The organism is Polyangiaceae bacterium (assembly GCA_016715885.1).
GTDB lineage: Bacteria > Myxococcota_A > Polyangia > Polyangiales > Polyangiaceae > Polyangium.
Genome location: JADJXL010000023.1, coordinates 1 through 57671, shown reverse-complemented (window position 1 = coordinate 57671; position 57671 = coordinate 1). Strand labels below are relative to the sequence as shown.

Annotated in this window: 51 protein-coding genes and 1 pseudogene (1 of these 52 running past the window's edge); 28 read left to right on the top strand and 24 right to left on the bottom strand. The window is 60.7% G+C overall.

Annotation, left to right across the window (positions count from 1 at the left end; translation table 11 throughout):
* A protein-coding gene (locus IPM54_33695; protein MBK9264725.1) for a tryptophan 7-halogenase crosses the window boundary here: on the bottom strand, positions 1–285 show its start. It extends 960 nt beyond the left edge of the window; the window shows 285 of its 1245 coding nt (coding positions 1–285); its start codon is at positions 283–285; its stop codon lies off the left edge, out of view.
* A 74-nt stretch (positions 286–359) separates the two neighbouring features.
* Here IPM54_33695 and IPM54_33690 point away from each other — a divergent pair, with 74 nt between their 5' ends.
* Positions 360–671, top strand: a complete 312-nt coding sequence (locus IPM54_33690; GenBank protein ID MBK9264724.1) for a (2Fe-2S)-binding protein — start codon at positions 360–362, stop codon at positions 669–671.
* Here the strand turns inward: IPM54_33690 and IPM54_33685 are convergent.
* Positions 668–805 (bottom strand): hypothetical protein, encoded by a 138-nt coding sequence (locus IPM54_33685; protein ID MBK9264723.1) that lies wholly within the window; start codon positions 803–805, stop codon positions 668–670. The genes IPM54_33690 and IPM54_33685 overlap by 4 nt on opposite strands.
* A 152-nt stretch (positions 806–957) precedes the next feature.
* On the opposite strand from IPM54_33685, the gene IPM54_33680 reads away from it, so the two are divergent.
* A complete protein-coding gene (locus IPM54_33680; GenBank protein MBK9264722.1) occupies positions 958–1347 on the top strand; it encodes a PDZ domain-containing protein in 390 nt (129 codons plus the stop codon).
* A 21-nt stretch (positions 1348–1368) separates the two neighbouring features.
* On the opposite strand, the gene IPM54_33675 is transcribed toward IPM54_33680, so the two are convergent.
* A complete protein-coding gene (locus IPM54_33675) occupies positions 1369–1764 on the bottom strand; it encodes a YbjN domain-containing protein (GenBank protein ID MBK9264721.1) in 396 nt (131 codons plus the stop codon).
* A 365-nt stretch (positions 1765–2129) separates the two neighbouring features.
* Here IPM54_33675 and dctP point away from each other — a divergent pair, with 365 nt between their 5' ends.
* The 4 genes from dctP to IPM54_33655 all read left to right on the top strand — a co-directional run bounded on the left by dctP (position 2130) and on the right by IPM54_33655 (position 7593).
* Positions 2130–3134, top strand: a complete 1005-nt coding sequence (gene dctP, locus IPM54_33670) for a TRAP transporter substrate-binding protein DctP (protein ID MBK9264720.1) — start codon at positions 2130–2132, stop codon at positions 3132–3134.
* A gap of 162 nt (positions 3135–3296) precedes the next feature.
* Positions 3297–4553, top strand: a complete 1257-nt coding sequence (locus tag IPM54_33665; protein ID MBK9264719.1) for a methionine adenosyltransferase — start codon at positions 3297–3299, stop codon at positions 4551–4553.
* A 266-nt stretch (positions 4554–4819) separates the two neighbouring features.
* Complete coding sequence (locus IPM54_33660) at positions 4820–6139, top strand: choice-of-anchor L domain-containing protein (GenBank protein MBK9264718.1); 1320 nt, start codon at positions 4820–4822, stop codon at positions 6137–6139.
* 167 nt (positions 6140–6306) lie between these two features.
* Entirely contained in the window at positions 6307–7593 is a 1287-nt protein-coding gene (locus IPM54_33655) for a choice-of-anchor L domain-containing protein (protein ID MBK9264717.1), read from the top strand.
* Between the two features lie 59 nt (positions 7594–7652).
* Here IPM54_33655 and IPM54_33650 read toward each other — a convergent pair whose 3' ends face one another.
* Positions 7653–8588 (bottom strand): hypothetical protein, encoded by a 936-nt coding sequence (locus IPM54_33650; protein MBK9264716.1) that lies wholly within the window; start codon positions 8586–8588, stop codon positions 7653–7655.
* 179 nt (positions 8589–8767) lie between these two features.
* Between IPM54_33650 and IPM54_33645 the strand changes: the two genes are divergently transcribed.
* The 7 genes from IPM54_33645 to IPM54_33615 are packed head-to-tail and all read left to right on the top strand — an operon-like array spanning position 8768 to position 14412.
* Positions 8768–9412 (top strand): MerR family transcriptional regulator, encoded by a 645-nt coding sequence (locus IPM54_33645; protein ID MBK9264715.1) that lies wholly within the window; start codon positions 8768–8770, stop codon positions 9410–9412.
* A gap of 29 nt (positions 9413–9441) precedes the next feature.
* A complete protein-coding gene (locus IPM54_33640) occupies positions 9442–10659 on the top strand; it encodes an IscS subfamily cysteine desulfurase (GenBank protein MBK9264714.1) in 1218 nt (405 codons plus the stop codon).
* Between the two features lie 40 nt (positions 10660–10699).
* Entirely contained in the window at positions 10700–11125 is a 426-nt protein-coding gene (gene iscU / locus IPM54_33635; GenBank protein MBK9264713.1) for a Fe-S cluster assembly scaffold IscU, read from the top strand.
* Complete coding sequence (locus tag IPM54_33630) at positions 11122–11535, top strand: iron-sulfur cluster assembly accessory protein (GenBank protein MBK9264712.1); 414 nt, start codon at positions 11122–11124, stop codon at positions 11533–11535. Before iscU ends, IPM54_33630 begins: the two co-directional genes overlap by 4 nt.
* Positions 11536–11564: 29 nt before the next feature.
* On the top strand, positions 11565–12086 hold the full coding sequence (gene hscB / locus IPM54_33625; GenBank protein MBK9264711.1) for a Fe-S protein assembly co-chaperone HscB: 522 nt from the start codon (positions 11565–11567) through the stop codon (positions 12084–12086).
* 9 nt (positions 12087–12095) lie between these two features.
* Positions 12096–14042, top strand: coding sequence for a Fe-S protein assembly chaperone HscA (gene hscA, locus IPM54_33620; GenBank protein ID MBK9264710.1), 1947 nt, complete (start codon positions 12096–12098; stop codon positions 14040–14042).
* 4 nt (positions 14043–14046) lie between these two features.
* Complete coding sequence (locus IPM54_33615; protein ID MBK9264709.1) at positions 14047–14412, top strand: 2Fe-2S iron-sulfur cluster binding domain-containing protein; 366 nt, start codon at positions 14047–14049, stop codon at positions 14410–14412.
* On the opposite strand, the gene IPM54_33610 is transcribed toward IPM54_33615, so the two are convergent.
* On the bottom strand, positions 14409–14690 hold the full coding sequence (locus tag IPM54_33610; protein MBK9264708.1) for a hypothetical protein: 282 nt from the start codon (positions 14688–14690) through the stop codon (positions 14409–14411). The two genes, IPM54_33615 and IPM54_33610, sit on opposite strands and share 4 nt — an antisense overlap.
* A gap of 235 nt (positions 14691–14925) precedes the next feature.
* On the opposite strand from IPM54_33610, the gene IPM54_33605 reads away from it, so the two are divergent.
* Positions 14926–17181, top strand: coding sequence for a polysaccharide biosynthesis tyrosine autokinase (locus tag IPM54_33605; GenBank protein ID MBK9264707.1), 2256 nt, complete (start codon positions 14926–14928; stop codon positions 17179–17181).
* A gap of 357 nt (positions 17182–17538) precedes the next feature.
* On the opposite strand, the gene IPM54_33600 is transcribed toward IPM54_33605, so the two are convergent.
* Positions 17539–19059, bottom strand: a complete 1521-nt coding sequence (locus IPM54_33600) for an undecaprenyl/decaprenyl-phosphate alpha-N-acetylglucosaminyl 1-phosphate transferase (protein ID MBK9264706.1) — start codon at positions 19057–19059, stop codon at positions 17539–17541.
* 363 nt (positions 19060–19422) lie between these two features.
* Between IPM54_33600 and IPM54_33595 the strand changes: the two genes are divergently transcribed.
* Genes IPM54_33595 through IPM54_33585 form a run of 3 tightly spaced genes read left to right on the top strand, consistent with a single transcriptional unit; the run spans position 19423 to position 22965 of the window.
* Complete coding sequence (locus IPM54_33595; GenBank protein ID MBK9264705.1) at positions 19423–21186, top strand: carbamoyltransferase; 1764 nt, start codon at positions 19423–19425, stop codon at positions 21184–21186.
* A gap of 3 nt (positions 21187–21189) precedes the next feature.
* Entirely contained in the window at positions 21190–21780 is a 591-nt protein-coding gene (locus IPM54_33590; protein ID MBK9264704.1) for a hypothetical protein, read from the top strand.
* A gap of 33 nt (positions 21781–21813) precedes the next feature.
* Positions 21814–22965: a glycosyltransferase gene (locus IPM54_33585; GenBank protein ID MBK9264703.1), complete on the top strand. Its 1152-nt coding sequence runs from the start codon at positions 21814–21816 to the stop codon at positions 22963–22965.
* 12 nt (positions 22966–22977) lie between these two features.
* Here IPM54_33585 and IPM54_33580 read toward each other — a convergent pair whose 3' ends face one another.
* Positions 22978–23919, bottom strand: coding sequence for a LysR family transcriptional regulator (locus tag IPM54_33580; protein ID MBK9264702.1), 942 nt, complete (start codon positions 23917–23919; stop codon positions 22978–22980).
* A gap of 237 nt (positions 23920–24156) precedes the next feature.
* On the opposite strand from IPM54_33580, the gene IPM54_33575 reads away from it, so the two are divergent.
* On the top strand, positions 24157–24768 hold the full coding sequence (locus IPM54_33575; GenBank protein ID MBK9264701.1) for a hypothetical protein: 612 nt from the start codon (positions 24157–24159) through the stop codon (positions 24766–24768).
* A 49-nt stretch (positions 24769–24817) separates the two neighbouring features.
* Here the strand turns inward: IPM54_33575 and IPM54_33570 are convergent, their stop codons facing one another.
* Positions 24818–25222 carry a group II truncated hemoglobin gene (locus IPM54_33570; GenBank protein ID MBK9264700.1) on the bottom strand — a complete coding sequence of 135 codons (405 nt, stop codon included), beginning with the start codon at positions 25220–25222 and terminating at the stop codon, positions 24818–24820.
* A gap of 93 nt (positions 25223–25315) precedes the next feature.
* Here IPM54_33570 and IPM54_33565 point away from each other — a divergent pair, with 93 nt between their 5' ends.
* Entirely contained in the window at positions 25316–25723 is a 408-nt protein-coding gene (locus tag IPM54_33565; GenBank protein MBK9264699.1) for a cupin domain-containing protein, read from the top strand.
* A 203-nt stretch (positions 25724–25926) separates the two neighbouring features.
* Here the strand turns inward: IPM54_33565 and murJ are convergent, their stop codons facing one another.
* Entirely contained in the window at positions 25927–27588 is a 1662-nt protein-coding gene (gene murJ, locus IPM54_33560; GenBank protein ID MBK9264698.1) for a murein biosynthesis integral membrane protein MurJ, read from the bottom strand.
* 867 nt (positions 27589–28455) lie between these two features.
* On the opposite strand from murJ, the gene IPM54_33555 reads away from it, so the two are divergent.
* Both IPM54_33555 and IPM54_33550 read left to right on the top strand, forming a co-directional pair.
* A complete protein-coding gene (locus IPM54_33555) occupies positions 28456–30189 on the top strand; it encodes a nucleotide-binding protein (protein ID MBK9264697.1) in 1734 nt (577 codons plus the stop codon).
* A 143-nt stretch (positions 30190–30332) separates the two neighbouring features.
* Entirely contained in the window at positions 30333–33086 is a 2754-nt protein-coding gene (locus tag IPM54_33550; GenBank protein ID MBK9264696.1) for a pentapeptide repeat-containing protein, read from the top strand.
* Positions 33087–33140: 54 nt separating this feature from the next.
* Here the strand turns inward: IPM54_33550 and IPM54_33545 are convergent, their stop codons facing one another.
* From IPM54_33545 to IPM54_33525, 5 genes are all read right to left on the bottom strand, one after another.
* Positions 33141–34028: a hypothetical protein gene (locus tag IPM54_33545; protein MBK9264695.1), complete on the bottom strand. Its 888-nt coding sequence runs from the start codon at positions 34026–34028 to the stop codon at positions 33141–33143.
* 25 nt (positions 34029–34053) lie between these two features.
* Entirely contained in the window at positions 34054–35625 is a 1572-nt protein-coding gene (locus IPM54_33540) for a hypothetical protein (protein MBK9264694.1), read from the bottom strand.
* Between the two features lie 522 nt (positions 35626–36147).
* Positions 36148–36525 (bottom strand): hypothetical protein, encoded by a 378-nt coding sequence (locus tag IPM54_33535; protein ID MBK9264693.1) that lies wholly within the window; start codon positions 36523–36525, stop codon positions 36148–36150.
* Between the two features lie 396 nt (positions 36526–36921).
* Positions 36922–37692, bottom strand: coding sequence for a hypothetical protein (locus tag IPM54_33530; protein MBK9264692.1), 771 nt, complete (start codon positions 37690–37692; stop codon positions 36922–36924).
* On the bottom strand, positions 37661–39034 hold the full coding sequence (locus IPM54_33525; GenBank protein ID MBK9264691.1) for an AAA family ATPase: 1374 nt from the start codon (positions 39032–39034) through the stop codon (positions 37661–37663). Before IPM54_33525 ends, IPM54_33530 begins: the two co-directional genes overlap by 32 nt.
* Between IPM54_33525 and IPM54_33520 the strand changes: the two genes are divergently transcribed.
* On the top strand, positions 39033–39353 hold the full coding sequence (locus IPM54_33520) for a hypothetical protein (GenBank protein MBK9264690.1): 321 nt from the start codon (positions 39033–39035) through the stop codon (positions 39351–39353). The two genes, IPM54_33525 and IPM54_33520, sit on opposite strands and share 2 nt — an antisense overlap.
* Here the strand turns inward: IPM54_33520 and IPM54_33515 are convergent.
* Both IPM54_33515 and IPM54_33510 read right to left on the bottom strand, forming a co-directional pair.
* Positions 39350–40126 carry a hypothetical protein gene (locus IPM54_33515; GenBank protein ID MBK9264689.1) on the bottom strand — a complete coding sequence of 259 codons (777 nt, stop codon included), beginning with the start codon at positions 40124–40126 and terminating at the stop codon, positions 39350–39352. The genes IPM54_33520 and IPM54_33515 overlap by 4 nt on opposite strands.
* A gap of 632 nt (positions 40127–40758) precedes the next feature.
* A complete protein-coding gene (locus IPM54_33510) occupies positions 40759–42396 on the bottom strand; it encodes a hypothetical protein (GenBank protein ID MBK9264688.1) in 1638 nt (545 codons plus the stop codon).
* Between the two features lie 298 nt (positions 42397–42694).
* On the opposite strand from IPM54_33510, the gene IPM54_33505 reads away from it, so the two are divergent.
* The 4 genes from IPM54_33505 (at position 42695) to IPM54_33490 (ending at position 44858) form a co-directional block, all read left to right on the top strand.
* The gene (locus IPM54_33505; protein MBK9264687.1) at positions 42695–43414 is read left to right on the top strand and encodes a hypothetical protein; all 720 of its coding nucleotides are present in this window, start codon (positions 42695–42697) and stop codon (positions 43412–43414) included.
* A gap of 23 nt (positions 43415–43437) precedes the next feature.
* The gene (locus IPM54_33500; GenBank protein MBK9264686.1) at positions 43438–43941 is read left to right on the top strand and encodes a J domain-containing protein; all 504 of its coding nucleotides are present in this window, start codon (positions 43438–43440) and stop codon (positions 43939–43941) included.
* 128 nt (positions 43942–44069) lie between these two features.
* Positions 44070–44483 (top strand): GFA family protein, encoded by a 414-nt coding sequence (locus tag IPM54_33495; protein ID MBK9264685.1) that lies wholly within the window; start codon positions 44070–44072, stop codon positions 44481–44483.
* Positions 44484–44492: 9 nt separating this feature from the next.
* Complete coding sequence (locus IPM54_33490; protein ID MBK9264684.1) at positions 44493–44858, top strand: hypothetical protein; 366 nt, start codon at positions 44493–44495, stop codon at positions 44856–44858.
* On the opposite strand, the gene IPM54_33485 is transcribed toward IPM54_33490, so the two are convergent.
* The 4 genes from IPM54_33485 to IPM54_33470 form a co-directional block, all read right to left on the bottom strand.
* Positions 44850–45164 carry a hypothetical protein gene (locus IPM54_33485; GenBank protein ID MBK9264683.1) on the bottom strand — a complete coding sequence of 105 codons (315 nt, stop codon included), beginning with the start codon at positions 45162–45164 and terminating at the stop codon, positions 44850–44852. The genes IPM54_33490 and IPM54_33485 overlap by 9 nt on opposite strands.
* Complete coding sequence (locus tag IPM54_33480) at positions 45161–46120, bottom strand: hypothetical protein (GenBank protein MBK9264682.1); 960 nt, start codon at positions 46118–46120, stop codon at positions 45161–45163. The genes IPM54_33485 and IPM54_33480 overlap by 4 nt, the downstream gene beginning before the upstream one ends.
* 1687 nt (positions 46121–47807) lie before the next feature.
* The gene (locus tag IPM54_33475) at positions 47808–48236 is read right to left on the bottom strand and encodes a hypothetical protein (GenBank protein MBK9264681.1); all 429 of its coding nucleotides are present in this window, start codon (positions 48234–48236) and stop codon (positions 47808–47810) included.
* Positions 48237–48722: 486 nt separating this feature from the next.
* A complete protein-coding gene (locus IPM54_33470) occupies positions 48723–49490 on the bottom strand; it encodes a hypothetical protein (protein ID MBK9264680.1) in 768 nt (255 codons plus the stop codon).
* 342 nt (positions 49491–49832) lie between these two features.
* Between IPM54_33470 and IPM54_33465 the strand changes: the two genes are divergently transcribed.
* Positions 49833–50333, top strand: coding sequence for a hypothetical protein (locus IPM54_33465; GenBank protein ID MBK9264679.1), 501 nt, complete (start codon positions 49833–49835; stop codon positions 50331–50333).
* 178 nt (positions 50334–50511) lie between these two features.
* On the opposite strand, the gene IPM54_33460 is transcribed toward IPM54_33465, so the two are convergent.
* Both IPM54_33460 and IPM54_33455 read right to left on the bottom strand, forming a co-directional pair.
* Positions 50512–54879: a hypothetical protein gene (locus tag IPM54_33460; GenBank protein ID MBK9264678.1), complete on the bottom strand. Its 4368-nt coding sequence runs from the start codon at positions 54877–54879 to the stop codon at positions 50512–50514.
* A 507-nt stretch (positions 54880–55386) separates the two neighbouring features.
* A complete protein-coding gene (locus IPM54_33455) occupies positions 55387–55572 on the bottom strand; it encodes a hypothetical protein (GenBank protein MBK9264677.1) in 186 nt (61 codons plus the stop codon).
* 86 nt (positions 55573–55658) lie between these two features.
* Between IPM54_33455 and IPM54_33450 the strand changes: the two genes are divergently transcribed.
* Positions 55659–56234 (top strand): hypothetical protein, encoded by a 576-nt coding sequence (locus IPM54_33450; protein ID MBK9264676.1) that lies wholly within the window; start codon positions 55659–55661, stop codon positions 56232–56234.
* Positions 56235–56647: 413 nt separating this feature from the next.
* Here the strand turns inward: IPM54_33450 and nusB are convergent.
* Together nusB and IPM54_33440 are read right to left on the bottom strand one after the other, a co-directional pair.
* A pseudogene (nusB, locus tag IPM54_33445) lies at positions 56648–57132 on the bottom strand (transcription antitermination factor NusB).
* Between the two features lie 14 nt (positions 57133–57146).
* Positions 57147–57605, bottom strand: a complete 459-nt coding sequence (locus tag IPM54_33440; protein ID MBK9264675.1) for a 6,7-dimethyl-8-ribityllumazine synthase — start codon at positions 57603–57605, stop codon at positions 57147–57149.
* Positions 57606–57671 lie beyond the last annotated feature (66 nt).

Below are 57671 nucleotides of genomic sequence, written 5' to 3'. Positions count from 1 at the left end.
CGCGTCGAACGCGTCGGCGAAGTGGTACGTGTTCACGCGTCGCGTCGTCGAACAGAGAAAGCGTGCACCGTATTTCCGGATGAACCTACGATCGAGCTCTTCATCGATGCCGAGCTCCGTGAAGACCGCGCGCGAGCACGGCAGGAGCGATTCGCCGATGTGGAAACGCGGAAATTTCTCGCGTTCGAGAACGAGCGCCCGACGTCCGCGCTTGGCAAGGCTCGAAGCAAGCGTCGACCCGCCCGGGCCACCACCTAGAATGATCACGTCCCAACCATGCTGCATGCGAGTGAAATACTCCTCGTGGCGCAAGCAAGCCAAGGGCGTCGAAAGAACGCCGAGCGAAGCGAGAAAAAGTGATTCGCGTCGACTTCGAATCAAGTAACGCGCGGACCGATGTAACGGGCAAAGCCGCGCCTTTCGATCGACTCATCGACGTATGCGACGCATGCCGTGCACCCGTCGAATTTTCATGTCGTTCCGGAACGTGCGGTACGTGCCGCGTCGAAGTCATCGAAGGCGAGTCACATTTGCAGCCACCCACGCCCGACGAGCTCGAAACGCTTGCAGCATTCGACGCTCCGCCTTCTCACAGGCTCGCGTGCCGTTCACGCCTCAACGCGACGAGCGACGGCCGTCTGCGCCTCAGATGGGCCGGCGACGATCCTTAGATCGCATCATCCAGCGTCGTCTTCGGTGAAGGCTGCATCGACATCGCCGATGATGCGAAAGCACGCGCCTTCTCGACAGATGCGCTCTCCGCCGCACTCGGCATCGGTTTGGCAACCTGGTTCTTCGCTTTCACCGGATGCACACGAAGCTACCGCTGTCGCAACGACCATCGCGATGAAAAGCCCGAGCAAGACGCTGCGCCGGCGACGCATGCTCGAAGCTGAACAGCGAGCGGTAGGTGCTGCAAGGACATCTCGCGCGGGACTGCTTGCTATCGTGGCGGCGATGCGTTCGTCCGTTGGTCGCTCGACGTGGTTTTTGCTCGTCGTGCTTGCACTCGTTGCATGCGCGAACCAGCGCCCGGGATCGATCGGCGTGCTGCTCACGCGTGACAACGAGACCGGTGCGCTTTACGTGCGCGACTTGTCTCCAGGTCTCGCCGGTGAACGCGCGGGCCTCTTGCCGGGCGACGAAATCATCATGATCGATGGGCGTTACGTGCGGGAGCTCGATGCCCTGCGCATCCGCACGATGTTACGAGGCGACGTGGGAACTGCGGTGCGATTGACCGTGGTGCGAGGCGACCTGGTGCTGCGCATGCGCGTCGCTCGTACGGAGCTGCGCGAGCCCAAAGAGGATCAGCCGAAGCCCCGGATGGAAACGGTGGCCGAGTGATCGTTGGAGCTGAAACGATTTTCACGTACCTGCGAGCGCATGCACGTCGGCGTGATGTTTGTCCGCGTAGAACGAGAGCACGTCGACGGCGTCGCGGATCTCGCTCGGATCCAGGTGCTCGATGCGGTACTCGGCGCTCAAGATGACGTCGCCGTCGTCGTCGACGGAATACTTGGCGAGGTTGATGTCGCGGTTGAGGTGCAGGAGTCGACTCATCAGTTCGTCGGCCGTGTCGGGATCTTCGGGTAGTCGCGCGTAAGGGATCACGGCGAAGGTGACGAACAGCGGTTCGACGTGGATGAACAGGGGAAAAATGCGGTCTCGACTGCGGAACCGACTGCGCAGCGTGGACTCGGAGAGCGTTTCAACGGGCCAGCCTTGCGCTTGGAGGACGCTGCGTATGTCTTCCAGAATCATCGGGTCGTAATCATCAGAGTTTTTCGCGATGCGGCAACGTGAATAACGCGTTTCAAGGATCGTCAACCGTCCTCGTGGCGCTTTTGCCCTCACGCCCCGTCACATTTGTTGCCGACTCACGTGCCGACCACTCGACGTCGGACCAGCGATCCTCTTGTCCGCGGACGACAGGAGCGCTGGTCCGGCATCGTGCTGCCGCTGTCCGGTTCCGGTTCGACGCACTTTGCTGCGTTGCATCGTGGACCGATCCGGTCAGGCGAGACTGTTCTGGAGGTCGAACCTCCTTTATACGATCGCGGCAATAAGGAAGACTCTCGGGAGCGACGAGAGCGAGGGTGCCCGAACCGAGCGATGGAGGTTTTCAGATGATGCGGCGAAAAGCGGTGATTCAGCTTCTCAGTGCCCTGACGATCCTTGCGGGCGTTGGACTTTCTCAACAAGCCAACGCGGCCGAGCATACGGTCAAGCTTGGGACGTTGGCGCCGAAGTCGAGCCCCTGGGGGAAGGTGTTTTCGACGTGGGTGAAGGCGGTCGAGGAGAAGAGCGGCGGGCGGCTCGAAGTGCAGATTTTCTACAACGGCGCGCAGGGCGACGAGAAAGCCATGGTTGGCAAGTGCAAGGCCGGCCAGCTCGATGGCGCCGCAATCACTGCCGTCGGTCTCAGCGCCATCTACAAACCCATCCTCGCGCTGCAAATGCCCGGTCTGTTCAGCTCGTGGGCCAAGCTCGACGCAGCGCGTGACTCGATGCGTGGCGACTTCGAGCGCGGCGCGCGTGACGCGGGCTTCGTCATCCTCGGCAACGGCGACGTAGGCCGTACGCATGTCATGTCGAAGGGTTTCGCCATCCGAACCCCCGACGACCTCAAGGGCAAGAAGCCGTATGTGTGGCGTGATGACTCGATCTTGGGGGTCGTCTACCAAGTCATCGGCGGCATCACTGCCGTCCCCCTCAGCGTTCCCGAAGTTCTCCCGCAGCTCAACACGGGCGCCATCAACATCGTCATCGCGCCGGCGCTCGCCGCCGAACAGCTTCAGTGGTCGTCCAAAGTGGACCACATCGTCAGTGATTCCTCTGGATTCGCCATCGGCTCACTCGTCATGTCCTCCAAGAAGCTCGACTCCTTGCCGGCCGACTTGAAAGCCATCCTCACGGACACCGGCAAGGTTGCTGCGGCAGCCCTCACCAAGCGTATTCGTGACGAAGACGCAGCGGCCTTCGGGCGCATGAAGGGCAAGATGACGGTCATCGACCTGACGGGCGACGAGAAGGGCAAGTGGCAGAACGTTTTCAAGCAGGTGCGCGCTCGCTTGGGTCAAGGCACTTTCCCGAGCAGCGTCGTCTCCAAGCTCGAAGGCATGAGCGGCTGATGACCGCTCGTGCCTAGGTAGCTCGGCGCTTTGCCGTGCCTGTCGTGAAATGCCGGATCGCCCCAGAGCAATCCGGCGTTTCGCTTTTTGTGCCGCTACCCGCGTTGACGGTCCAGCGTCCGCGGCGTATGCGTACGCTCCGCCTCTCCCCAAGGAGCATTCATGCGCCGGTATCAGTTCACTTCAGAGTCCGTCACGGAAGGCCATCCCGACAAGATCTGCGACCAAATTTCCGACGCCGTTCTCGACGGCATCCTTGCCCAAGATCCGGCAGCTCGCGTCGCGTGCGAGACGATGGTCAAGACCGGCATGGCAATCGTCGCTGGCGAGATCACCACGACCGCGTGGGTCGACATGCCCGTGCTCGTTCGAAGCACCATCAAAGACATCGGATACACCGACGCAGCGATGGGTTTTGACTACGAAACCTGCGCCGTGCTCACGGCGATCGAGAAGCAGAGCCCGGACATTTCACGCGGCGTGACCGAGGGCGAGGGGCTCCACAAGGAACAAGGTGCCGGTGATCAAGGCATGATGTTCGGCTACGCGTCCGACGAAACCTCGGAGCTCATGCCCGCACCCATTTCTTACGCGCACCGCATGGCTCGGAAGCTTGCCGAGGTTCGCAAGGCGAACAAGGTGGACTGGCTGCGCCCCGACGGGAAAACCCAGGTCACGTTCGAGTACGAAAACGACGTACCCGTACGCGTTGCGGCCATCGTGCTCTCCACGCAGCACGGACCCGACGTCAAGCACAAGACCATCGTCGATGCGATGCATTCGCTCGTCATCGAAAAGGTCATCCCCGAGAAGTTCATCGACAAGCACACGAAGATTTTCATCAACCCCACGGGACGTTTCGTCATTGGTGGGCCGTTTGGCGATGCGGGTCTCACGGGCCGCAAGATCATCGTCGACACCTATGGCGGCATGGGTCGTCACGGCGGCGGTGCTTTCAGCGGCAAGGATCCCACCAAGGTCGACCGATCGGCTTGTTATTACGCGCGGTACGTCGCGAAAAACGTCGTCGCCGCGAAGCTTGCGTCCCGGTGCGAAGTGCAGATTGCTTATGCGATCGGCGTGGCTCAGCCCGTCGGCGTCTTCGTCAACACGTTCGGTACTGGAAGGATCGCGGACGAAGTGCTCGAGAAGTACATCCTCGACCAGTTCGACATGCGTCCCAAGGCCATCATCGATCAGCTCGACCTGTTGAAGCCGATCTACAGGCGCACCGCCGCGTACGGGCATTTCGGCCGCGACGAGTTCACGTGGGAACGTACCGATCGTGCCGAGAAGATGCGCGACGACCTTCTGCACCCGACGGCATCGGCAGCTTCGGCGACGCCGACCAATGGCGACAGCGGCAAGGGCAAGAAGAAGGGCAAGAAGTCCGCTTCCAGCGCAGGCGACCACGCCTGACGATCATCCGCTCGCCCCCACACTGAGCCCTTCACTCCACTGCGTGACAGCTTCGTCACGATTCAGCTACGCTAGGCATTCTTGCATTCGGTCCATCGACTGCGTTGCGGAGCCACTTTCCGTGGCCTTCCACGACGTGGCCGTTGGCCGAGCATTCCTTTACATGAACGATTTGGTGACTCGAGTCATCGAACGCTCGCGGGTTTGTCGCCACCGAGGTTCACTTCGAACCCCAACCGTTCCTTTTGCCACCGAGAGGTCTTTGCATGAAGCAGTTGAATTCATCCACATGGGTTTTGCTCGTCGGTTTTGCCGCCATCCTCGCTGCTTGCTCCGCAAAGCCCACGCAACCGTCTGGCACGGGTGGCACGGGGAACACCACCAGCAACGGGGGCAGCGGCGGCGAGAGCAGCAGCTCGTCGTCCTCCAGCGGCATGGGCGGCGCGGGCGGTGAAGGCGGCAGCTTCATCCCGCCAACGGGTAGCGGCGGCGGTGGCGGCGGCACCTGCGATGAAGGCCTGCCCGACAAAGACAACGATGGCGACGGCTACACCGAGATGGAGGGCGACTGCTACGACTGTGACAAGAACGTCAACCCGGGCGCAGTGGATGTCGTCGCCGAGCCCGATGCGATGGGCAACGTCCCGGATCCCGTCGATGAAAACTGCAACGGTGAGAAGGACGAGCCGCCGCCCACCTGCGACTCGGGCCTCGCACTAGCCAGCGAAGACCCCATGGATGCGGCCAAAGCCATTGGGCTTTGCAACTTCGTCAAGAGCGCCAAGTGGGTGCTCGCCGATGGAAGCCCCATTCCGTCGGATCCCACGAAGCTTGCGAACTTCCACAAGGGCCACGGCATCCTGCCCAAGTTTGGCACGAACAACACCCCCCAAGAGGGCGTCAACATGCTGATGCTCTCATCGGGCACCGCACGCGACAAAGGCCACGGCGAGTCCGTCTATCGCACGTTCGACAAGAACTACACGAGCAACGCGCCGTTCGGCTTCCCGAAGGCGAGCCCTGCGTGCCCCGGCGTCACGACAGGATTGCCCCACGACGCAACCGGCGTGCAACTCGAAATCAACGTCCCGACGAACGCTCTCAGCGCATCGTTCGACTTCCAGTTCTTCACCTACGAGTGGCACGACTTCATCTGCCAGCAGTTCAACGACTTCTTCGTCGCTCACGTCGAGCCCTTCCCGATGGGGCAGATGGACGGCAACGTCGCCTTCGACAAGAACGGCAACCCGATCAGCGTCAACAACGCCTTCATCGATTCGTGCGGTTGTCCGGGCAATCCTCCAGGCACCTGCACCGCGGGTGGCGTTCCCTTCGTCTGCAGCCTCGGGAAAAACGCCCTCGCCGGCACGCCCTTCGAGTCGGACCTCGCCAACCCCGGTTGGTCTCATGGATCGACCGGATGGCTACGCACCACGATGCCCGTTACTCCGGGAGCCACGTTCCGCATTCGCCTCGTGACGTACGATTCCAGCGATGGAAACCTCGATTCGAGCACGCTGATCGACAACTGGCAGTGGTACGGAAAGCCGGGCGAAGTCGGCACCATCCAGCCACCTCCGAAGTGATCCCCGTCTCACGCGCGTGACCACGCGTATCGCACCGCCATCGTCGCCCTTTAGCCCCCACACATTCCTGTTACACTTACTCGCAGTCTGCTCACGAAGCGCTTGCTTCGTGAGCGTGGGTCGCGCTTGGCTTGTCCCTCTGCACCGGCCGAGGATGGAGTACGATCATGAAGCGTAGTAACCTGATTGCTTTTGGTTTCGCTGGTCTCGTCGCCGCCGTGGCCGCTCAAATGGCGTGTAGCCCCATCGGTCGGCGCGGCACGGATCAATGCGATGGCGTCTTCGAAAACGGCGAGTGTCTCGATGACAGCACCACCGGAAACGGCGGCAGTGGTGGGTCCGGACAAACCAGCAGCAATGGATCGGGCGGCGATGGTGGTGACATCTTCATCCCGCCCACCGGTAGCGGCGGTGGCGGCGTCGGAGGAGGCGCTTCGTGTGCGACCGATCCCAACGTCGATGACGACGGCGACGGCGCCACTGAAAATCAGGGCGACTGCAACGACTGCGATGCGAACGTCGGCCCGGGTGCCATCGAAGTGGCCACGGATCCGAACGATCCAATGGCGCAGCAGTCCGACGAGGATTGTGACGGCACGGTCGATAACGTGGCGTCCACGTGCGACGACAACCTCGCCTTCGACAACCTCGAGGCAGCAAACGGCGTGCGTGCCGTGGACATCTGCAATTTCGTCAACCCGGGCGAATTGAAGTGGGGCGTGCTCAGCACGATGTACGTCCGCTCGAACGGCGCACCCGCCAGCCCCGGCACCCAAGCTGGCCTGCTCAGCGACTTCGGCCCCAACGTCAAGCCGCAAGGCGGCACCCGCATGCTCGCCCTCGCCTCGGGCACGGCCCGTCTGCCCAACCAACCCGACGCCTGCGGCGCGTCGAGCTGTCCGGGCATCGGTTCAGGCACGCCGCCTCCCGGCTTCCCGCAAGACCCCCCGAGTTGCCCCGTCTCCACCTCGATCTACGACGACGTCGGCCTCGAAGTCAGGATGCGCGCCCCGACGAACGCAACGGGCTACAAGTTCAGCTTCAAGTTCTACTCGTTCGAGTACCCCGAGTGGGTCTGCCAAACCTACAACGACCAGTTCATCTCGCTCGTCAACCCAGCCCCGCTCGGCTCGATCAACGGCAACATCTCGTTCGACAGCCAGACCAACCCCGTCAGCGTCAACGTCGCCTTCTTCGACGTATGCCAGGGCTGCCCGCTCGGCACGGGCGAATTGCAGGGCACCGGCTTCGACACCTGGAACGATGCCGGCGCAACCGGATGGCTCCAGTCGCAAGCTCCCGTCAAAGGCGGCCAGGAGTTCATCATCCGCTGGGCCATCTGGGACACCGGCGATTCCGCCTACGACTCCACGGCGCTCGTCGACAACTTCGAATGGATCGCCAGCGGCGGCACCGTCGTCGTCGGCACCACGCCCATTCCCGACCCGAAGTGAGCCCCTCGATCACCCGTTCGACATGACAAACGCCCCGCACCCCGCGGGGCGTTTTGCCGTCAAGCCATCGCCCGAACCAAGTCTTCCACTTTCGCACCATCGATGGGCACGGATCCAAGCGATGCAACATCGATGCGCTGCGTAGCGGCTTCGTAGAGCCATCGCGGCGCGAGCACGTCGCCTCCAAGCCATGCACGCGTTTGCGGTTCGTCCTGCAAAACTGCAACGTCGAGGTACCCAATCGGCACGCGTTCGAGCGACTTCGGGACCATGCCGTTCGGCAATGGATCTCGAGCATCCGTGACGGCTCTTGGCAACGACGACGCGATCGAGTCCACCGTCGCAACGGGTTTGCCCATGTGCTCGACGAGTCCTTCGATCACGCGTGCTCCAAACGATTCGAGGCGTGCGTCGGGAAGAACCTCCTTCAAACTCGCAGGATTTTTTCCAGAACAGCGATCGATGGCTCGCTCGTGGATCGTCGTCAGCTCTGCCGGCAGCGCGATCGACTGATCGAAGCCCGTGATCACCTCGATGAGCACCCCACCTGTTCGCGTCACGTCGTAGCCCAAGAGGGCCCCTGGTCGTTGTTTCAGCGAAATCCATTCGCGCCCGAAGTAATGCGCCATCGCTCCCGCCCGCGAAAACGCCCGCAGAAATGGCCGAACATTCCGATTGAGCAGCGTCCGAGCCGTCGCATCCGCTTCGATCCACGCAACGTGCGGCAGCGCGAGCGACAGCACGAGCCCCGCACCACCCATCCACGCTGCGGTTCCCGTCGTCATGCGCCTGTAAACGGGCACATGAGCTGCCTCGCATGCACGAAGCTCGACCACCCGCCCCGCGTGCTGCATCGCGCCCAGGATCAGCGCTGGCCCACGCACCACGCTTGCCGTGAGCACGGCTGTTTGCTGCTGCCCTGCAACGCTCAGCGCGGCCCCGCTCTGCGCCAACGCTTCGGGTACCGATCGCTCCTCGAGGTGAACGACCTGCATTCGATCAGCGTTGCACACGGACGGCTCGAGAGGTGCCAACCCCCATCGATGTCGCCCCCATCAAAATTTTTCTCCTTCGGCTCGGCCTTAGCCCGTCTCTCGGGTTGACAGACCCAACCTGGGCGCCTAAACCTCCCGTTAGGTAACCCTCACGCATACGTAAGGGTTGGAGTTCGGGCATGGCACCTGTTCGGCATTTACCCCTTGCGACCCATTCCGAAAGGAGAGCGACAGCTACTTCTTCCGGAGTTTCTCGTTTGGGTCCCGAGCGGTGGCCAAGCGTGCACGTAGCGCCGGACGCGGATCATGACGGACAGGGTTCGTCCGAGCACCTGCTCCAAGTCGGAGATCTTGCACGCGCGAGCGGCAAGACGGTCCGCGCCATTCATCACTACGAGGAAGTGGGCCTCTTGCGTCCGCATGCGCGGTCGAAGGGGCGCTATCGCCTCTATGACCAAGCGGCCGTGACGCGCGTGCGCTGGATCGGCAAGTTGCACGATTTGGGTTTGTCTCTGTCCCAGATCCAAGAAGTGGTCGCGGCTTGGGAAAGCGCTCCGTCCGCTCCCGAAGCCATGGCCCGTATTCGCTCGATGTATCTGCAAAAGCTGCAAGAAACGCGAGCTCAAATCTCCAACCTGATGTCGCTCGAGCGCGAGCTTCTCGCGAGCATCGACTACCTCGACACCTGCGACACGTGTGACCCTGACGAACTCGTGGCGGCGTGCACGAGTTGTCATGTTCGCGAGCGGACGCGTGAAGAACCCGAGCTCGTTGCGGGCATTTATGGCGGCGGCACCACGACGCGTGGAGAGGTCGCTCGTTGATACGCGCTGAACAAGGATTTCCGATGACTGTGCAGATCCCGATTTACATGGACTATCACGCAACGACGCCCGTCGATCCGCGGGTCATCGAAGCGATGTTGCCGTATTTCAACGTGAAGTTCGGTAACGCCGCGAGCCGCAGTCACATCTTTGGTTGGACGGCGGAAGAGGCCGTTACGCGATCGCGCGAGCTCGTGGCGAAGCTGATTGGCGCGACGAACCCGAAGGAGATCGTCTTCACGTCGGGCGCGACCGAGAGCAACAACCTGGCGATCAAGGGTGTCGCAGACTTTTACAAGGAAAAGGGCAACCACATCATCACGACGGTGATCGAGCACAAAGCGGTGCTCGACACCTGCAAACGCCTGGAAAAGCAGGGGTTTGAAGTGACGTACTTGCCCGTTGGCAAGAGCGGCATCGTCGATCCGGACGACGTCGCGAAGGCCATCAAGGACAAGACGATCCTCGTGTCCGTGATGCTCGCGAACAACGAAGTCGGCACGGTGCAGCCCATCAAGGAGATCGGCGCGATCACGCGTAAGCGTGGCGTCTTGCTGCATTCGGATGCCGTGCAAGGCGTGGGCAAGGTTCCGTTCGACGTCGAAGCGATGAACGTGGATCTCGCGTCGATCACCGCGCACAAGATGTATGGGCCCAAAGGAGTTGGAGCGCTGTACGTGCGTCGCTCCAAACCTCGCGTGCGTGTGGCGGCTCAAATGGACGGCGGTGGACACGAATTCGGCATGCGTTCGGGCACGCTCAACGTTCCTGGCATCGTGGGATTCGGCAAGGCCGCGGCCCTGATGCTCGACGAAGGCAAAGCGGAATCCGAGCGGCTTTTCGGTCTTCGTGAGCGATTGCGGACGAAGCTCGGGACCGCGCTCGACGAGATCTTCGTCAACGGATCGCTCGAACATCGTTTGCCCGGGAACCTGAACATCTCGTTCGCGTTCGTCGAAGGCGAAGCGCTCATCATGGCGATCAAGGACGTCGCGGTTTCCAGCGGTTCGGCGTGCACCAGCGCGAGCCTCGAGCCTTCGTACGTGCTGCATGCGATGGGCGTCGGCGATGACCTCGCGCACTCATCCATTCGTTTTGGCCTCGGCCGTTTCACGACGGAAGAGGAAGTCGACTACGTGGCGGACCTCGTGACGAGCAAAGTGAGAAAGCTTCGCGACATGTCGCCGCTGTACGAGATGCACAAGGAAGGCATCGACCTCACGACCGTGCAATGGGCGGCGCACTGAGGGGTTTGTCCCAGGATTTTGTAAGGAGAGATTTCGAGCCATGGCATACAGCGACAAGGTCATCGAGCATTACGAGAACCCGCGAAACGTCGGCACGCTCGACAAGAACGACGACCACGTCGGTACCGGACTCGTCGGCGCGCCTGCATGCGGTGACGTGATGCGTCTTCAGATCAAGGTGAACGACGGCGGCGTCATCGAAGACGCCAAGTTCAAGACGTTTGGCTGCGGATCGGCCATCGCTTCGTCGTCTCTCGCGACCGAATGGTTGAAGGGTAAAACCGTCGACGAGGCCGAGACGATCAAGAACAGCATGATCGCCGAGGAGCTGCATTTGCCCCCGGTCAAGATTCACTGCTCGGTGCTCGCCGAAGACGCGATCAAGAGCGCGATCGCGGATTTCCGGGCCAAACAAGCCGCCAAGAAGGCTCTGTCCGGACAAACAGAGCCGGGAGGTTCGTCATGAATGCAGCCACTGAATCCGTACCAACTGGGAAACCGGTGGATCGACCCGTGAGCGATGCGAACCGCAAGACGATTGGCGTCAGCACCCAAGCCGTCGATGCGATACGAATGAACCTCGCCAAACGCGGCACACCCAACGCCGCAATTCGCGTAGGCATTCGTGGCGGCGGTTGCTCGGGTTTTTCCTACGTCATCGAGTTCGACGACGACGAACCGCGCAAGGGCGATTTGGTGCTCGAATTCGAGGAAGAAGGCAAAGCGCGCGTCCGCGTGTTCTGCGACAAGAAGAGCATCCTGTACCTCGGTGGATCGGTGCTCGATTGGGAAAAGACGCTGATGTTTCAGGGGTTCAAGTTCAAGAACCCGCAAGAGGCAAGCCGCTGCGGCTGCGGTCATTCGTTCACCGTCTGATGATCGCACGAGCGCGTTGAGCACCACCCATGAGTGATCCCTTCGAAACCATGGGGGTCGAGCCCCGATTCGACATCGACCCGGACAAACTAGCCGAGCGACACCGCGATCTTTCGCGGGCGCTGCATCCGGATCGTTACGCCGGCGCGCCGGCGGCCGAACGGCGTTTGGCGCTGGGCCGCGCGATCGAAGTGAACGACGCGTATCGAGTGCTCAAGGATCCCGTGCGGCGGGCGGAGGCGCTGCTGCGGCGAGCGGGAGTTCCGGTCGGTGAAACGGCTGAGCCGAAGCCGTCGCAAGCGCTGCTGATGGAGATGATGGAGCAGCGTGAAGAGCTTGCGGATGCGCGGCGAAGCAAGGATCTCGGGGCCGTGCACAAGCTGGCGTTGGCCGTGCGTGAGCGCGAACGGGACGTGCTCGCAAAGCTTGGTCGAGCGCTCGCGGCGGATGGGAGCGAAGTTTCCGCGGCGCTACCGCATTTGGGGGAGCTCAGGTATTTGCGGCGTTTCCTCGAGGAAGTGAGCGCCATCGAAGAGGACCTCGCGCCCTGAAAGATCACGATGCAACTGCTGGAAATATTCGACCCCAAAGCAGCGCCCAAGCCCATCGGCATCGATCTGGGCACGACGAACTCGCTCGTCGCGCGGGTTCGTGATGGCAAACCGTTCGTCATTGCGGACTGTAACCAAGACAAACTCGTCCCGTCCGTCGTGCATTACGACGCGCGGGGTCGCGTCATGGTGGGGCGCGATGCAGCGCGCCTTGCTGCGGAATTCCCACGCGAAACGATCGTCAGTGTGAAACGGTTCATGGGCCGAGGTGCCGATGATCCGGAGACGCGAAGGCTCGGGCCGTACGAGTTTGCCCCGGCAAACACGCCCGAAGAAGCCAAGACCGTGCGGTTTCTCGTGCGCGGCAAGGCCGTCACGCCGGTCGAGGTTTCAGCCGAGATCCTGAAGGTGTTGCGGCAGCTTGCCGAAGACGAGCTGCGATCCGTGGGCGGCGCGGTGATCACGGTGCCGGCGTATTTCGACGATGCGCAACGGCAAGCCACGAAGGACGCGGGAAAGCTCGCGGGGATCGACGTGCTGCGGCTGCTCAACGAGCCCACGGCCGCGGCGCTCGCGTATGGCCTGGAGAGCCGCAAGAACGGGCTTTTTGCGGTGTACGACCTGGGAGGCGGCACGTTCGACGTCACGATTTTGCTGCTCGACAACGGCGTGTTTCAGGTGCGTTCGACGGGTGGAGACAGCGCGCTCGGGGGCGACGACATGGACCGCGCGCTCGCGACGAAGATCCTGGCGGACCTTGGGGCAAAGGCGAATCCGCCGCGAGAGCTCGTGCGATTGGCGCTCGATACGGCTCGGCGCATCAAGCACGGGCTGACCGATGCAGCGCAGGTCGAAGCCGAGATCGAGGTCGAAGGCGGCACGCGCACGATCACAGTTACGCGTGACGAATTCGAGGCGCTCGCGATGCCGATCGTGGAACGCACAGGCGTTGCATGTCGAAGGGCGATGCGTGATGCGGGCGTAACGCCTGCCGAGATCGATGGCGTGATCCTCGTGGGAGGCGCGACGCGCGTGCCGCTCGTGCGGCGTTACGTGGAGAAGTTGTTTGGCAAGCCGCCGCTTTCGGACATCGATCCGGACGAAGTGGTTGCGCTTGGAGCTGCGATCCAGGCGGACATTCTGGCGGGCACGAAGGAACGCGCGGACGAGGTGCTGCTGCTCGACGTGCTTCCGCTGTCGCTCGGGCTCGAAACGATGGGCGGCGTCGCGGAGAAGATTTTGCCGCGAAACACGACGATTCCGGCCGGTGCGCGACAAACTTTCACGACGTATGCGGACAATCAAACGGGCTTCGACTTGCACATCGTGCAGGGCGAACGCGAGCTCGCTGCGGATTGTCGGTCACTCGCTCGGTTCGTGCTCAAAGGAATTCCCCCGATGCCTGCGGGCATGGCGCGTCTCGAGGTGACGTTTCGCGTGGATGCGGACGGCATTCTTGGCGTGACCGCGACGGAGATGACGACGGGCATCGAGCAGCGTGTTGAGGTGACGCCGAGTTACGGGCTCACCGACGAAGAGGTCGAAGCGATGCTCATGGCGGCGCTCGATCACGGCGAGGAAGACTTGGAGCGCCGACAGCTCGTGGAAGCGCGTGTGGAAGCGGAACGAGTGCTGCATGCAACACGTAAAGCGCTCGAAGCGGACGCGGACTTGATCGAGGCTGCGGATGAACGGAAGCGGATCGACGAGGCGATCGCGGCGCTGGAGCGAGCGGTTCGTGGCGACAAACCGGCGCTGATTCGTTTGAGCACGGATGATTTGGACAACGCCACGCACGAATGGGCCGGGCGCCGTATGGATCGCGCGATCGCGCGGGCTATCGCGGGCAAGGATGTCGAACAGATCGAACGCTCGGTGGCGCATGCGAAGGGCGTGGATGCGCACGTTGCCGAACATGGACATGCAGACGCGGAACCCTCCGCGCCGGAGAGCTGAGCGAATGGCGAAGGTACGTTTTTCAGGGCACGGCAACTCTTGGGAGGTCGAGGTGCCGGTGGGTACTTCGCTGCTCGAAGCCGCGCGCAAGGTCGATGCGCCCGAGGGCTCCGCGTGCGGCGGCGTCTGTGCGTGTTCGACGTGTCACGTGTACGTCGCGAAGGGCAAGGACCTGCTCAGCGCGGCCGAGGAAGAGGAAGAGGACATTTTGGACAAGGCGTTCGATGTCCGGATGAATTCTCGCCTTGGTTGTCAGGCGAAGATCGAACGCGACGGGGACATCGAGGCGGAGATCTCGGGCGAGAGTCTCGACGCGTTTTACAACGAGCATCCGCAGTTCACGGATCCACGCAAAACGAAGCGCAATTAGCGCGGTTGACCGGCGGGTTCTCGTGGCGGCGCGGGCTTGAGCTTCATGTCCGCGGGCGGGTTTTTCCGGGCACGTTCGACTTCGGCCATCACTTGTTCGGAGAGCTGCTTGCCAGCACGCGCGAACGCGACGGCGGCTTCTTTGGCTGGGCGTGTGGAGAAGATCGCGACCAGATGCTGAGCGGGTGTTTTGTTGCCCACGGGCACCAGGAAAAACGCGAGGCTGCCGAGCAGCAGCACGACACCGTTCACGAGGCGTTTGACGAGATCACCCAGCACTGCGCTCAGCGTAGGCTGCCTTGGCGGATGCCCCTAATTTTCGGCCACGAATGCAAAGCCGAAGTAGATTGACGAAGCGATCGCGACCCAAGTCGGATCTTTCGCGCGCGACTCCTTGAACTTTCGTTGCCCCAGGCGCACCCTAAGTGCGCCCAGGCCCTTGCCCTAGCCCAAAGCTCCCGTGCCGCCGGACCTCTCTCATAAGCCCACGTTGGCGCCGCCCAAAGCGGACCCGATGCACCTGCAACCTGCGCAGGAGGAGGGCATCAATCCGACCATCGTCTGGCAGATGGTGCGCAAGTACTGGTCGACGGCACTTGCGGCCGCGGTCGTCGTGTCGCTCCTGACCACGTTCAACACCTTGGGGCAGGTGAAGATTTACGAATCGCACGCGACGATCCTGTTCGATCCCAATCCCCCCAGGCCCCTCGGGCAGAAGGTCGAAAGCATCGTCGACCTTGGGACGGGCAATTTTTGGGACAATCGCGAATATTACGAAACGCAATACAAGATCATCCAATCGATGAAGGTTGCGTTGGCGGTGGTGGGTGATTTGGGATTGAACCACGACGGGGCATTTTTGAACAATGCGCCGCCGGGCACGCCGTCGCCGCAGATAACCGTATCGGAAGAGATTGCGGCGGAGGCATTGCGAGGGCGGCTCAAAGTGGAGCCGGTGAAGGAGAGTCGGCTGGCGACGGTGAAGTTCGAGGATGCCGACCCTCAGCGAGCGCAGCGCATTTTGACGGCGGTGGTCGATATGTACGTCCAGCAAAACCTGGACGATGCCGTCAGCTCGACGGCGGTGGCGGCGGATTGGCTTCGCAGCCAACTCGACAAATTGAAGGTGGATCTCGAGTCGAGCGAGATGGCGCTGCACAAGTACAAAGAAGAGCAACACATTTTGTCGGTCGCATTGGATGATCAATCCAACATGCTCAGCGACGAAATGAAGCAGCTCAATGCGGCCATTACGATTGTTCGTACGCGCAAGGAAGAAGTCGCGGCGCGGCGGGACGAGCTGGCGAAGATCAAGCAGGAGAGCCCGACGGATTTGCCGGCCACGGAATTGCTACAAAGCAGCGTGCTGACGAATTTGCGAACGACGTACGAAGAAGCGGTGCGTGCTCGCGATGGATTGAAGGGCGAGGGGAAAGGCAACAATCATCCGGACGTGAAAGAGGCGGATGCGAGGGCCGAAGCGACGAGAAAAGCGCTTTTGGTCGAGGTTCGCAACATTCAGCGGGCGCTCAACAAAGATTTTGCGGTGCTTCAGCGTCAAGAAACGGGCCTCGTGGCGCTGTTCGAGAAAGCGCAAAAACAAGCGCTCGATTTGAATTTGCTCGAAATCGAATACAATCGACTTCGCCGTTCACGCGACAACAACGACAAACTTTATTCGCTGGTGCTCGAACGGACGAAAGAGAGCGATCTGGCGCGCGTTTTGCGCGTGAACAACATCCGCGTTCTCGATAGGCCTCGCGTGCCGCGTGGTCACATTCGCCCAAACATTCCGAAAAATATTGCATTAGGGGTTTTCATCGGCATCGTCATTGGTGTGGGCATGGCGCTCGCTCGAGGGTTGCTCGACCGGACGATACGAACGCCCGACGATATCGAAAAAGGTTTGGGCCTGCCGTTCCTCGGATCGCTGCCGCAAATCGACCACATGCTTCGCGCGGCGCCTTATGGTCGCAAGCGGCGTGGCGAGCACATGAAGGTATCGAAGCCGGAGCTTGCGGTGCACGAGCAGCCGATGAGCGGTGTGGCCGAGGCGGCGCGTGTCATTCGTACGAGCCTGCTGTTCATGGACCCGGACAAACCTTACCGCACGATGTTGGTCACGAGCGCCGGGCCGTCGGAGGGAAAGACGACGGTGGCGACGTGCATTGCGATTACGCTGGCGCAAACGGGCCAACGCGTGGCGCTCATCGATTGCGATTTGCGGCGGCCGCGCGTGCATCGCGTGTTTCATACGGGTTCCGAAGTCGGCGTGACGACGTGCCTCATCGATGGCTCGATTGATGACGCGGTTTTCGATTCCGGCGTGCCCAATCTATCGATCATCCCGGCAGGCCCCATTCCGCCAAATCCGGCCGAAATTTTGCACAGTGACAAATTCCGGCAATTTTTGAAGCAGGTCAGTGACCGCTTCGATCGCGTCATCATCGACAGTCCGCCAATCGTACCGGTCACCGATGCGGCGATTCTTTCGACGCTGGTCGATGGCACGGTGCTCGTGGTGCGTGCATTGAAGACGACGAAGGACTTGGCGAAGGTTGCGGTGCGAGCGCTGCAGGATATCGGGGTGCCGAAAGCGGGTGCGGTGCTCAATGGCGTTACGTTCACCGGCGACGAATATCGCTATCGATATCAGTATTACCGCCGTGACGATGAAGAGGTCGAGCCTGCCGGACAAGCGCCGAAGGTTCGCATGAAAGAGCGCGTGAGCCAGGTCGACGAGCCGCAGGAATCGGCGCCGCCGCATTGAGAGGCCGTCTCAAAACTCGGAACCCGCATCCTCGCCCCAGCCCCGCGCGGGGTTAAAACCCCGCGCTACACGATAAAAAGTCCCTCACTTCCGTTCGGGACTAGCGTTGTACGGTTTTGGATCATCATCGAGAATCCTCGACGATTTCGCAGCAGACACCAAATCTCACGATGCGGCATGACGCGAGTCCGAGCGCGGTAGCGCGAGGCCTTTTCAATGTGTAGCCCCAGGTTTTAACCTGGGGCGGGCGTGCGGTGATGCATTACGCCTCGAGTTTTGAGACAGCCTCTGAAGCCGGGCGCTTGATTTACGTTGGGGGGGCGAGCCTGGACCTATATCGACAGACCAATGATTCTATCAAACTTGCGCCGTCGCGGGCCGCGTTTCGGCGGCTTCGTTCTCGTGCACTTGCTGAGCAGCCGGAGCAAGGCGGCTCCTCACGCGAACAAGGTTTGCTTCGAGGATATCGGTGACCACCTGCAAAAGCACTTCCGTTTGAGGGCAAACGTCGCCGAAATCGCTGCGGAAGCCGAATTTGATGTCGGCTCGGGCCAAGTCGTCACGCCCAATGGGATACCGAGCGCTCAGGACGTCAGGTCCGAACGTCGTCGATTCCTGAGGGTTTGTCCAGTGGAACACCGGCGAAGCGTCGTCTTCTTGCGATAGGATATCGATGTAACACAGGCCCGCTTCGATGCCGCATTCGGTGAGCGTCGCCATCACATCGGCTTGCGTGCGGGCTTTTTCGAATCGAGCGGGCAGCGTGGGGACGATGCGTCGCAAAAGCTCGCTATCGCGCGGGCGGAGTCGTTCTCGTTGACGACGACGTCGGTGGACGTATCCAAAATATCCCACGGCACGCACGAGACCAATGAACACCGCACTCGTCGCCACGAGCGCCACGCCCACCTGCCAAGATCGCCCGAGCGAAATGGCAATGGCCGTCAGCATGAGAATCACGTTGATGGCGTAAATGGCGAGCACTGCGCGACGATGGGTGAGGCCCATGTCGAGCAATCGATGATGGATGTGGCCTCGGTCAGGCGAGAAAATCGGCCGGCGTTCGAGCCAACGCCGAACCATGGCGAAGAGCGTATCGAAAATGGGCACGCCGAGCGCAACGACGGGAACCAACAAGGATACGGTCGTGGACGCTTTGACCGCAGCGCCGGCGAGCGACGTCGTTGCAATCACGTAACCCAGGAAATAACTTCCCGAGTCCCCCATGAAAATGCGCGCAGGATTGAAGTTGTAAAAGAGGAAACCGAGAATCGCGCCCATCGTCGTCGCCATGAAAAGAGCAGGCAACGACCCTTCGGAAAGCCATGCGACGACGAAATTCGTCATGCTCGCAAAAAACACGACACCTGCAGCGAGACCATCGAGCCCGTCGATCAAATTGACCGCATTGACGATTCCGACGATCCAAAAGACCGTCACGGGAAGCGCAAATGCCCCCATCGATAAATCGCCGATGAACGGCAGCGCAATCACGTCGATGCGGAAACCGCACGCGAACGCGAACATGGCAACGGCAATTTGAGCGTAGAGCTTGTAGAGGGCGCGGATTCCTCGCGTATCGTCGACGGCGCCCACGATACACATGAACGCTCCGCCCACGAACAATCCGACGACTTTGCTGATGTCTTTCGTGAAATCGTTGGCAACGGCCGACTGAACGAAGAACAGCCCCACGAGCGGAGCAAAAAAACCGAGGCAAATTGCAAGCCCCCCAAGCCTCGGCGTTTCATGACGATGTACGTGTCGCCCGCCAGGACGGCTGACGGCACCCAAGCGAAACGCGAGCAATCGTACCAGTGGAGTCAACGTTCCGCTGACGAAGGCGGCGAGCGTGAAAGCTGCGAGATAGGTCCGCATGCGTTCAATTCCCTCGTGAAGTCGTGTGCTCTCTGTTGTAAGAACCTGCCTTCGCGTTCAGATCGTTTTGATCGTTCCTCGCGCGCTTCACGGTAGGCTCCGCCACGGACCTCTCAAGCGATCCACCTAACCCAAAAACCGTTTCGTCCACGTGCAGTCGTCAAGGATTTGGCATGCGCCCGGAATTTTCTCATGGTTCGATGAAAAGAGTCGAATTTGTAGCACGATACAGCATCTATGGAGCGCTGGAAAGACATGACCTCGTGTCACGCCGTTTCTCGAACACTTTCAACGTTGCTTGACGCTGCCCGCAGCGTATCGGTATATTCCTGCTCTCGCGCCGCTAGCGCAATGGAGAAATGAATGTCGCGTTTGGTTCTGGGCATCAATTCGGCTCATGGTGATGCGTCTGCCGCACTCGTAGGCGAGAACGGGATTTTAGCTGCCATCGCAGAGGAACGGATCAATCGACAGAAGCACTGCGCGGGCTTTCCGCGCCTCGCCGTGGCCGAAGTGTTGCGTTTGGCCGGTGCGAGCCCGAGCGACATCACCGACATCGCCGTGGCGCGTGACCCTCGCGCAAATCTTGCGGCGAAACTACGTTACGTTGCGGCCAGGCCCATCACGGGCGTCCCCAATGCCATCGAACGCCTGATGATTCATCGCAAAGTCGGCTCGAGCTCGAACCTCGTGGCCGAAGCGCTGGGCGTTGCCGAAGACCAAATCAAAGCTCAATTTCATCGCGTCGAACATCACCTGGCCCACGTTGCCAGTTCGTTTTACTGGTCCCCTTTCGATCGAGCGACGGGCATCACGTGCGACGGTGCCGGGGATTTCGCGACGAACCTCGTCGGCCTCTGCGAAGGCAATCGCATTCAAGTTTTGCGCAAAACGCTCTGGCCGCACTCGCTGGGAGTATTTTACACGGCCGTTTGCCAGTTCCTCGGTTTCGACAGATTCGGCGAGGAATACAAGGTCATGGGGCTTTCTGCTTACGGCGTGAATCGGTTCGCGCGTGAAATGCGCAAAATCGTTCGCTTCGACGCCGAGCATGGAATCCAGCTCGATTTGACGTGGTTTCGGCATCACAAAACGACGGAGGGCATGGAAACGACAAGTGGGGTGGAAGTGACGATTCCACGTCTTTGGTCGGACGCGATGGTGTCGCTCTTCGGGCCGCCGCGTAATCGGTCCGAGCCCATCACGGATCGCGATCGTGATCTTGCAGCATCGCTTCAATCGCGTTTCGAGGACATTTATTTGGCGCTCGTAGGAGACGCCGTCGAACGCACGGGCATTCGCAACGTCGTCATGGCTGGCGGTTCGGTGCTCAATTCCGTGGGCAATGGCCGGATGATCACCGAAGGCGTCGTCGATCGCGCGTATTTCCATCCGGCCGCATCGGATGACGGCACCGCCGCAGGAGCAGCGCTTTGGGTGATGCATGGCGTGCACGGGCATCCGCGAACGGCGGAAGTGCGGCACGCGTATTGGGGTACGAATTGGAACGACGACGAAATCGAAGCGGCATTGCGCAAATCGGAGCTCCCCTATAAGCGCCTCGATCGAGAACAATTGCTCGAAACGGCGGCGGGCGCATTGTCCCAAGGCAAAATCATGGGTTGGTTTCAGGGGCGCGAAGAATGGGGCCCGCGAGCGCTCGGGAATCGAAGCATTCTTTGTCATCCCGGCTGGCCGGGGATGAAAGCGACGCTCAATGCACGCATCAAGAATCGCGAACCGTTCCGCCCGTTCGCGCCGGTCATTCGCATCGAAAAGCTGAATACGTGTTTTCACGGCAGCCACGAAGTGCCCTTCATGATCATCGTCTACAAGGTGCGCCCCGAATGGAAGGAAAAACTCTCCGCCATTACGCACGAAGATGGTACGGGGCGCGTGCAAACGGTTCGCCGCGACGAAAATGCCTTGTATTACGACCTCATCAAGGTCTTCGAAGAAAAGACCGGCGTCCCGGTCCTACTGAATACGTCGTTCAACGAAAACGAGCCCATCGTGCACACGCCCGAGCAGGCGATCGATTGTTATCGCAGGACGCGCATGGATTGCCTCGGGATTGGATCGTTCTGGCTGGAAAAACCCATGAACCCCGACGACGCGAGTAGCTAAAAGATGGCCAAGCTTTTCCCTTCGCTTACTCTTGCCGCTGCGCTTTCGACGATTTCCTTTGCCGCGAGCGCCGACCCCACCAAAAACCTTTTATCGGCCCCAGGCCCGCATATGTGCGTTCCGGGCACGCAATTTTCGTGCTCGTGCGGCGACGGTTCCACCGGAATTGCGACATGCAATCCCAATGGATTGGGCCTTTCGGTATGTGCGTGCGCCAAAGTAAGAGTATCGGTCCCCATGCCCGTCATCATGGTCCCCGATATACGCGTGCGGCGCGTTCCCATGCGCAAGCGGAAAAGCGCACCTCTCCCGGGATTGGCGTTGCTTCTCGGGGGCGCGTGTACGCTAGGCACGGGAGCATTCAATGTGGGGTTCGGGGTCGAGCGCATTCGTGACAAGGGAAAAGATCCATTCGGTATCGTATCGGTCGCACTGGGAGGCACGGCGATGCTCATTGGATTGCCGTTGACGATCGTGGGGATCGTCCGATACGCGAACGAGCCCAAGGAAGTCGATAAAGACAAAGATGCCAAAAAGTCCGATACGGGCATTCGGTTTGCCCCCACGGCAGACGGATTCGCTCTGCACTTTTGATTGATTGCACGCGCTGCTCGGTTGTGCGTCCGTATGAATATCCTGCACGTCGTTCCTTCGTTTTACCCAGCAACTTCGTTTGGCGGACCCATTTGGTCGACGTACGGGCTATGCAATGCACTCGCCCGCAAGCGCGACATTTCGCTGAAAGTGCTCACGTCGGACACCGCTGGTCCAACAAGGCACGAACGCCTGCGGTCGGAATCCATTCGCGCCGAGCTGTTCCCTGGATACACGGTTGATTTCCAGCGCAAATGGGCCAGCACCGCGGTGGCTCCAGGGTTCGTCTCGGAACTGCCTCGTCTCATGCAATGGGCCGATGTCGTGCACGTGACGGCGGTGTATTCGTTTTCGACGATTCCAGCGCTCGCTGCGTGCCGCGCGTGGAAAAAACCCGTCGTATGGTCGTGTCGAGGTGCATTGCAGCGGTGGGAGCACACGCGCAAGCGGCCCTTGAAGATGGCCTGGGAACGCACGTGTGCGACCATTTTGGCAGGTCATCCGCACGCGATTCACGTCACGTCGCCCGAAGAAGGTCAAGCCGCTCGGACGCAAATGCCGAATTCGCCCATCGTCGAAATTCCGAACGGCGTCGACATTCCGGAATCTCTCGCGCCGCGCCCATGGCAACCGGAAGGCAAAACGCGCGTGCTTTTTTTGGGGCGATTCGATCCCATCAAAGGCATCGAAAACCTCGTCGACGCCGTTGCATTGTCCAAAGTGCCGGCACTCGAGCTTTCTCTGTGCGGATCGGGGGACGCAACCTACACGGCTTCGCTCGCCAAGCGCATCGAAGAAAAAGGGCTATCGTCAAGTGTAAAACTCGCGGGGTTCGTCGAAGGAGCGGCCAAGGCGCGAGCATTTGCCAACGCCGATATTTGCGTATTGCCATCGTTTTCCGAAAATTTTGGCATGGTCGTGGTCGAAGCTTTGTCACATGGCGTGCCGGTGATTGCGTCTCGAGGTACGCCTTGGAAGGATCTGCAATCGCGCGAATGCGGATTGTGGGTCCAAAACGATCCGGCGTCGCTTGCTCGAGCGATGGACGACCTGGCCCAGAAAAACCTCGAAGCCATGGGGCAACGAGGGCGCGCCTGGATGTGCGAGAGTTTCGATTGGAATGCGGTTGCGGGGCGAATGGCCGAGGTTTATCATAATTTGCGGGAGGATAGCCGATTCCGGTAAGCTGAGAAAGCGTCACGAAGAACTGGAGGCAGCCTGTTCGCTCGCGTTGATTTCGTCCGCGATTCGCGCAAGCAGATCGCGAATCCATTGTTGTTTGGGATCACGATGGCTCCGTTCGTGCCACACCATGGGTACTCGAACGATTGGCAGCGAAAATGGTGGGGGCCGAATGACAAGACCAACGTGACGACCGAGTTTGCGTGCAAGCCATGACGTCGTCGTGAGTACGAGGTCCGTTTCGGCAACGAGCAACGGAGATAGGGCAGGATACGGCAATCGTAATGCAATACGGCGCGTAATGCCGAGTTTGGTCATGGCCATGTCCACCGGTCCCACGTTCGCATTGCCCAGCGTAATGACGAGGTGGTCGAGCGCCGCGAAGTGCTCGATGTCCCAGGGAGTTCGAAGGGCAGGATGACCTTCACGAAGCACGCATGCCCAGCGATTGTCGATGAGCGGACGAGCATAGATGTTCGGCTCATCCCCTGTGGGCATACCAATGGTCAAGTCGACGGTGCCGCTTTCGAGGTGTTCGCGCCATTGCGCTTCCCATCGGACAATTTCGAGATCGAGGCCCGGTGATTCGACGGCGAGGCGACGAATGAGCGGCGGTACGACCATGTAACTTACGATATCCGGAGCAGCGATTCGAATGGTTCCGACGGCGGTTTTTGGATCAAAACCAGTTGGCCGCACGAGCCCTTGAATTTCAGCGAGCAATTCATCGACTTTTGCCGCAATGGCTCGCGCCCGCGCGGTCGGCTCCATTTTGCCCTTCACTCGTACGAAGAGAGCGTCATCGAAGACTTCGCGAAGGCGCGCAAGCGCGCGACTCATCGCTGGTTGGCTCATTCCAAGCCTCTTGGCCGCCAGACTCACGTGTCGGTCGTGGAGCAGAGCGTGAAGCGCCACGAGGAGGTTCAGGTCGAGGTCAGCCACTTCTTTCGAAGACATGGCGGCATCGTAGCGCAAAGCAGAAAACGATGCAGCGGCCAATAGGAACGTTCACGCCGCAAGCTTGATCACCGAGACGTCGAATCATTCGCGCCGCGAATACGGACTATTCGCATTGCGCATTGGATTGTCGGAGCGCAGTCCATTATACCCGTTCGCAATCGAGCCGTGATGGTTCGAGACGACGACTCGCTCCTCTCCATGCATGCCGAATCGATCGGCGAAGGGAAAACACCCATGAAGTCCAACAACGTCGTATCGTTCTCAGAACGTGGTTTCAGCGCTGCGTCCATTGCATCATTCGCGCTGCTGGCTGCCTTGGGCATTGGAATGTCAGGTTGCAATGAAGCCGTGGCGGCCGAAACCGATTCGATCGAAATGGAGCAGCGAATCGAGGCGCTCGAGACGAAAGAAGCCATTCGAGAAAGCATACTCGAGTTTGCGCGCATCGTGGACAAGGCCGACATCACGGCGCTCCCGAGCTTGAAGTCCAAGCTCCATGCGGATTTCCAGCTCGATGTGGTCGATTTCGAGGGCCACGAGCTCCACTTCGTCGGATTCGATGGGCTCACGAAGGAGTACGGACCCATCATGTTGGCGGCGCAAGCGAATCTTGCGGTGAGTGAAATTGGTGTGAAGCTCGAAGGTGATACCGCGACAGCGTCCTTCAAGTTCATCAATTCCGTCAAACCTCCGCCGGAACTTGGCGTCCCTGTGAACGAAAAACTCCTGCTTTTGGCCGATAATACCGCGGTATTCGTACGCACGGCAGGCGTGTGGCAGCTTCGTTCGATGGAACTGGTGCACTCGCTCGCTTATCCTGGAGAGCTTCCCGCGCCTCCTCCGTGATGGCCAATCGCGCATGCACTTGCATCGAAGTGCATTTGATGAAAAGGGATCAACCCGGGCGATTTCGCATAAAATCCGCAACTTCGGCGAGTCGCCTTTCCAAAAAACCACGCAGCTCGGCCGGCGTATTCGTTTCGTCCATGGCCGTGCGCATGGCGCGCATCCAAGCGTCTCGCATGGCGATATCGACGGGAACGCGCGCGTGACGCATGCGCAAACGCGGATGACCGTGCTGCGCGATGTAATCCTGGGGCCCGCCCAGCCATCCAATCAGGAAAAGCGCAAATCGATCGCGGCTCTCGCGCGCGACTTTGCCTTCGTCATCGAGCGGGTGCAATCGAGCGAGCTCCGGTTCGTCTCGGTCCATCGCATCGTAAAAATGTTCGCACAACTTGCGTACGGCGGCTTCGCCACCTAGCAGCTCGAAGGGCGTTTTCTCGAGCGTTTCGGACATGAGACGTTCTCCAAAGCGCGCTTGGTTTCAGGCGCTTGCCCTGCTCTACCATCCGGTGTATGGCGTGCAAGGGCACGAGCGAAAGAAGTCATCATGGACAAGACAGGAAAATTCGACCTCGAAAAGTATCCCATCCATCTTGGATTGAACGCGAAAGCCACGGTACAGGACGAGTTCACGGGGGCCGTGGACTGGTACGAGCGTTATGGTGCACAGAATGCTGCCGACGGGGCCGAAGGACGCCTGGTGAGCCTGCACAGTTTCTCGTCACCGTGGGGAACGTGGGAGATGCATCCTGAAGGGGAGGAGCTGGTGGTTTGCATCAGCGGAAAAATGACGTTGATCCAAGAGATCGACGGCAAGCATCAACGGGTGGAGCTTTTGCCGGGCGAAGCGATCGTCAATCCTCGAGGCGTTTGGCACACGGCGGATGTCCATGAAAAAGCGTGTGCGCTTTTCATTACCGCTGGTATGGGCACGCAAGTTCGGCCGCGCAATTGAATTCCTGGGCTACTCCCAAAAGCTCAGCGTCTGATCGATCGTTTCTCGTTTTTTGAATACCACGAAATGCTTCCCGTCGTCGATGTATCCAATGACTTTTGGAACTTGGCGGCTATTGTAACGCGACCACATGCTTTACGTGTATTTCGCGGTTCAGCGTATCGACAGCCATTTATTGCTGTCGTCCCAACACTCTTCTTGCGTCAATGTCGACGACGGACGCGACGTGTGACTCGATTCATGGCACTCGTTGCTTCAGGGATACGCAGAAGTACGGCCGCGCCTAGATAGGTGGTGCCAAAGCATCCGAAAATAGGGACGACGGCCAGAAATGGTGGAAACCAGGGCATCCACAAATCAAGGAGGATCCTAACGCCAACAGCAATCGCTGATGCGACGAGCGCTGCAAGGCTGATTCTCCACAGAAATGACCAGGGGATCCAAGAGCGGCCGATGCGATCGTTCATCCTATTACGGAGCATCAAGAGCTCGATCCATCCAGCAACGCTGGACGTGACAGTGATGCAGGCGATGCTCCACGACATATCGAATCCGAGATAGCGTGGTAGCCGCACGCCCGCGACGTAACCGAGCGCGGTTGTCAGCGCCACTCGGATGATTGCAAAGCGAAGCGGCGAGCGTGTATCTTCAACGGCGTAGAACGTCGAGGAATACAAGCGCCCAAGTGTAGACGGCAGCAGCCCCAAGGCACTTCCTGCCAATGCGGCCCATACGTAATGGATGTCGTTTTGCGAAAATTTTCCGGTTTTGTATAGCGCTGCGATGACGACGTCCCCAACCGCCATGTAAGCTGTCATCGACGGAACGATAAAAAAAGCTATTTGACGCAAACCGCGCTCCAATTGCGTGCGCAAGGCTTCGTTGGATTCGGCCGTCGAGGTTTGTGCGCCCTCTCCGCGCGAACGTGCCATCTCAGCGAGGCTCACAGCGGACACCGACATGCCAAAAAGGCTTATGGGCAGAAGAGACAGTGTTTGCGCATAGCCCAGCACCGACACCGCGCCTGCATGCGAAAGACTGGCGAGCATGTTGTCGACATAGGCGCTGATCTGCACGACACCCCGTGCGACGACCACGGAGCCAAAGCTGCCGAGAACGTTCTGCACGTGCTTGGACCGGATATCGACCGAGGGTCGAAACTTGGTAAGGAGCTTGAAGACGGTCGGCAATTGAACGGCGAGCTGCAAGAAGCAGCCTAGGACCAACCCCCACGCAGCCGTGACGGCGAGATCGAGTTGAGCTTGCCGACCTCCGAAAAGGAGCAGTGTGCCGATGATGGCGAGATTCCAAACGACGGGCGCTGCATAAGAGAGAAAGAACCGGCGGTGGCTGTTGAGGATCCCCAGGCACCAAGCGGACATGACGAGAAGAGCGATTCCCGGAAAAAGAATCCTCACGAGCCGAATCGTCAAAAGCCGCTTTTCGCCTTCAAAACCGGGCGCAATCAAGCTGATCATGAAAGGCGTAATCAGAACGCCGATCAATGCCAGAATCGAGACGACGATTGCCAAAAGAGTCGCGACGACGCCCGCGACGCGGTCGGCTTCGACCTGGTTCTTTTCGCCCAAAAGGCGTGCGTAGACCGGAATGAAAGAGCCGGATAGTACGCCATCGCCGAAAAGATTCTGCAGGAAATTGGGGATCCTCAGCGCGGACCTGAATGCATCGGCGGCCTCGGAAGTGCCGAAGTAGTGCGCCAAGACGCGTTCCCGGATGAAGCCTACGATTCGGCTCGCAAAGATTCCGGCTGCTACCTCGGCTGCCCCATGTCGTGGACCATCGTGCACTGGCCGAAGCTTCGAAGCCACTTCCTCGCTTCCGCCTCGGCTCACATTGGTGGTCATATCGTCGCGCCGCCTGACATCCTATTCTCGAGCGCGGTCAACGGGTGCGCTACTTTACCGGGCATTTGACGTCTGGGTGGCCCTGATGGACGCATACGGTGAGGCAATGCTCCAAGAGGTCATGACACGTGGACATGCATGGGATGTTCCACCAAGCACATCCCGCTTGGCATTTGCGAAACTTCTTCTCGCAGCAGTGGTGACAGGGAATAGGCTTTTCCTCGTCAGCATGGCTACTACTTGGCACGGAAACCAGGTACCATCCAGTAACGAAGGTTATGATCAACAACACCCCGAACGCTGGTCTCCTCACCTTTTTATTCGAAATATAAAACAGAGCCACTTTTTCCGTCATTCGTATGAAAGCAAATGGGCTCCCGCTTGTCAAGGGCCGCTGTGGTCATAAGCGTATGATTTGACGAACGCCCGTGCCGTTGCGTTTGCCTTGTCTGCCGAGGGAGAAGAGCTCGACGTTGCCGCGCATCTTGGCGCGCTGACCGAGATGCACGAGCCGCACTGCGCATCCCATGCTTTATCCACGGCTGCCTTTGGACTGGATCGGTCCGGACGAGCCTCGTACCATTCCAGGCCGCTGATGACAACCTGCTCGAAGCCCTCTCCGAATTCAGGTCCCAATTCGCATCAGATTGCATACGTTGCACGAGACGCACGACGTCAGTGCTCCCGCAGTAGCCGGAGTACTTCGTTTTGTGGAGCGGCCTCTTCAACCCACCGCGGGAGTCCCACGCGATGTCCCATAGTAGCATTAGGCACAAAACCATACCTGAGCCAAGAAATACATTCTCCAATGTGCCCGAGTCGGATATCCTCGAGCTGCACCTTGGAGGTCTGATGCGCTCTTTTTCCATGCTTCGTTCCCTCGCGTTTGCCCCCGCTCTTGCCCTTGGATTCCATGCAGCAGGATGCAGTGACGACACCTCATCCACTTCGAGCTCCGCGAGCTCGACCTCTTCCAGCAGCGGTGATGCATCCAGCAGCAGCAGTGGTGGTGGCTCGTCGAGCTCCACGGGCGGCGCTGGTGGAATGGGCGGTATGGCCGGCACCGGCGGCACCGGTGGAATGGGTGGAATGGCCGGCGGAGGAGGCTCCGGGGGTAGCTCGCTCATTTGCGAGCCGAACACCACATCGGCCTGCTACACGGGACCTGCTGGGACGCAAGGGGTGGGCCTTTGCGTAGAGGGCACGTGGACATGCAATGCACAAGGAACCGGATATGGTCCCTGCACGGGCGAGGTCGTCCCGGTCGCCGAGAATTGCGCCACGCCGACGGACGAAAATTGCAATGGCTCGGGTCCTGATTGCGGCGCTGCGGTTTGGAGCAAGCGTTTTGGTGATCTCGACGGTCAATACGGCAAATCCGTCGCCGCCGACGCCATGGGCAACGTGTACGTCTCCGGCCACTTCTACGGCGTCCTCGACCTTGGCGCCGGTCCCATGACCGCGACGTCGCTCGACGGGTTCCTCGCGAAATTCGATCCCGCGGGCAATTTGCTCTGGAGCAAGCACTTCAGTGGCACCAGTAGCCAGAAAGCGCTCGCAGTTGCCGTCGACGGGATGGGAAATGTGGTTGTCGCGGGCAATTTCCTGGGCTCGGTCGATTTCGGCGGCGGCCCGCTCACCGCCATGGATGCAGACGCATTCGTCGCCAAATACGATGCCTCCGGGAATCACGTGTGGAGCAAACAATTCGGCGGTGCCGATGTTCAGAGCATCAATACGGTTGCCATCGATTCAATGAACGATATCTTGGTCGGCGGTTCATTTGCGGGCACCGTCGACTTCGGCGGAGGCACCATGACGTCGACGAACGTCGATCTCTTCGGCATGAAGCTCGACGACAATGGCAATCATGTCTGGAGCAAGCACTTCGACCAGCAGATTGGGAGTCAACCGGCGCTGACGAACGTAGCCGTCGATAGCGCGGGAAATGTCGCATTCACGGGATATTTCTTCAACACCGTGGACTTCGGTGGGGGACCGCTCACGAGCGCCGGCTCGTATGATGTTTTCGTCGGCAAGTTCGGACCGAACGGCCAGCATCTCTGGAGCAAGCGTTTCGGCGACACGTCTGATGAAAGCCCGACCGGCTTCGGTTTCGATGGCACGGGCAATCTCTTCATTGCTGGCGGATTCAAGGGTCCGTTGAATCTCGGCGGATCGACCCTCATGAGCGCCGGCGACAATGATTGCTGGATCGCGAAGCTCGACTCCGCGGGCAACCATCAATGGAGCAAGCGTTTCGGCGACGCGCAGAAGCAGTACATCACTGGCATAGCCGTCACCAGCACGGGGGATTTGGCGCTTACCGTAACGTTTGGCGGCTCGATCGACTTCGGTGGCGGTCCGCTCACGAGCGCGGGCAATCTCGACATTGCCATCGCGCGCATGGACGGCGCTGGCAATCACGTGTGGAGCCTTCGAGCGGGCGACGGCGTCTCCCAATCGTCAGAGGCCATTGCTTTCGATCCTGCGGGTCACGTCCTTCTCACGGGTGAGCTCGTGGGCAGCGTCGACTTCGGCACCGGAGTGCTCACCAGCGCAGGATCGGCAGATCTTATCGTAGCAAAACTTGCTCCGTGACATGTGCTGACACGGCCAATTCCGGGATTGGGGGCTGGATCGATTGGGATGATTCCCACGGGGCGACCCCAATCCTGGGATGGTTGATAAAAGCACCAGCCTCTTGCACCTTGAATCCTCTTTCATGTACCATCCCGCACGCCATGTCCGATTCGACCCTCCTCGGCCCGCCCGAGTCCTTTTTCGAGCAGCCCATTCATGTCACCGCCAATTGGAAAGCCCTTCTTTATTCGCTCGGTAAGTCTTTCAGCAAAGCGCTTTACGGCAAGTACGTCTCGGGGGACTCCGCCAAGGTCGACGCCGCGGTCGCCGATGCATTGGGCGCCTTCGGGTTGCAATTCAAATCGACGCCCGCCGAGATTGCGTGGAACCTTTGCCGCCGAGCGCTCGGGGCCGCCATCGTCGAGCTGCTTCGCACGATGAGCATTCCCGTGCAACCCGAGGACGCGCCGGACACGCAATTCACGGATGCCTTCGTCCAGCAAATCGATTGGACCATGATTCGGCTCGACGCGACGTTCTTCGAGCATCCCGAGCAGGTTCCCTTCTTGCGTCCCGTGCAGGTAATTCTCGAAGAATGGCTCGCCCATCGCGGCATGAGCCGCCCTGAAGCACGCAATGTGGCGCATCGTCTGCGGAGCCATTTCGCATCTGCCTTGCATGACGAATGGCGCAGTCGCCTTGCCGAATACAAGCCGCTCGAGCAACACATTCAGGGCAGCCCCTTCATGAAGGCCTCCGAGCGCGAGCGAGCGTGGCTACGTCACGCGGCCGCGCTGAAAAAAGCCTGCGAAGCATCGATGTTCGGCGAGTCGTTTGGCCTCGCGCAGGTATTCGTCCCATTGCGAGCGTATCATGAAGAGCGCCTCGACGAAGAGCGTGATCGACGTGCGCCCGGGCATGGGCAACGCATTCGGCGCACCGTGGTGCAGGTCGACGAAAAGCTCGATGCGTGGGTGCATGCGGCCGACAAAAACGATGCATTGCGAGTGCTTTCGGGGGGGCCCGGATCGGGCAAGTCATCTTGCGCGAAAATGTTCGCCGCGCGTATGGCCGAACAGGGCCATCACGTGCTGCTGATTCCGCTGCATTTGGTGAATCCCGATGATGGCATTCCGATCATGGTGCGCCGATTCGTCGACGATGGGGATCATCTCCCCTTCGACCCGCTCGAAACGCAGGGCGAAAGCGATAGGTTGCTGGTCATTTTCGATGGGCTGGATGAATTGTCGATGCAGGGCAAGAGCGGTTCGGACGGCGCGAAAGCGTTTTTGGAGGAAGTTCGGCGCTTTTTGGATAGGCACAACCATGCGCGGCTGCGCGTGCAGGTGCTCGTGGGCGGGCGGGAAATCGTCGTGCAGCAAGCTCGGCATGTCCTCCGTGAGGCGAAACAAATTCTGATCTTGATGCCGTATTTGTCATTGCCCCACATGCGCGAACAGGAAAAGAACCAAGGCATCGAATACGAAGCATCGTCAGCGGACCTCGACGAAGACCAGCGCGTCGATTGGTGGAATCGATACACGACGGTAAAAGGGCAGAGCCCGCCGGGCATGCCGGAGGAATTGCAGCGCCCCGAGCTCGCGGAAATCACGGCGCAGCCGCTCCTGAATTATTTGGTCGCGTTGAGCCGCCAGCGAAAGACGATTGATTTTACGCAGAAGGGCCTGCGCAATCGCATTTATGCGGATTTGCTCGATGGGGTGTACAAGCGCGCGCATCGGGAGCGAAAGCCGCACGCATCGGACCTGGAATACGAAGACTTCGTCGAGCTACTGGAAGAAATTGGTTTGGCGGTATGGCACGGCAATGGGCGCACGGCGACGGTAAAGGAGATTCGTGGCGTTTGTGGGGAGCGCATCGACAAGCTTTTGCGGCGGTACGAGGATGGCGAAGCGCGCGTGATGGGGCTACTCACGGCGTTTTATTTTCGCAAACACCATGACCGGCGTGACGACGAGGCGACGTTCGAATTCACGCACAAGAGTTTTGGCGAATATCTGACGGCGCGGCGTATCGTGCGGGAGCTTCGGGACATGCACGACGACCGTCAGCGCGCGACGAAACGCCGTCCCTGGGACATCAAGGATGCGCTGCGCGATTGGGCGAACGTGTGCGGTCCGACGGCGATGGACGGGCACTTGCTGCCGTTCGTGATTGACGAAGTGGCGCTCGAGGACGCGGAATTGGTGGGGCAATGGCAGAAGTTGTTGCAGGAGCTCATCGGGCACGTGTTGCGATATGGAATGCCGATGGAGCGGCTGGTTCCGCGGCCTGATTATTTGGAGGAGATGCACCAGGCGCGAAATGCGGAGGAGGCGCTGCTGGCGTGCCTGTATGCGTGCGCGGAGCGAACAGAGATTGTCAGCCACATCGAATGGCTTGACCAGAACAGCGCGGGGTCCTGGTTGCACCGATTGCGCGGACAAGTAAGCGGCAAGGGGCGCATCATTGCAATGCAATGCTTGGGGCGGCTGGATTTGTCAGAGTGTTGGTTGAGTCGACTGGACTTGTGGGGGGCGAGCCTGTGCGGCGCGAACTTACAACATGCGATCCTGTGGGGCACGAGCCTGTCTCGCGCGGACCTTCGAGGAGCGAATTTAAAGGGCGCGCTCCTGAAAGGCGTGATCCTGCAAGGCGCGAACCTGCAGGGCGCGGACCTGAAAGGCGCGAACCTGCAAGGCGCGAACCTGCAAGGCGCGGACCTGCAAGGCGCGAACTTAGAAGGTGCGAACCTGTTTCGCGCAGACCTGCGAGGCGCGGACCTGCAAGGCGCGAAGCTGCAAGGCGCGAACCTGCAAGGCGCGAACGTGCAAGGCGCGAACCTGCTAGAGGCGAACCTGCGTGGTGCGAACCTAGATGGTGCAAACCTGACCGATGCCCTGATGGATCCTTGAACGTTCGATGGTCCACGAGCGCTCCAAGACGTCGGCGCGCCTACTGCAAGCCTGTCATTCCTCGATGAACACCGGCGTCCAGTCGAACGTTTTCACGCCTGCCTCGCGGAAGATGTTCATCACTTTGGGCGTGACGAGGACGCCGGGACTCGGACGCTTGGCGTGCCGTTTTTTCTCTTTGGGCTTGGGCCAAAACTCGCCAAACCATTCCCACGTCACGTTGAAGTCCTGCATCCCTTCGAGATCCTCGACGCGGTAGGGCTTGTCGGGCAAATACATGCGCCCCCCGCGCTGACAAACCTTGCACAAATACTTGGGATCCTCATTGGCGAGGTCGGAACGCATGGGGGGCATCGTGTGCGATATCAAAATCTGCTCCCGCGCGACCATGCTCCATTTTTTGTTTTTCAGGCGCGCCCGAACTTCGCCGAACGAGATGCCCGTCACGTTGGCATCCTTCAGCTTTTTGGCCATTCCGCCGTCAACGAGGACATCGCCATCCCACGTACCGATCGCCCGATGTTTTCGAAGTCTGCTCCTATGCTCACTGTCGATATAGAGTGCGGAGGTTTGTCGCGCGCCCGTGCCGCAATTCGGGCACGCAGCTTCCATGTCGTATTTCGTGCCTTCCATGAGACCCGCGGAGACGTACTCACGGATATCGCGGTGCATCCACAACAACCGTGATTTTTGGAGATCGTCGTCGGAGTACTCGATGTAATCGAACTCTTTGGGCTTGATGCCATACCGATTCAAGAGTTCGTGCAACTTCGCGATGCGCGGATCGCCGTCGTCGAGTTCGACCTTAACGTAGATTTCTTTGAGGACCGATACTTCCAAGACGTACGCAACGTCCGATCCGCACCCAGCGGGCTCTAGAATCGTCGATGCTCCGCCGGGAACATCATACGCGTCGAAGCTTATGTGCCACTTGGTTTTCATCTTTGCTCCACCGCGCCGCCGTAGATTACTCGAAAAAGTGCTTGATTGCCCTGAGCCATTCTGGATTTTTCCGATAGACATCTTGGTAGATATCCCATAACGCCTCCTTCGTTATATTCTTTGGCAACGGCTTCTTCAATCTTACCTGTTCGCGTATCCAAGCATCCTGTGCATCCTTCAGCGTCTTTGTAATCTTCTGATGCTCTTTCTTCTTGAGGATGATGGCTGGTAGGTTCTCGAAGTCCGTCCTGCCGAAAACATCCTTCCACATGTCCCTTTCCAAGATCTTGTGCGCCTCGAACACCTGGCGCCAGTTCGCGGTGAACATCTGCATCCGCGAATACGGCAGAATCGTCTGCAACTGATGCAGCGACGGCGCCATGTCGTCGCCATACTTCGCCACCAATTGCTCCGCCAGCTTTTTCGGCATCAGGGCCGGATTCGTGACGATCAGGATCCCCTTTCGCTTCGCCGCGCTGGCGATTTTCCGGGCGAACGCGCCCGTCGAGCGCAGCGGATTCGTCAGCAGCATGAACGTGCCCGCCGTGAGCTGCAACATCAGCGAATCGGGCCCGCCGACGTTTTTCCCGCTTGGAATGCCATGACGAGAACCGTTCGGATCCTTCAGATTGCCGCTCGTGTCGCTGTCTTGAAAGGCGCCCGCAATGACCATTTGCCGGACGACCTCTTCGAAAAACGTCAGCCCCGATCCATTTCCATCGGGAGACGATGTCCACGTGCGTTTGTCCGAGCCTCCAGTCCCCCCAAATACGGACACCGATGCCTTGGCGGTGATGGCTCGAACCTTCGCGTCGACGGCGGCTTTGTATTGCGGATCCGCACCGGGCGGCGGCTTTTCTCCAGGCAATGGTTTGCCGGAACAACGCAATTGATCATAAGGCTTCGGGAACCTGAAGACGGATTCCGGAGGAGCCGTGGGGTCATAGACATACACGCGCACGGCCGTCGTCCGCAAACGACCATAAAGATCCGAATCCCGCGTGTAACTCGCACCGGCTTTCTCCGACGTGAAGAGCCATTCCGCCGCATCGGGACGTACGTCCGGTGGGTGCGTACATACCCGAATGATTTCCGGTCCACTTCGTTTTTGGCTGCTCGGCACAACGCCCACGAAACGCACATTCATGGGGTCGACGTCCATGATGGTCGTGGACATCCTCGCAAGCCCCGCCTGCATCAACGGCATATCGTAAGCGAATGGTAAACGCTGACCCGTGTATATGGTGCGTGGCAAGACGGCATTCGGATTGTCGCACGATAACAGGTTGAATGGACTCGGCATGGCACTCATGCTCATGCTGGGTGCCGTCGACTCATAAATGTAGATGATATCGGCGTAAGGGGCGAATTCCTGAAAATCGTCCGCATCGGTATCCGACACCCATTCGTCCGTCACCGCACGATATGCAAAATAATCTGCGTCCGGATCGACGGGTGGCGGCCGCCTGCATACGGCTGCACGTCGCACGTTTTGGGGCAATTGAGGCCTCATGCAGCCGGTGATCGTCGGGGCAACGAGAGTGACCATCAACAGAACGGCCACGAGCGGCTGCAATCGAAACCAATGTCGAAGCATTCCGAGATGTTTCGCCAAGAACGGTTGCCGTCGAACCCGGCGTCGAAGCCCTTGCTGAATGGCTCCGACAATTCGCCATGCGATTGACGAGGTGCTTTGCCGAACCCGGTCTCTCATGAGCATCGGGTTCATCATGTTCCCACTCGCCAGGCCAATCTCCCGTTCATATTTGTCACCGCTTCCACAGGCGAGTGACCAGGCGGCAAGAAAAAGCGCGAACGCACGGCGACCGAGGGGCATACCCAAATCCTCCCGCGGGCCAGGGTGCACCAGGTCGTCACAAGTCGTAAATGAAAACGATAAGCAGGATGGACGTTCCTTGTCCCAACCACACCAGCGGCTCACGCAGCAACGAATGGCCGAGCTGTTTCAAACGACCCTGCAGAACATCAGCCTGCACTTACAAAACATCTACGAGGAAGGCGAGCTGGAGCGCTCTGGAACTCACAAGGAATTTTTGTTGCTTCGGCGCGAGGGTGCGCGCGACGTGCGGCGACCAAACGCGCACCCTCACTTGCACGATTAGCCCCCCGTTCCACCTCCGCCCGCCAGCGCCTCGCCCTTCTTCGGGCGACGCTTGTACAATGCCGATAGCTCGAACGCCGTCGCCATGGCCGGCTCCGATGACTCGCGCGCCGCAGCCTCGGCAGCCTCCCGCGCCATTCGCACCAAACTCACGATGATCCCGTCAATCAAATCGAGCGTCTCGGTTTCCACGGGCGTCCCCCGCGGCTCCGCTTTCGCTTTGGCAGCGTCTCGCAATGCCTGCGCATACGCTGCAAGGTCCGTCACGACCTTCGGCCCACCGCGATCCTTTGCGGCGTCCGCAATGGCCGGCTCTTTCAACATGGCCTGCAATGCATCGAGCTGTTTGGCGAGCCCCTCGGCATCGTCGGCCACGACCGAATCGCGCTCCTGCGAAGTGGGGAGTTTACTTAAGCTGGAACACGTGTGTCGAGGGAAAAATCGTACGGGCTTGAACGAAGGACGCATGCACCTGGCGGTTGCGCGCCCGAGGTTGACCAAAGACCGCGTGAGGTTGACGATGGGGCGAGTGGGGTTGATGACGGTTCGCGTGGACCTGACGCGGATGCGCACGAGATTGAGCCGGCGGCGGGTGGGATTTGGCCGAGGTGCGCATGGAGCTGACGAGGGAACGCTTGGGGTTGACCGAGGTGCGCGTGGACCTGGCGCGGATGCGCTTGGTGTTGAAGCAGCGCCGCGTGGGATTTTGCCGAGGTGCACCTGGACCTGCGCCAAAGGGGTTGGCACCTTTCCAAAGGGGCTGGGGTTCCGCTACCTCCGCGCCAAGCCGGCGGCCTGCTTGGACTTCTTGATGTCTTCGAGCTTCTTGATCTGGCGGGGGAGCACTTGTTCAATCACGAAGCTGAACGCGGGGAGCCGGACGGCGCCGCCCCGATCGAGCTCTGCCGCGTCGGCCCGCAACTTTGCCAGCAGTCGGCGCAACTGGTCCGCAGTGAGGAAGCGCCCGCCTGGTTGCAACGCGCCCCGGATCGCGTCCCGTCGCAGCTCGGTCAGCGTGGCGTGATCGAGCCCGAGTTTTTCGATCGTCGTCTTCGCGGCTTCGTCCTTTTCATCGGTCGGAGCGATCTCGCCGCGGTGGTTGAACGAAAACCTCTCGGTGCATCCAGGGTCGAGCGGTGAGACGAAGAGGTGTTTCTCCTTGGGCGACGGCCAGTCTCCTTTCGCCACGGCGCCGAATGCGGGGGCGAATCCGCAATTGGGCCGGGGCCAGCACGCGACGAGGTTCCCGTAGTCGGCGTCCTGCCCGTAGATGTGCTTGTAAGGCGTCTGCGGGAGCAGGTGCTCCAGGTGGAAGTCCACGTTTCGGGGAGGCTCCGGATCGAGGCTGATATGTAGCCCGGTATAAGCGCAGATCTTTCCCTGCTCTGCGAAGAGGCCGTCCTCGACGCTCTCCAGGACTGCCTTGTCCTTGCGCAGCTCCTCGTACGTGCACTCCATCCCCGGCCCCCTGTTTCTGGCCAGCCGAGGGTTGCGCCATTCGACGAAGGCCCTAGGCGGTGGGCGTTTCTTGATCGTCCTCACCGCTGTCCCCTTCGTCGTCCCCCTCCTCGGCCAGCGCTTCGAGCGTCGCCAGGCTGCTCTCCAGCCGCACGAGCTCCCCGGTGTCGCCATCGAGCAGCGCACGCAGCTCGCGCAGCTTGCTCCGCGCGCGCTCCAGATCCCCCTCCGCGAGCGCGCCCTCGGCTTGCTGCTGGAGCGTCCGGGAAGCCTTCGACTCACTCGTAGCCCCGGTCATCACGTGGTCGAGGATCCAGTTCGAATCGGCGCCGAACGCGACCGGCGGCAACGTCACGCCCTCGGGGCCGAGCAGGCGCACCTCTTCGCGCTTCAGCTCGCCGATGACCTGCGGGGAGTGGGAGGTGCAGACGAACTGCATCGCCGGAAACGTCCGCTTGAGGTCCGCGGCCACGCGGCGCTGCCAGCGCGGGTGCAGGTGCACGTCGAGCTCGTCGATCAGGACGACGCCAGGGGTCTGCTGGAGCAGGCGAGGGAGGGGCTCGTCCTCCGGACCGAGGTCGTCGGGCGGGAGGAGAAACGCGTTTTGCGTGACGGCCTTGATGGCGAGATCCGCGACGAGGGCGAACATCATGCGTTGCCCGGCGCTCAGGTTGTCGAAGGGTTGCGCGTTGCCGCCGATGGAGAGGACGATCTGGTCACGATCGGGGTCGAACCAGACGTCCTCCGCTCCCTCCACGCATTGGAGCACGGCGCGACGCACCACCTCGAAGCCGGGGCGCATGCGGCCTTTTCGTTGCGCGGAGGCCGTGACCTCGCGGCGGAACCACTCGTTGAGGTCGCCGAAGCGGATCCGCTCGTTGAAACAATCGTAAAACGCGGCCCAGCGGCGGGCGGGGCCGTGGAGCTTGGTCTCCTTGGAGATGCGCTGGTTCGAGGGCAACCACGCGCGGCCGGCGCCGTAATACGCGAGCACGGGGAGGACGACGCGCTCGCCCTTTGCGTCGGCTTCATAGAGGCCGCGGATGATCTCGAGCGCTTGCTTGGTGAATCTCCTGGGCTTCTTGCCGCTCTCCCCGAGCGCACGCGCCCAGGCGACTCCCTCGACGGAGCCGAGCTGTCCCTGTGCGCTCACGATGACAGGAAAGTGCTCGCGGAACTGGATACGGTCGCCCTCCCTGGATGCCTCCAGGCGGACCTCGGTCGGGAGGATGTTGCGGCCGCTCGTCCGGAGGAGCGAATCTGGGGGGGTTACAAGCCAGATCCCCAGGCTCACGGCGAGCGCGTCGAGCACGCTGGTCTTACCCGAGCCGTTCTCCCCCACGAGCAGCGTGAACTGCGGGTGAAGGCCGAGCTCCAGCTCCGCGAACTTCTTGAAGTTCTTGACGATCAGCGCATGGATCTTCATGGGGCTCCGGGGACGTGTCGATCGCTACCACGGGGGGCCAGGCGATCCAAGAAATCTGTCGTGCGGGTTCGCCTTCGATCGTGGCCCGACCGAAGACGAGGTATACGAGGTTGCCGCGAAGACGGCGAAAAAGGTGAAGGCGATTTGGGATTTGTCGTGCAGTCCCGACGTCACGATTGGCCGCCCATTGCTGGATGACGAACCAAACGAACTACCCGTATCGAACGAAGTGCGCCAAGCATTGAGAGAAATCCTCACGCCCAGGCTTTTTTCCGCGCGTGTTTTCCGCCAAGAGCGCCTCCGCCATTTGCACGATTAGCCCCCCGCTTCACCTCCGCCCGCCGGCGCCTCGCCCTTCTTCGGTCGACGCTTGTACAATGCCGATAGCTCGAACGCCGTCACCATCGCCGGCTCCGATGACTCGCGCGCCGCAGCCTCGGCAGCCTCGCGCGCCATACGCACCAAACTCACGATGATTCCGTCGATCAAATCGAGCGTCTCCGTCTCCACGGGTGTCCCCCGCGGCTCCGCTTTCGCTTTGGCAGCGTCTCGCAATGCCTGCGCGTCCGCTGCAAGGTCCGTCACGACCTTCGGCCCACCGCGATCCTTTGCGGCGTCCGCAATGGCCTGCTCTTTCAACATGCCCTGCAATGCATCGAGCTGCTTGGCGAGCCCCTCGGCATCGTCGGCCACGACGGAATCGCCCTCCAAAAGCGCCTCGATTTTTTGAACTGGCGCAATGTTTCCCAATGCCAAGAGCGCTCGCTTTGCTCCACCCAGCACCGAGCGCGCTCGCAATCGAGTGCCCTGCCCGTCGCGCATCGCGGCCGAATGCGCCGCAGTATCGATTTTCTTGCTCGTCCGCTTTGCTTCTCGCCCCACACCCGCGGCAATCAATCCATCCCGCGCGTCCTGCAATTCGGCCGCATCGGCCGAGCCAAAACCATAATCGCCAAGCTTTGCACCGTGAACCGCATACGCATTCAACGTTTGGTTCGCCTGCGCCAGCGTGTCATCCGAGCCGAATCGTTCACCAACCTTGATGAACGCCGCGCGCGCCTCGGGTGCGAGCGCCGTCAAGTCGAGTGCCATGTATACACCTCCTGCGAAGTACGAAGATTACTTAAGCTGGAACACGTGTGTCGAGGAAAAAATCGTACGGGCTTGAACGAAGGACGCATGCTCCCGCCGGTTTGCGCGCCCGAGGTTGACCAAAGACCGCGTGAGGTTGACGATGGGGCGTGTGGGGTTGATGAAGGGCCGCGTGAGACCTGATGCGGCGTCGCGTGGGACTTTGTCGAGGACCACATGGACCTGACGCGGATGCGCCCGAGGTTGAGCCGGCGCCGCGTGGGATTTGGCCGAGGTGGGCGTGGACCTGGCGCGGATGCGCTCGGGGTTGAAGCGGCGCCGCGTGGGATTTTGTCAAGGTGCGCATGGAACTGACGAGGGGACGCGTGGGGTTGAAGCAGCGCCGCATGGGGTTTTGTTGAGGACCGCACGGAGCTGACGAGGGAGCGCACGGGGTTGACCGAGGTGCGCGTGGGATTTGGCCGAGGTGCGCACGGAGCTGACGAAGGAGCGCACGGGGGGAAATTCATGGGCGCCAAGATTCAGTCCCTTCCGCTCTTTCAGCAAACGGGTCGTCTGGCGCAAATGGTCGAGGTGGGTTCGTCGCTCGATCGTCTTTTCCCCGACGCGCTCGTGAAATCGATGAACCTTCTTCAGAGCGGCTCGTTCCCCTTGCGCTTGGCACGTTGATCCTCATAAAGAGACGGCGGCACCAAGTCCGCACCGCGATCTTGTCCTTCGACATAATCGATAGGCTCCGTTCCCATTCCCAGCAGCGGAGATTCAGTCACGAGGTACGAGCCCGACGTACCAATGACATAACCATGACCATATTGCAGGGAACGGACGCTCCCAGTACCTCGCACGTTCCAAATCACGTTCATCGTGCCGGTGATGCCGGCCCCCGTGCTTTCATGACCTCGATTCACCGTGGAAAACCCATCATCGAAGAGCGATGAATCGACGAGGTTCGCGGTGGCCAGCGAATGATGATATTCACTGTACCCAGTCGTCCCGACCTTGGCGTCTTTCGATGCATAAGCCCTGCCTTCCCGGCTTTCGACGCGGAGCCACACACAACCGGTCGTCCCGAATCCCCAATTCTGAATGAAGTTGTGCCGGCCACCCGTGCCCTTCGAATCCGCCATGAGGATCTCACTGCTGCGCTGGATTTCGAATAGGTACCCATTGCCTCCACCACCTCGATTCTGTGCTGCGGACATTTCCGCGCTTTCGATGGTGACGCGTTTGGATTCGAGCACCAGAATGCCGCCGGACAACAAATGGGCACCCGCTCCATCCCCCGCCATGGGTGCATTCGGAGAAGGAAACGATTGCACATCACGCACATAACCATCGGCGACATGCGCCAAACCCAAAACGTGATTGCGATTGACGTTCCACGCGTCGTCCCAGTTTCCTGCATTGGCCAGACCCAGGGATTCCACGCCCACGCCCGTCAAATATCCCTTTTCTCGCCGCACGGACGCGTTGTCACGAAGTTTGACCGGATACCGTAGAGGAACATCGATATGAATGGTTTGGGGCGAGCTCGATGTGTCCACGGAAATCACCGTGCGCCGAAAAAACGTCTGCCAGGTACCATGAAAAGCAACCCAGGTGCCGGTCATGTTGTGTTCGGCGACGAATTCAGGCGTAATGACGAATCCAATGGCTATGTCGTCACCCGGGGCAAATCCCGATGCATCGACGACCGCAATCGATGTCGAATGGATATCCCCGTCGGCAGCGATTGGCGTTTCGAGGTCGACGAGGAGCGGCGCATCGAAGGAGATGTGCGCCTTGCCGGTCATACCGGTGGTCTTCGTGAAAAATAGCCGCGTCTTCGTCGGTCCATCGCCACGCAGCACGATATGCGAATGCGAGATTTGGAGGGTCCCGTCGAATCGGTACAACCCCGTCGGGATGTGCACGATTGCGCCATTTTTGGCCGTGGCTGCGTCGATGCTCGCTTGCACCGTCGCGGTGGAATCGTCGACCCCCGTGGGATCGGCCCCCACGACTTCAATGACGTCGAGCGGTCCGGGATCGGGCGGTTCGCCGTACTTGAACCCAGCGTACGAAAAGTCTTGGATGGAGCGGCCGGAAGCATCGGTCAAACCTGGCTTCCAGTCGTCGGGATAAAGGCTGCTGCGCCAAGGTCCACCGCCACCGCTTCCTGCAGATCCGCCGCTGCCGGAGGTCGAAGCGGTGTCATTCGGCGGCGACTGGCCGCATCCGAGGACGATCACCAAAGCTAGAGCAAAGGAGTTGAAGGGGATGCGTTTCATGTCGAGAGCGTAACGCAAACCAAAGACCCAGGAAAAGGTGCCTGTTTGCGTCTCTCGTCATCTCCACCCGCGCAGTGTCGACAAACCATGGCGCACTCGAAAGCCAGCTCCGGATCTGCACTTTCTCACTTCATCGTTCCAACCATCTCGAAAAATTGTCGATTCGCCGTCACTCGTATCACCGGCGATCTTCCGCCTGGCGGCCTCAACAAAAACGTTGACAGCGCCAAAACGATCAGCGAAAGTGTGGTGGTTTGGTGACTGTTCGTCCACCGGTGGCTTCGAGGAGGCGCGGACAATGCCTATCTTGGTTGGAATCGACGGTACAGGCGGCGGAATTGCCCCTGGTGCTTCGCGGGATCGCTCGTACGATCAGGACTTTCGCAATAGCTTCGTCCGCAGAATCTGCAATCGCCAAGCCAGCGCTCGATACTTTCGTGGACCCGTGACGCTGGGCGGTGGTTTACCCGAGGCCATTGACGGCGCACTTGCATTCATCAACGAAAAACGGCGGCAAGCCCCAGACGACCCGATCCTGTTGACGGGCTACAGCCGAGGAGCGGCAGGTGTCGTGGTCGTGGCGGATCGGTTGAAATCGGCGGGCGTTCGCGTTCGGGCGCTCATGTTATTCGATTGTGTCGACCGGCATCTCGCCTTCGACGCCGCATCGATCCCGAACAACGTTGACCATGTCATGCACGTAATCCGGGATCCAGCGGCACGGTCACGCATGTCGTTCGGCAACGACGGTTTGCGTTACCAACCACCAACACAGTACGAGCCCATCAAGAAGTACATGTGCACACACGGTGGCATGGGAGGAACGCCCTGGCTTGTTCCGCGTGGTAGTTCATCAACGGACTACATCAACGAAGGGTGGGATGAGGCGTTGCTTTCCCCGACACGACGCGAACCGGTTTGGACTTACCGAACGAACGTGACCTACGCTCAGGATCGAGCAGTGTCAGCAATGGTCTGGCAAGACGTCCAGCCATTTTTGGCGCGGCATAACTTTTAGGCGAAGAACGTCGCCGGCAGCGCATGACCTTGTCGCCCGCACGGGTTTCCATCACCACCACCAAGCGTCGCCGCTTTCTCTGGTGCGCTTGGTGGACGGGCGGGCCCGTACGCTCGCCATTTCGTCCGCCAGATGCGTATTCGGGCGGCGCGCGGACCCTGGAGGAAGCGAAGGAACACGCCGCGCGGGCTGCAGGCTGTCCAGTTGTGGAAATCGAGCCGCTATGGGCACGTGCATTCATTCGATTACAGCAAGGGTTGCCGCCGTTCGTCGAAAAGAAACCTCGACGCCCGCCCGAAGAACCTTCGCAGCGATTCCGGCCCAGCGTGGTCGATCGATCGGCCGATCCATTCATGATTCTGGGGCTTTCAGCGGCAGCATCGGTCGATGACATTCAGCGCGCTTTTCGCATGCGGGCATTCGAAACGCATCCCGATCGTGGCGGCAAAACAGCCGATTTCATCCGCGTGAAGTGGGCTCAGCTCGAAGCGCTCGAGCGCGCACGAAAACGAAGGTGTCGCCCGTAGCCCTGGGCGCAGGGCACATCTGCGTGAAGGACTGCTTCCAAGGCTCGTGCCTCCAGGGTAGCCGCTCGCAGTGATCGGTGAATGGTTGCGGAAAGAAAAACGCCATGAAAGAACGATGGATGTAGATCATGATCACCGGTGGTTGCTTTTGCGGACGCGTTCGATACCAGATTACTTCACCGCTCGGGCCGGGGCGTAGTTGTCACTGTTCTCGGTGTAGAAAAGCATTCAGTGGCGCCGGCTCCGCATACGCCGAAGTGACGCCGGGTTCATTCTCATGGGTGTCCGGCGAAGACAATCTGAGCCACTACGGCACGGCTGCCGGATGGGGCCTATGCTTTTGCCGGAGCTGTGGCAGCACGCTGTGCGGCATGGCATCAGGAAACGTGCACGGCGTCACGCTCGGAAGCGTGGATGGCGATCCTGGTGTGCAGATCGAAATGCACATCTTCGTCGGGTCCAAAGCTCCGTGGGACCATATTGGCGGGCACGCGCCGCAGCACGAAGCGTTTCCGCCCGATGCGCCGACGAACGAGCATTGAAGGACATCCATGCGCCCGGACGAACACGAGCTGCGGGAATGGGCTCATGCCCCTGCTGCCGTCGAGCCACAGCAAGACTTTGATTTACTTTTGGCCACGATACCCCAGCGATCGTATGTCGAATTCGCTGGGGATGTCGCCTGCCCGAAGGCCGAATACTTTCTGAAAATTCTCTACCTGATCGTCGGCGATGCAGTTCGCACGAACTACGGCTGCGAGCGTCGAGATACGGTGGACGACCTGCTTCAGGCGGGGAGGACGCAGGGCTCGGCGAGAATAATCGAATGGGTGGCCCGATCGGAACGGCTGATGCTCCACCCGGAAGAATTCGACTATGATCTCTGGTGCGCCGGCGGTTTCGTTCGGTCATTTTGAGGTGGTACGCTTCTTCTTCTTTTTCTCGCTCAGAAACCAGCCGAAACGCTCGAGCGAGACGCTCCCGGATTCATCGAATTCGACGCCCTCGGCTTCGAGGAGCATTCGCTGGAGCGCGCCACCGACGGGATCTTTCAACATGGCCTGCAATGCATCGAGCTGCTTGGCGAGCCCCTCGGCATCGTCGGCCACGACGGAATCGCGCTCCAAAAGCGCCTCGATTTTTGAACTGCCGCCATGTTTCCCAATGCTGGACCGCCAAAAGAGGCTGGCACCTTGGCTGGGATGAACTGCTAAACGTCTCATTCCGTGCAAACCGCACGCTCATTGGACGACATGTCGTGAGCCGCTCCGTTCGGCGCGCATTGGCGTAGCCCGTTGCACGCAAAGGCGCATTCGTCATCGGGATCCAATCCCGCCGCAATGGCTTCGCACATCCCGTCCGTGCCTTGGCCTTTCTTCGACACCGAACACGCCTCGCAAAGACCATCGCATGGTCGATCGCAACAGACGCCATCGACGCACGAGCCCGATGAACACGTTTCGCCCGTTTTACATGCCAATCCATTTCCCTTGCAACCACTCGGTCCGGGGCAATCCTTGTACTTCGCCACCGCGATGACCGTTTCATTGAGCAGCGGCGTACCCCAACCGAAATTCGTATCGAAGCTCGAAGACCCCGCATAAACGGCACCCAAAGCGTCCGCAGTGACTTTCAACCCGTCCCCACTGAGAATGTCGACGTGCCACATTGCATTGCCCAAGGCATCGAACTTGACGATGAATTTCGCTCCCGACAATGACCCCGTGCCGAAGTTCATCGAGCCCGCGTAGTCGCCCCAGACCGCCATGTCGCCCAATCCAGCTCGAGACAAACCGACGGTTCCCATTGTGAACGAAGCGTTGCCGTATTGCTTCTGCCATACCACGGTCCCATTGGGCGAAAGCTTGATCAAACCGAGATCCCGCGGACCGACGGCCGAGAGCGGACCATTACCGTAATCAACGCTGCCCGAAAAACCGAGCGCAACGAGGACATTGCCATGGGCGTCGACATCCCAGGCGGAGCTCTGGATCGTCCCGGAGAGCGATGCCGATTTGGACCACAGAAATCCCCCATTCACGTTGTGCTTTGCGAGGTTCGTGGCCGATCCCGAATAAAACTCGCCCTTCGGGCCGAGCACGATGCGACCACCCATCCCCGCAGGTGGCAAAATCTTCAGTTCGAGGTGGTCATATCGGTCATAACGCAGGAGAGACACATCCGAGGTCGGGATTCCATCGCCGAAATCAAAATTCTGGCAATTGAAACCATCGCATGGCCAAACCCATGATCCATGTTGGCCCGCGTCATTCGCACCAATGAGTGCATGGACCGAGGCGTTGCCACAACCATGCGCCCCGCCCCCCCCCCCCCCACCCTCCCCCCCCGGGCGGGGGGGGGGGGGGGGGGGGCGCGGGGGGGGCCGCGCGCCGGGGAACCCCCCCGCCCCGGCCCGCCCCCCCCGGGGGGCCCGGCGGCGGGGGGGCCGCGGGGGCCCGGGGGGGGGGGGCCCCGCGGGGGCGCCGGGCCCCCCCGCGGGGGGGCGCGGGGGGGGGGGGGGGGGCCGGGGGGGGGGGGGGGGGGGGGCCCCCCGCCCCCCCCCGGGCCCGGCCCCCCCGCCGGCCCCGGGGGGCCGGGGGGGGGGGCGGGGGCCGGCGCCCGCGGCGGGGGGGGGGGGGGGGGGGGGGGGGGCGGGGGGGGGGGGGGGGGGGGGGCGGGGGGGGGGGGGGGGGGGGCGGGGCAAAGGCCCGGCGCGGCCCCCCCCGGGGGGGGGGGGGCCCCCCCCAACCCCCCCCCCCCAAACCCCCCCCCCCAGAGGGGCCCCCCCGGGGGGCGCGCCCCCCCCCCCCCCCGGGCCCCCGGGGGGGCGGCGCGGGGGGGGCCCCGGCGGGGGGGGGCGCCGGGGGGGGGGGGGGCGGGGGGGGGGGGGGGCGGGCGCCCCCCCCCACCCGGAAAAGCGGCCCTCCCCCCCACACCCACCACCCACCACCAACCCCCCAAAAAAGCCGGGGGGGGGAAGCGCCCGGGGGGCGGGCGGCGCCCCGGGCCGCCGGGGGGGGGGGGCGGGGGGGGGGGGGGGGGGGGGGGGGCGGCGCCCGCCCCCGGGGGGGGGGCCGGCCCCGCCGCACCGCCGCCGGCGGCCCCCCCCCAGCCACCCAAACCCAACCCCCCCCAACAAAAACAAACAAACGGGGGGGGGGGGGGGGCCCCCCGGGCCCGGCCCCTCCCCGCCCAAATCAACCCGTAAGGGGGGGGGGGGGGGGGGGGGGGGGGGGGGGGGGGGCCGGGCCCGGCCCCCGCGGGGGCCCGTTTTGGCCTGGGGACACCCCCCCCCCCCCCCCGGGCGGGAAAGGGGAAAAACAAAAAAGGCCAAGGGGCCAAGGGGCCGGGGGGGGGCGGGGGGGCGCGCCCGGGGGGGGGGGGGGGGGGCCCCGCCCCCCCCCCCCCAACAACAACCCCCCCCCCGGGGGGGGGGGGGGGGGGGGGGGGGGGGCGGGGGGGGCCGGGGGGCCCCTCTGTTTTGGGGTTGCTCCCCGCCCCCAAACCCCCCCCCCCTTGGGGAGTGCAAAAAACGTAACGGCCCGGGGGGGGGGGGGCGGGGGGGCGGGGCCCCCAGGCCGGGGCCGTCCCCCCGCCCCGGGGGGGGGGGGCCCCGGGGGCCCCCCCCCCCCCCGGGCCGGGGGGGGGGGGGGGGAGGGAAAGGGGGGGGGGGGGGGGGGGCCCCCCCGGGGGGGGGGGGGGGGGGCGGCCTCTTCTCCTTTTTTTTTTTTTTGGGGGGGGGGGGGGGGGGGGGGGCGCCCCCGCGGGGGGGGGGGGGCGGGTGTGGGGGGGGGGGGGGGGGGCGAGCCTTGTTTTTTTGGGGCCACCCGGGCGTGGTCACGGCTCGCGGGGCGAGTTTGGGGACGTCAAAATCGACCAATGATGGAAACGCCTTGTCGGTTCCCTTCGATCATGGGTACGATTCCGATCGACGATGGTAGCCACACGCGCCGGCCGTGGCGCTCGGCCATTGGCTTGTCCCACGGTTCATACGAAAATTCGAAAATGTCGAACGCCTGCGCTGCAAGGACCCCAAGGGTCGCCAGGGTGACGGTCAAGGTGCCATTTCCCGTAAGTGCGCCTGCCATATAGGGGACTCCGGACATGCTCCAATTGTTGGCGAAAGCGGTGAGTCCTCGGATGCACATGCCGTGCATGCAATGAATCATCGGACCCGTCAGCATGTGAATGGGAAGGAGCGCAGCTACGCCGCCAAGAACGAGACTATCGTTGCCTGTGTACAGTCCCCTGAAAATCGGCAATGCAAGGAGAATATCGGCGGGAACGAGCACCATGGCCGTTTGCCATCCATACCATCGCGAAGTGCGTCTCGCCGGAGCTTCGTACCTCTGAGGCGTAATCGATATCCGTGTGGGTGTCGATTCTAGCACATTGCGTGGCAATACGGGAATGGATGGTGGAAGTATGGATCGCGGAAGTGGAGGGTCTCGACGGGGCCGCCGACGAGCCATGGCGTCCTTTTGATGCAGAACGCAGGTATGCAAGGCATCGGCGCTCGTTTGCGCGGATGCGATTGCCGGCCAACCCAATCCCAAGATGAATAGAGCAAGCCGCAAGCACAGAACTCGCATGGTCGCGCTTCGACCGTAGACGGACGGGATGCTTTGATTGCGGCGAACGTGGTTGGCACCTTGGGCCGGCTACCCATTTTCGGATTTGGGCGACACAGCGATTGTGAGAATTCATCGTGAAGGGGTTCGTACTTCACGAGCTCAAAAGCCTACGACGTCCCTGTTACGCTTCTTGAAAAAGGGGTTCGCTCATGCCGCGCTGTCGACCTTGACAAGTAATTCATTCACGCGTTTTTTCGTGGCAACCGAGTAGAGAAACGTCTGGAGGTAATGTCGTAGGCTCTTCTCGCTATCTGCGACCCAACCGACGTCTTCGTTACGCAACCGACAAGGATAGCCCCGAGCCGGTGCCGCGATCGTCACGAGCTCGAACGGTTCATCGCTCACTCCCGGTGCCGAGAGGAGCATCCGGAGGTTCCTACCACCATTTTTTGTGTCTTCCCCCACCACATCGAGGCGTACGCGGCCTTGTGCTCGTCGTTCGAACGTTTCGGCATTCTCACGCGCAATGGCTTCTGGCATCTCGTCCGTTGGTGCTTTCGTCAGATCCGATTGCTCTGCGGCCAGTACCCTCAGTTGTTGGATCACGTCGCGCGTTTTGGAGTCGCCGAATATATCCCTCAATGCTTGGAGGAACTGCGGCTCGGTGGAAACTTCGGCAAGTAGCTCCCCACCTCGGCTTCGCCGAATCTGTAAGGGGTACAGTTCAAGGCCATGCTCGACGTAGAACAAATGGTATCGGTAGTTCTGCAAAGCAGGCACGATAAGCTGGAACCAGTAGCCTACTCGGTCTGGCGGAGCATCGCTGTGCACGACGTCCGCGAGCACGTCGCCCTGGGTCTTCTGTTTGAGATGAACCGCCTGCGCCCGGAGGATGGCGACCGGTGTGTGGCTCATCGGCGGCGGACCGAAATCTTCCGAGGGTGGCAACAGGTCGGGAATGTTCTGGTCGGTCATCGGAGTGGCTCCTCGTCGAGACGGAATACGATGGGAAGATGATCTGAAACGCACGGCAGACCCTGGTCGTCGACAAGCCCGTGCGAGCCCGCCATGCTCAGCACCTGCAATGAGGACGTGTCGAAGGAATCCAGAAGCTCTGGGCTTTGATTGAAGGCCAAGTACTTGGGCCAAGCAAGCCATCCGAGGTGCCAGCCACTCTTGAGGCACACTGGCGCCGACGGCGGGACAATACGTTCGCCAAGGTGAAACGACGGCCGCGCAGGCGGTTATCGGGTGACACGAGATGACGCGGGAACGCGACGTTGACGTGGACGCGCGCTGGAGTTTACTCTTTCCGCCATGTCGAGCGAAAGCGCTGAATCCAAGAAAAAGCTATTCGAACGCCGGCTGCAACCCGTGGCTGCGGGAGCCATCGAAGGAGCCGTGACCACGGCAATCGAGAAGTCGGCAGCGCTGCACGGACTGGACACGCCGCTCGGTGAGGTGCGGACAGCGGTCGTCGTGGAGTCGGTCGAGCAGAAGTCCGGCCTAGGGAAGCTGTTCGGAAAGCCCAAACGGATTCGGCTCACCGCCGTGCTGACCAAGAGCTGGCTGTGGCTGGCCGTGGACGAGGGGAATGGGCCGTCGGCGATCGCATTGCGGCTCGCTGGCATGGAGGTGGTGGACTACGCAAATACGTTTGCCGCCAAGCACTTCGAGGACCACGGGCTGGAGCTTTCGAGCTTCCGTCCGGGTGCGGCGACGCGCGAGACGTACTTTTTGGGGCTCGGGCCAGACGCCGACGCCGAGGCATTCGCAGAGGCGCTGCGGGCATGCGTCACGAGTGCGGGGGCGGCGTAACGGGAAGCCTATTCGGCAGTATGCGATGTTTCCGCTCGGGCGCGGGCTTCGAGCCACGCCGGCACCTCGTCATGCGCAACGGTTTCCAACGTGCCCGCAGCAAGCTGGGACATGTCGCGCTCGAGCTCCGCTGACTGCTCAGGCGTGAACCTTCCGCCTCGTGGGGCGCTTCGAAGCGCTACGACGAACGGATCTTCGGAGCTGCTGGCGGAGGGACCGTGCATGAGCCCACCGTAGCCCAATCGTCCCCCATTGTCAGCGTACGCCTACGTCTGCGGGAGGAAAGGAGCAACGCTGCCACGCCGAACGCTGCAATCGGAGTGCCGGAAGGAGTCGTGTCCACGCTTCGGCAACCACACCCGCCCGGATCTGGGGGATTGATGCCCGGTGTTCCTCCACCACCTTCGCCTGATTCGCCGCCCGCTCCGGACGAGGTCGATCCACCAGCGCCTCCGGAGGAGCTAGATTGTCCGCCATTTCCACCGGTGCCGCTGGAGGAGCTTGCTTGCCCACCGCTCCCGCCGCCGCTGGTACTCGAGCTCGACGAGGAGGATTGTCCACCGTCAGGAGTCGGTTCGCAGATGCCGGCCATGCATACACCTCCTAGGCAACCAGCTCCGTCGGGTTTTACCGGATTCGAGCAGATGCCGGTTGCCGGATCGCAGGAACCGGCGTCGTGACATTCGTCGAGCGGCGCGCAGATGATCGGAGACGCGCCCGAACACGCGCCCGACTTGCAGGTATCCGTCTGCGTGCAGGCATTGCCATCGTCGCACTCGGTACCATTTGGTTTGTCCGAGTATACGCATTGCCCCGAGGCCTTGTCACAAGATACAGCTTGGTGGCACTGTCCTGGCGGTGCGCAGACGATGGGATTCGAGCCCACGCATTGCCCTGCCACGCAAGCATCGGTCTGCGTGCAGGCATTGCCGTCGTTACAAGCTTTGCCGTCCGGCTGGTTTGTCACAGTGCACGTTCCGGTTCCTGGATCGCATGCAGACACGCTCGTGCAATCGGTAGCGGCGGGGCAAACCACGGGGTTCATTCCGACGCACACGCCTTCTTGACACGCGTCCATTGGCGTGCACGCGCTGCCGTCATCGCATGCAGTTCCATTGGGCATCGGTGCATACGTGCACGTGCCCGTATTGGGATTACACATCCCCGGAAGTTGGCACTGATTGGGCGGGCCGCAGACGACGTCGTTCGACCCTACGCATTGTCCAGCCTGGCACGCGGACGATTGAGTGCATGCATTGCCGTCATCGCAAGGGCTCCCATCGGGCTCGTTCGTAACGCCGCACGTGCCGGTCATTGGATCACACGTGGCGACGTTGGTGCATTCGGTGTCCATGGGGCAGACGACAGGGTTTGCCCCAACGCACACGCCCGTTTGGCAAGTGGACGATTGGGTACAGCCGTCGCCATCGTCACATGCGGAGCCATCGGGTTTTTCGGGGTTGTCGCACATCCCGGTTGCCATATTGCAAACACCATCCAAATGGCAGGAATCTTTTGCGGTGCAATCGACAAGGCCGGCTGAGCAAGTACCCGCGACGCACGTATCCCCCGCAGTACACGCATTACCATCGCTACATGGGGTAGCACTCAACGCCGCACAGGAACCATTGATTGCTGCACCGGCGGCCGCGCTGCATGCAAAACAATCGTCGGGATTGCCATCGCCGCAGGCGGTGTTGCAACAGACGCCATCGACGCAGAACCCGCTGGCGCATTCTGCGGCGGCGGTGCAGGTGTGCCCTTGGGAAAGCGCTGTGACGAGACGAGCATACACTCGATTATGCCCGGCGTTCGGTCCGGCACTGTTAAAATGATGATATGCAAGCAACAGGCGTCCGCCACCATCTCCGGCGATAGCCGGATTAATGTGATCGACGCTTGGCACGCTTGAAAGCTGAAGCCCAGATACGTGCGACAGGGCACCTGCTTGGTTGACCCATGTTGAGTAAATCCCCATAGCTGGACTGAAGTCACGATTATCTCGCCACACGACGAAGACCCCCTGCCCATCGCGAACGATGTCCGGTTGATCTTCTGTATTGGCCGTTGCAATGGGAAACCCCAATGTATCAATGACGTTTCCGGTCACAGTGACACGCGTCCCCACGATATTGCCGCTGCCGCCGGCGATTAGAAAATCGAGACCATTATAGGCAACGACTGGGTTCGTGAGGCCGCTCGGGAGGACAAATCCATTGCCGTCCAGGACTACTCCCGACGGCAGAACGCGATTGGCGCGGTTCGAGTGCCACACGACCAGGTATTGCATGCCATCAAATGCAAGCTTTGGCCGTGTGCCAGATGTTGTCGTCCCCTCAATGACAAACCCGTTGGGATCGAGCACTGACATAGACGGCGATAGACGAGCGCCATAGATGTTCCAATTGCCGGCTCTCGAATCCTGCCATACGACGAGCTGATTAGCGCCATCGAATTCAACGGCAGGTGCAATTTGATCACCACTTGCTGCGGTGATGGGTAATCCTCCGGGATCCAATACAACTCCGCTTGATTGCACGCGTGAGCCGTAGATATCGGATGTTGTGCCGCTACGTTTATCGGCCCAAACGACTACGTAATCGGAGCCGTTCCAGTTTACCGCCGGAGTCAGTTGATCGCCAGGTGCAGTAGCAATGGCAATGCCATTTGGATCGAGAACTGTGCCGTCCAACGCAATACGCGTACCGTAAATATCTGTATGAAACCACGGACGACGATCTTCCCATACCGTTAGGTATTGCCCGGCACCCCATGTAACGGCGGGTGTAGTCTGCGCGTTGCCGGTCGTCGAAATGACAAATCCATCTGTATCGACGACTGTACCCGTTGCGCTGTTAATCCGCGCCCCCCAAATATCCCAGGTCGTCGAGCGATTTTCCTCAAAAACAGCAAGGCAATTCGCCGCACCGCATGCGATCCGCGACGACTGGTGCGTGGACGCAGATGAAGTAACCTGAATGGCGGGCGCATCAAGTACCGTACCATTTGGAAGAACCCGCGCCGCTTGAATCTGTAACGGGGTATTGAACGAATCTGTCCATGTAGTGATGTACCGTGTACCATCAAACGCGAGTGTTGGATAATCCTGATCGCCATCGGCCATAACAATGCCGATTCCTTGTGGATCGAGCCGCGTATCTTGCTTGCTGATTCGCGCCCCGTAAACGTCCGCATTGCCCGCACGTCGGTCCGCCCAGACCACAAAACGGTTGACGCCATCAAAGCCAACATCTGGAGAAGTTTCGTGGAATGCGCTTTTGGAAATGTATATTTTCGAGGACACGGCACCCATAGGCGATATTGTGGCACCATAGATGTCTGCGCTCGCGTCAGATTCCTGCCACGCGGAAAAATAGTTAGTACCATCAAACGTTACCGATGCAGAGTGTTGATCTTGCGCGCCAGAGGCGATTGTGAACTTGCCGGGGGAAACTGACGCACCGGCAGCATTCACAATATGACCGTAGATGTCACCTATGTTCCAGACGACGAGGAAATTCGAACCGTTAGAAGCAATATCAACGCTAGATTGGCCATCGCCAAGAATCGTGTATGGTCCGATGACCGAACCAGCTGTGGAAATACGAGTTGATACGACAGTACCCCAAACCCCACCGGTCCGACTATATGCAGCGAGAAAATTCGTCCCATTGAAGGCAATGCCCGGTCGATAACCGTATAGCACGGAGCCAGCGGCCGAAACAAGAAAAGCTCCCGGTGATAGCACCACTCCAGCCGAACTAACTTTTGCCCCGTAGGCCTCTCGAGTCCCCATGCGCTCGTCGAGCCATACCACCATGTAATTTGTACCATCGAATGCGACCGCAGGCGTACGCTGATCGTCAGTCACATATCCCTGAATCGGCTCATCCATGCCAAACTCAGGCGAAATCACCGGATCCAGCACCGCCGGATACGCTGTTCCCTCGACCACCTCCTCGGGGACCGTCAACTCCAATGCACCCGCGTCATCACGATAGTCGACGCGCAAAGCTTTTCGTTCGCCCTTCGCATCGATCCACGTCGCCAAACCATAACGCAAACCAATGCCCGTTGCAGGATCGACGAAATGATGCCCGTTCTCCGTCTCTCCCGTATACTCCTCGCCAGAGACGCGCACGCGAATCACCAGATCGCCTTGCCCCTCGGGCCGCTTCGCAAATGCATAACGCTGCTCGACGCCCTCTTCGGTATTCTCGAATTGCTCGTCGACGTCCCCGCGCGGAAGGACCAAATGCCCGTCCTCGGCAACACGTGGTTCGCTGAGCGGAGCGTCATGAAGTGCCGCGCCCCGGCCAATCGATACCGTTTCGAAATATGCAGGTGCTCCGATCGCCTCAGCGGGCAACGTATTCGTCTTCGGATCCCGCGCCAAGTCCGTGCGCCCTGGTGTGACCGAAATGCCTCCAGCCGACGTCCGAACTTCGTACGACGTGTGCCCACCCGAAAACGAACCTGCGTCATCACGCCGAAACGAGAAATGAACGCGCCGCATGACACCAGCCAGGTCGAGCGGCGCCGACACGTGCGGCGCGTGCGCCGGCGAGGTTGCCGGTGTGTCGCTTCGCTGCCCTGAGCCGAGACGGGCGTATCACCACCCCCAGGTGGACTGTCCGCACACGAAGCGGCGACCGTCGCAAGTCCTCCAACGAGCAACGACAGCATCAGTCCACCCAATACTCGACTCCTGAGTCGGTGAGTTCGCATCGTGGTGATGTCTCGATGCTGGGCGATCGTAATTTGAGCATTTGGCGCATCATCCCTCGCTCATTCGCTGTGCGAACGCTGGTTTGGTAAAAACAGCTGGCGCATACCATGGCACCAGCCGAACGAGAAGATGGATTCTTGCAAATATGCGCCGCGCAGGAGAACGGTGTTCTACGAAGTATTGATGTGATTCATGTTACATGATGCCCCCACATCCACACGCGCACGCCCCATCGAATCCGGAGCGCCCGGCCGCTTCGCAGTCGCACTTTTCATTCTTGCAATCTTGTCCACATTCGGTTAGGGTCCGCTCATGTCATACCAATCACCAACCCACACCTGGACCTCGCTGCTCGCCATCGTCCCGGCGCCTTCGTCCGAAGATGCCGACCTGTATGCGCTCGACCTGCCTTCGAGCGACCTCGTCGAACGCGGAGCGAAAATTCGCAGCGAAAAGATCCTTACCGATCTCGTTCGCATTGGTGGTGTCGCCGCCGAATTCTGGAACCATGCAACCCCTGCTCAAAAGCGGCATTTGCTGGGTTTCTCCTGGCCATTGCTACAAGTCATGGTCCATTCGGGCAAAAACTGGCCGACATGCTCGCCGCCCGCGATTCGAATGCCGAAGAACGCGAAGCCAACCGCGCAGCCGCCATCGCCATTGCCGATCAAACCTATGCCCAAGGTATCGATGAACGCGATCGCCTCTTCGTGGCGCTCCAGGGCGTCGAAACCTTGGTCCCAGGCCTCGAAGCGCGCATCATCGCCGCGCGCGCCACCGTCACCGACCACGAATCCCTCGCCACGTCACTCCATTCGCTGGTCAAACTCGCCCAAGAAGTGCTATCGACGCCGCAATCGCGCGCGGCCCGACAGCTCACGGACGGCGGCGTCAACGCAAGTGAATTGAATGCCATCGAAACCATTGCCAACGCCGTGAAATCGACCGGCGAACAAGCCTCCGGCGCGCGCGAACGCGAGGCACCATCAGCCAAGGCAACCTCGACCATCAAGACGGAACGTGCCTCGCGTACATGGAACGGGTCATGCGCATCTTCAATCGCGCACACGAACGAGACGCTTCGATTCCACGACTCTTGCCCATTGCCACTCGACGCATGTTCTCCATGGGCCGAAAAGCCACCAGTGAAGCAGCTCCAGCCGCTCCCCTAGCGCCCGAAGCCTAACGCGTCGCCATCACCAGCTCCCGGATCCACCGTCTTGCCAGTGCTTGCACGCTTCCCATCCAATACCCACGCCTCGAATACGCATTGCGAGCATTCAACATACGCAGCTCATGTGCCTCGACACACAATGATCACGTGCGAACCACCGACTGCATACGGCTGGAGACCCACTGCGCAGGCGTGACATATCCAGTGCGCACGTTTCGCGTACCGGACTGCGCGTGATCGTGTTGTGGGAGGCATTACTCCGAAGTGGGCGTGCGAATGTCGGATGTGAAGCCCTGCCAGCACGGCTGCACGATTGGGTGCCGCAGTTCTGCCAGCAATGCGCGTATTGAAAGCAGTCGGGGACCGCATAACACGAAACAGCACACCGATCACCACCGCGACTCCCGCCCCTCACCCCCGCTTCCCTGACCGCTTCCCTTGCCGACCCGGCGGCGGCTCCGACCGCTTTTCCTTCTTCGCACCAGGGTCATTGTCAATGCGACCCAAGTCTTCGGCAATCCTGTCCAGCACCCCATTCACGAATGCCGACGAATCTTCCGTGCCAAACCGTTTTGCAAGCTCCACGCCTTCATCAATGATGACCGCGCGCGGCACGTCCGTGCTATGCGACAATTCCCACGCACCAATTCGCAAGATGTTCCGATCCACCCGCGCCATCCGCTCGAGACGCCAATTCACGCTCGCCTTGCGAATCATGTCGTCCACGCGCGATAGCTCGTCCGCCACGCCGAGCAAGCGCGTCCGCATAGTCGCGCCCTCGGATCCCCAGGCGTCAAGCGCCAAAAATGCATCATCACCCGCTCGATCGACCCACCACTCTCGAGCGAAAATAACATCTGTAGTGCAGCCTCGCGGCCAGTCGTTCGAGCTCCCATACCTACAATTTCACTCAGAATCCTGCCACGTCGAGCGCCGACGCGAGCGATACCATTTCAATGACACTCACCGCCGCCTCCCAACCCTTGTTCCCAGCCTTCGTCCCAGCTCGCTCAATCGCTTGCTCGATCGTGTCCGTCGTCAATACCCCAAAGGCCACCGGCACGCCCGTCTGCAACGATACCTGAGCTATCCCCTTGGTCACCTCCGCCGCAACATAATCGAAATGCGGCGTCGATCCGCGAATCACCGCACCCAATGCAATGATGCCATTGACGGACTTTTTCTCCGCAATGCGACGCACCACGACCGGAATCTCCCACGACCCCGGCACGCGCACAATCGTCACGTCCGCCGCATTGCCTCCATGCCGGACAATGGCGTCAATCGCACCTTCCACGAGCCTGTCGACGATGAAATGATTGAACCTGCTCGCCACGAGCGCGAACTTCGCACCCGCAGGCACCACCAAGTGCCCCTCGACGAGCCGGGCGTCCCTCGCTCCACATTCGTGCTCATTGCTTTATCCTTTACGCTT

What these genes read in the sequence shown, in the direction of transcription:
- IPM54_33490 (MBK9264684.1), top strand. Translation starts at nt 44,493, where the DNA reads ATGCGCCCGGACGAACACGAGCTGCGGGAATGGGCTCATGCCCCTGCT.
- dctP (MBK9264720.1), top strand. Translation starts at nt 2,130, where the DNA reads ATGATGCGGCGAAAAGCGGTGATTCAGCTTCTCAGTGCCCTGACGATC.
- IPM54_33570 (MBK9264700.1), bottom strand. Translation starts at nt 25,222, where the DNA reads ATGTCCGAAACGCTCGAGAAAACGCCCTTCGAGCTGCTAGGTGGCGAA.
- IPM54_33675 (MBK9264721.1), bottom strand. Translation starts at nt 1,764, where the DNA reads ATGATTCTGGAAGACATACGCAGCGTCCTCCAAGCGCAAGGCTGGCCC.
- IPM54_33485 (MBK9264683.1), bottom strand. Translation starts at nt 45,164, where the DNA reads ATGAGACGTTTAGCAGTTCATCCCAGCCAAGGTGCCAGCCTCTTTTGG.
- IPM54_33470 (MBK9264680.1), bottom strand. Translation starts at nt 49,490, where the DNA reads ATGACCGACCAGAACATTCCCGACCTGTTGCCACCCTCGGAAGATTTC.
- IPM54_33590 (MBK9264704.1), top strand. Translation starts at nt 21,190, where the DNA reads ATGGCCAAGCTTTTCCCTTCGCTTACTCTTGCCGCTGCGCTTTCGACG.
- IPM54_33465 (MBK9264679.1), top strand. Translation starts at nt 49,833, where the DNA reads ATGTCGAGCGAAAGCGCTGAATCCAAGAAAAAGCTATTCGAACGCCGG.
- IPM54_33565 (MBK9264699.1), top strand. Translation starts at nt 25,316, where the DNA reads ATGGACAAGACAGGAAAATTCGACCTCGAAAAGTATCCCATCCATCTT.
- IPM54_33550 (MBK9264696.1), top strand. Translation starts at nt 30,333, where the DNA reads ATGTCCGATTCGACCCTCCTCGGCCCGCCCGAGTCCTTTTTCGAGCAG.
- IPM54_33595 (MBK9264705.1), top strand. Translation starts at nt 19,423, where the DNA reads ATGTCGCGTTTGGTTCTGGGCATCAATTCGGCTCATGGTGATGCGTCT.
- IPM54_33615 (MBK9264709.1), top strand. Translation starts at nt 14,047, where the DNA reads ATGGCGAAGGTACGTTTTTCAGGGCACGGCAACTCTTGGGAGGTCGAG.
- murJ (MBK9264698.1), bottom strand. Translation starts at nt 27,588, where the DNA reads ATGACCACCAATGTGAGCCGAGGCGGAAGCGAGGAAGTGGCTTCGAAG.
- IPM54_33575 (MBK9264701.1), top strand. Translation starts at nt 24,157, where the DNA reads ATGAAGTCCAACAACGTCGTATCGTTCTCAGAACGTGGTTTCAGCGCT.
- IPM54_33495 (MBK9264685.1), top strand. Translation starts at nt 44,070, where the DNA reads ATGATCACCGGTGGTTGCTTTTGCGGACGCGTTCGATACCAGATTACT.
- IPM54_33650 (MBK9264716.1), bottom strand. Translation starts at nt 8,588, where the DNA reads ATGCAGGTCGTTCACCTCGAGGAGCGATCGGTACCCGAAGCGTTGGCG.
- IPM54_33540 (MBK9264694.1), bottom strand. Translation starts at nt 35,625, where the DNA reads ATGCTTCGACATTGGTTTCGATTGCAGCCGCTCGTGGCCGTTCTGTTG.
- IPM54_33600 (MBK9264706.1), bottom strand. Translation starts at nt 19,059, where the DNA reads ATGCGGACCTATCTCGCAGCTTTCACGCTCGCCGCCTTCGTCAGCGGA.
- IPM54_33515 (MBK9264689.1), bottom strand. Translation starts at nt 40,126, where the DNA reads ATGGCACTCGACTTGACGGCGCTCGCACCCGAGGCGCGCGCGGCGTTC.
- IPM54_33680 (MBK9264722.1), top strand. Translation starts at nt 958, where the DNA reads ATGCGTTCGTCCGTTGGTCGCTCGACGTGGTTTTTGCTCGTCGTGCTT.
- IPM54_33455 (MBK9264677.1), bottom strand. Translation starts at nt 55,572, where the DNA reads ATGGTTCCAGAATTCGGCGGCGACACCACCAATGCGAACGAGATCGGT.
- hscA (MBK9264710.1), top strand. Translation starts at nt 12,096, where the DNA reads ATGCAACTGCTGGAAATATTCGACCCCAAAGCAGCGCCCAAGCCCATC.
- IPM54_33500 (MBK9264686.1), top strand. Translation starts at nt 43,438, where the DNA reads ATGACCTTGTCGCCCGCACGGGTTTCCATCACCACCACCAAGCGTCGC.
- IPM54_33665 (MBK9264719.1), top strand. Translation starts at nt 3,297, where the DNA reads ATGCGCCGGTATCAGTTCACTTCAGAGTCCGTCACGGAAGGCCATCCC.
- hscB (MBK9264711.1), top strand. Translation starts at nt 11,565, where the DNA reads ATGAGTGATCCCTTCGAAACCATGGGGGTCGAGCCCCGATTCGACATC.
- IPM54_33645 (MBK9264715.1), top strand. Translation starts at nt 8,768, where the DNA reads ATGGCACCTGTTCGGCATTTACCCCTTGCGACCCATTCCGAAAGGAGA.
- IPM54_33525 (MBK9264691.1), bottom strand. Translation starts at nt 39,034, where the DNA reads ATGAAGATCCATGCGCTGATCGTCAAGAACTTCAAGAAGTTCGCGGAG.
- IPM54_33605 (MBK9264707.1), top strand. Translation starts at nt 14,926, where the DNA reads ATGCACCTGCAACCTGCGCAGGAGGAGGGCATCAATCCGACCATCGTC.
- IPM54_33510 (MBK9264688.1), bottom strand. Translation starts at nt 42,396, where the DNA reads ATGAAACGCATCCCCTTCAACTCCTTTGCTCTAGCTTTGGTGATCGTC.
- IPM54_33555 (MBK9264697.1), top strand. Translation starts at nt 28,456, where the DNA reads ATGCTTCGTTCCCTCGCGTTTGCCCCCGCTCTTGCCCTTGGATTCCAT.
- IPM54_33450 (MBK9264676.1), top strand. Translation starts at nt 55,659, where the DNA reads ATGCTCGCCGCCCGCGATTCGAATGCCGAAGAACGCGAAGCCAACCGC.
- IPM54_33520 (MBK9264690.1), top strand. Translation starts at nt 39,033, where the DNA reads ATGGGGCTCCGGGGACGTGTCGATCGCTACCACGGGGGGCCAGGCGAT.
- IPM54_33660 (MBK9264718.1), top strand. Translation starts at nt 4,820, where the DNA reads ATGAAGCAGTTGAATTCATCCACATGGGTTTTGCTCGTCGGTTTTGCC.
- iscU (MBK9264713.1), top strand. Translation starts at nt 10,700, where the DNA reads ATGGCATACAGCGACAAGGTCATCGAGCATTACGAGAACCCGCGAAAC.
- IPM54_33580 (MBK9264702.1), bottom strand. Translation starts at nt 23,919, where the DNA reads ATGTCTTCGAAAGAAGTGGCTGACCTCGACCTGAACCTCCTCGTGGCG.
- IPM54_33505 (MBK9264687.1), top strand. Translation starts at nt 42,695, where the DNA reads ATGCCTATCTTGGTTGGAATCGACGGTACAGGCGGCGGAATTGCCCCT.
- IPM54_33545 (MBK9264695.1), bottom strand. Translation starts at nt 34,028, where the DNA reads ATGAAAACCAAGTGGCACATAAGCTTCGACGCGTATGATGTTCCCGGC.
- IPM54_33475 (MBK9264681.1), bottom strand. Translation starts at nt 48,236, where the DNA reads ATGGTGCTCGTTCCCGCCGATATTCTCCTTGCATTGCCGATTTTCAGG.
- IPM54_33630 (MBK9264712.1), top strand. Translation starts at nt 11,122, where the DNA reads ATGAATGCAGCCACTGAATCCGTACCAACTGGGAAACCGGTGGATCGA.
- IPM54_33655 (MBK9264717.1), top strand. Translation starts at nt 6,307, where the DNA reads ATGAAGCGTAGTAACCTGATTGCTTTTGGTTTCGCTGGTCTCGTCGCC.
- IPM54_33585 (MBK9264703.1), top strand. Translation starts at nt 21,814, where the DNA reads ATGAATATCCTGCACGTCGTTCCTTCGTTTTACCCAGCAACTTCGTTT.